The 57,671-nt window shown below is 32.2% G+C and carries 52 protein-coding genes, 2 tRNA genes and 2 pseudogenes (2 of these 56 cut by a window edge); 26 read left to right on the plus strand and 30 right to left on the minus strand.

The features are described from left to right. On the plus strand, nucleotides 1-640 hold the 3' portion of the coding sequence (locus AAGD39_RS05995) for an MFS transporter (RefSeq protein WP_341756463.1). It extends 644 nt beyond the left edge of the window; the window shows 640 of its 1,284 coding nt (coding positions 645-1,284); its start codon lies off the left edge, out of view; it ends in the stop codon at nucleotides 638-640. Between the two features lie 256 nt (nucleotides 641-896). After that, nucleotides 897-1,100: a hypothetical protein gene (locus AAGD39_RS06000; protein WP_341756464.1), complete on the plus strand. Its 204-nt coding sequence runs from the start codon at nucleotides 897-899 to the stop codon at nucleotides 1,098-1,100. Between the two features lie 10 nt (nucleotides 1,101-1,110). Here AAGD39_RS06000 and AAGD39_RS06005 read toward each other — a convergent pair whose 3' ends face one another. Then, nucleotides 1,111-1,794 carry a transposase gene (locus AAGD39_RS06005; protein WP_341756404.1) on the minus strand — a complete coding sequence of 228 codons (684 nt, stop codon included), beginning with the start codon at nucleotides 1,792-1,794 and terminating at the stop codon, nucleotides 1,111-1,113. Then, nucleotides 1,791-2,060, minus strand: a complete 270-nt coding sequence (locus tag AAGD39_RS06010) for an IS110 family transposase (protein WP_341756405.1) — start codon at nucleotides 2,058-2,060, stop codon at nucleotides 1,791-1,793. Before AAGD39_RS06010 ends, AAGD39_RS06005 begins: the two co-directional genes overlap by 4 nt. A 1,095-nt stretch (nucleotides 2,061-3,155) precedes the next feature. Between AAGD39_RS06010 and ruvA the strand changes: the two genes are divergently transcribed. The 5 genes from ruvA to AAGD39_RS06035 all read left to right on the plus strand — a co-directional run bounded on the left by ruvA (nucleotide 3,156) and on the right by AAGD39_RS06035 (nucleotide 8,372). Beyond that, nucleotides 3,156-3,749, plus strand: a complete 594-nt coding sequence (gene ruvA / locus AAGD39_RS06015) for a Holliday junction branch migration protein RuvA (protein ID WP_341756465.1) — start codon at nucleotides 3,156-3,158, stop codon at nucleotides 3,747-3,749. After that, entirely contained in the window at nucleotides 3,742-4,743 is a 1,002-nt protein-coding gene (gene ruvB, locus AAGD39_RS06020) for a Holliday junction branch migration DNA helicase RuvB (protein ID WP_341756466.1), read from the plus strand. The genes ruvA and ruvB overlap by 8 nt, the downstream gene beginning before the upstream one ends. 462 nt (nucleotides 4,744-5,205) lie before the next feature. Next, complete coding sequence (locus tag AAGD39_RS06025; RefSeq protein WP_341756467.1) at nucleotides 5,206-6,195, plus strand: FKBP-type peptidyl-prolyl cis-trans isomerase; 990 nt, start codon at nucleotides 5,206-5,208, stop codon at nucleotides 6,193-6,195. A 13-nt stretch (nucleotides 6,196-6,208) separates the two neighbouring features. Continuing rightward, the gene (gene thyX / locus AAGD39_RS06030) at nucleotides 6,209-7,105 is read left to right on the plus strand and encodes an FAD-dependent thymidylate synthase (RefSeq protein ID WP_341756468.1); all 897 of its coding nucleotides are present in this window, start codon (nucleotides 6,209-6,211) and stop codon (nucleotides 7,103-7,105) included. A 355-nt stretch (nucleotides 7,106-7,460) separates the two neighbouring features. Then, a complete protein-coding gene (locus AAGD39_RS06035) occupies nucleotides 7,461-8,372 on the plus strand; it encodes an Rpn family recombination-promoting nuclease/putative transposase (protein ID WP_341756469.1) in 912 nt (303 codons plus the stop codon). A 55-nt stretch (nucleotides 8,373-8,427) separates the two neighbouring features. Here the strand turns inward: AAGD39_RS06035 and dnaE are convergent, their stop codons facing one another. Both dnaE and AAGD39_RS06045 read right to left on the minus strand, forming a co-directional pair. Continuing rightward, on the minus strand, nucleotides 8,428-12,012 hold the full coding sequence (dnaE, locus tag AAGD39_RS06040) for a DNA polymerase III subunit alpha (protein WP_341757251.1): 3,585 nt from the start codon (nucleotides 12,010-12,012) through the stop codon (nucleotides 8,428-8,430). Continuing rightward, nucleotides 12,002-13,306 (minus strand): UDP-glucose dehydrogenase family protein, encoded by a 1,305-nt coding sequence (locus AAGD39_RS06045; RefSeq protein WP_375359842.1) that lies wholly within the window; start codon nucleotides 13,304-13,306, stop codon nucleotides 12,002-12,004. The genes dnaE and AAGD39_RS06045 overlap by 11 nt, the downstream gene beginning before the upstream one ends. A gap of 122 nt (nucleotides 13,307-13,428) precedes the next feature. On the opposite strand from AAGD39_RS06045, the gene AAGD39_RS06050 reads away from it, so the two are divergent. After that, complete coding sequence (locus tag AAGD39_RS06050; protein ID WP_341756471.1) at nucleotides 13,429-15,993, plus strand: transporter AmpG 3; 2,565 nt, start codon at nucleotides 13,429-13,431, stop codon at nucleotides 15,991-15,993. Between the two features lie 195 nt (nucleotides 15,994-16,188). On the opposite strand, the gene tyrS is transcribed toward AAGD39_RS06050, so the two are convergent. Together tyrS and pgeF are read right to left on the minus strand one after the other, a co-directional pair. Further along, a complete protein-coding gene (gene tyrS / locus AAGD39_RS06055; protein WP_341757252.1) occupies nucleotides 16,189-17,448 on the minus strand; it encodes a tyrosine--tRNA ligase in 1,260 nt (419 codons plus the stop codon). A 56-nt stretch (nucleotides 17,449-17,504) separates the two neighbouring features. Continuing rightward, a complete protein-coding gene (gene pgeF / locus AAGD39_RS06060; RefSeq protein ID WP_341756472.1) occupies nucleotides 17,505-18,245 on the minus strand; it encodes a peptidoglycan editing factor PgeF in 741 nt (246 codons plus the stop codon). Here pgeF and AAGD39_RS06065 point away from each other — a divergent pair, their 5' ends adjacent. Next, the gene (locus AAGD39_RS06065) at nucleotides 18,246-19,208 is read left to right on the plus strand and encodes a glutamine synthetase (RefSeq protein WP_341756473.1); all 963 of its coding nucleotides are present in this window, start codon (nucleotides 18,246-18,248) and stop codon (nucleotides 19,206-19,208) included. A gap of 180 nt (nucleotides 19,209-19,388) precedes the next feature. Here the strand turns inward: AAGD39_RS06065 and vapC are convergent, their stop codons facing one another. From vapC to AAGD39_RS06085, 4 genes and pseudogenes are all read right to left on the minus strand, one after another. Continuing rightward, nucleotides 19,389-19,802 carry a type II toxin-antitoxin system tRNA(fMet)-specific endonuclease VapC gene (gene vapC / locus AAGD39_RS06070; RefSeq protein WP_341756474.1) on the minus strand — a complete coding sequence of 138 codons (414 nt, stop codon included), beginning with the start codon at nucleotides 19,800-19,802 and terminating at the stop codon, nucleotides 19,389-19,391. After that, entirely contained in the window at nucleotides 19,799-20,035 is a 237-nt protein-coding gene (gene vapB, locus AAGD39_RS06075) for a type II toxin-antitoxin system antitoxin VapB (protein ID WP_341756475.1), read from the minus strand. The genes vapC and vapB overlap by 4 nt, the downstream gene beginning before the upstream one ends. 238 nt (nucleotides 20,036-20,273) lie before the next feature. After that, nucleotides 20,274-20,350, minus strand: a tRNA-Arg gene (locus AAGD39_RS06080). A 268-nt stretch (nucleotides 20,351-20,618) separates the two neighbouring features. Beyond that, a pseudogene (locus AAGD39_RS06085) lies at nucleotides 20,619-21,026 on the minus strand (DUF2748 family protein); the annotation flags it as partial. A gap of 88 nt (nucleotides 21,027-21,114) precedes the next feature. Between AAGD39_RS06085 and AAGD39_RS06090 the strand changes: the two are divergent. Beyond that, nucleotides 21,115-21,867 carry an IS5 family transposase gene (locus AAGD39_RS06090; RefSeq protein WP_341756107.1) on the plus strand — a complete coding sequence of 251 codons (753 nt, stop codon included), beginning with the start codon at nucleotides 21,115-21,117 and terminating at the stop codon, nucleotides 21,865-21,867. Between the two features lie 26 nt (nucleotides 21,868-21,893). On the opposite strand, the pseudogene AAGD39_RS06095 reads toward AAGD39_RS06090, so the two are convergent. From AAGD39_RS06095 to AAGD39_RS06110, 4 genes and pseudogenes are all read right to left on the minus strand, one after another. Beyond that, nucleotides 21,894-22,805 (minus strand): annotated as a pseudogene (locus AAGD39_RS06095) (DUF2748 family protein); the annotation flags it as partial. Between the two features lie 19 nt (nucleotides 22,806-22,824). Next, nucleotides 22,825-23,457 carry a lipoyl(octanoyl) transferase LipB gene (lipB, locus tag AAGD39_RS06100; RefSeq protein ID WP_341756476.1) on the minus strand — a complete coding sequence of 211 codons (633 nt, stop codon included), beginning with the start codon at nucleotides 23,455-23,457 and terminating at the stop codon, nucleotides 22,825-22,827. 420 nt (nucleotides 23,458-23,877) lie between these two features. After that, nucleotides 23,878-24,792, minus strand: coding sequence for a hydroxymethylbilane synthase (gene hemC, locus AAGD39_RS06105; RefSeq protein WP_341756477.1), 915 nt, complete (start codon nucleotides 24,790-24,792; stop codon nucleotides 23,878-23,880). A gap of 20 nt (nucleotides 24,793-24,812) precedes the next feature. Continuing rightward, the gene (locus AAGD39_RS06110; RefSeq protein WP_341756478.1) at nucleotides 24,813-27,299 is read right to left on the minus strand and encodes a valine--tRNA ligase; all 2,487 of its coding nucleotides are present in this window, start codon (nucleotides 27,297-27,299) and stop codon (nucleotides 24,813-24,815) included. A 326-nt stretch (nucleotides 27,300-27,625) separates the two neighbouring features. On the opposite strand from AAGD39_RS06110, the gene ubiA reads away from it, so the two are divergent. Continuing rightward, the gene (ubiA, locus tag AAGD39_RS06115) at nucleotides 27,626-28,483 is read left to right on the plus strand and encodes a 4-hydroxybenzoate octaprenyltransferase (protein WP_341757253.1); all 858 of its coding nucleotides are present in this window, start codon (nucleotides 27,626-27,628) and stop codon (nucleotides 28,481-28,483) included. A gap of 172 nt (nucleotides 28,484-28,655) precedes the next feature. Here the strand turns inward: ubiA and AAGD39_RS06120 are convergent, their stop codons facing one another. Both AAGD39_RS06120 and ykgO read right to left on the minus strand, forming a co-directional pair. Continuing rightward, the gene (locus AAGD39_RS06120; RefSeq protein ID WP_341756479.1) at nucleotides 28,656-29,069 is read right to left on the minus strand and encodes a DUF2660 domain-containing protein; all 414 of its coding nucleotides are present in this window, start codon (nucleotides 29,067-29,069) and stop codon (nucleotides 28,656-28,658) included. A 64-nt stretch (nucleotides 29,070-29,133) separates the two neighbouring features. Next, nucleotides 29,134-29,259: a type B 50S ribosomal protein L36 gene (gene ykgO, locus AAGD39_RS06125; RefSeq protein WP_094648811.1), complete on the minus strand. Its 126-nt coding sequence runs from the start codon at nucleotides 29,257-29,259 to the stop codon at nucleotides 29,134-29,136. 217 nt (nucleotides 29,260-29,476) lie between these two features. Here ykgO and AAGD39_RS06130 point away from each other — a divergent pair, with 217 nt between their 5' ends. Further along, nucleotides 29,477-30,628, plus strand: a complete 1,152-nt coding sequence (locus AAGD39_RS06130) for a hypothetical protein (protein WP_341756480.1) — start codon at nucleotides 29,477-29,479, stop codon at nucleotides 30,626-30,628. Nucleotides 30,629-31,087: 459 nt separating this feature from the next. Then, complete coding sequence (locus AAGD39_RS06135) at nucleotides 31,088-32,329, plus strand: AmpG family muropeptide MFS transporter (RefSeq protein WP_341756481.1); 1,242 nt, start codon at nucleotides 31,088-31,090, stop codon at nucleotides 32,327-32,329. Between the two features lie 80 nt (nucleotides 32,330-32,409). Here AAGD39_RS06135 and mgtE read toward each other — a convergent pair whose 3' ends face one another. Then, nucleotides 32,410-33,780: a magnesium transporter gene (gene mgtE, locus AAGD39_RS06140; RefSeq protein WP_341756482.1), complete on the minus strand. Its 1,371-nt coding sequence runs from the start codon at nucleotides 33,778-33,780 to the stop codon at nucleotides 32,410-32,412. A gap of 270 nt (nucleotides 33,781-34,050) precedes the next feature. Then, nucleotides 34,051-34,135: transfer RNA gene (locus AAGD39_RS06145), tRNA-Leu, on the minus strand. 787 nt (nucleotides 34,136-34,922) lie between these two features. Between AAGD39_RS06145 and AAGD39_RS06150 the strand changes: the two genes are divergently transcribed. The 6 genes from AAGD39_RS06150 (at nucleotide 34,923) to AAGD39_RS06175 (ending at nucleotide 39,460) form a co-directional block, all read left to right on the plus strand. Continuing rightward, nucleotides 34,923-35,192, plus strand: a complete 270-nt coding sequence (locus AAGD39_RS06150) for an IS110 family transposase (protein ID WP_341756405.1) — start codon at nucleotides 34,923-34,925, stop codon at nucleotides 35,190-35,192. Then, on the plus strand, nucleotides 35,189-35,872 hold the full coding sequence (locus tag AAGD39_RS06155; RefSeq protein ID WP_341756404.1) for a transposase: 684 nt from the start codon (nucleotides 35,189-35,191) through the stop codon (nucleotides 35,870-35,872). The genes AAGD39_RS06150 and AAGD39_RS06155 overlap by 4 nt, the downstream gene beginning before the upstream one ends. Before the next feature lie 471 nt (nucleotides 35,873-36,343). Beyond that, nucleotides 36,344-37,294, plus strand: a complete 951-nt coding sequence (locus AAGD39_RS06160) for an IS481 family transposase (RefSeq protein ID WP_341756483.1) — start codon at nucleotides 36,344-36,346, stop codon at nucleotides 37,292-37,294. An 86-nt stretch (nucleotides 37,295-37,380) separates the two neighbouring features. Continuing rightward, nucleotides 37,381-38,133: an IS5 family transposase gene (locus AAGD39_RS06165; RefSeq protein WP_341756183.1), complete on the plus strand. Its 753-nt coding sequence runs from the start codon at nucleotides 37,381-37,383 to the stop codon at nucleotides 38,131-38,133. 83 nt (nucleotides 38,134-38,216) lie between these two features. Then, nucleotides 38,217-38,927, plus strand: coding sequence for a reverse transcriptase domain-containing protein (locus AAGD39_RS06170; protein ID WP_341756484.1), 711 nt, complete (start codon nucleotides 38,217-38,219; stop codon nucleotides 38,925-38,927). 44 nt (nucleotides 38,928-38,971) lie between these two features. Further along, entirely contained in the window at nucleotides 38,972-39,460 is a 489-nt protein-coding gene (locus tag AAGD39_RS06175) for a DDE-type integrase/transposase/recombinase (RefSeq protein WP_341756485.1), read from the plus strand. Nucleotides 39,461-39,703: 243 nt separating this feature from the next. Here the strand turns inward: AAGD39_RS06175 and secF are convergent, their stop codons facing one another. The 5 genes from secF to AAGD39_RS06200 form a co-directional block, all read right to left on the minus strand. After that, a complete protein-coding gene (gene secF, locus AAGD39_RS06180) occupies nucleotides 39,704-40,624 on the minus strand; it encodes a protein translocase subunit SecF (protein WP_341756486.1) in 921 nt (306 codons plus the stop codon). Between the two features lie 16 nt (nucleotides 40,625-40,640). Next, a complete protein-coding gene (locus AAGD39_RS06185; RefSeq protein WP_094649130.1) occupies nucleotides 40,641-40,877 on the minus strand; it encodes a DUF2312 domain-containing protein in 237 nt (78 codons plus the stop codon). A gap of 85 nt (nucleotides 40,878-40,962) precedes the next feature. After that, nucleotides 40,963-41,169: a hypothetical protein gene (locus tag AAGD39_RS06190; RefSeq protein ID WP_341756487.1), complete on the minus strand. Its 207-nt coding sequence runs from the start codon at nucleotides 41,167-41,169 to the stop codon at nucleotides 40,963-40,965. A 5-nt stretch (nucleotides 41,170-41,174) separates the two neighbouring features. Beyond that, entirely contained in the window at nucleotides 41,175-42,425 is a 1,251-nt protein-coding gene (locus tag AAGD39_RS06195) for an MFS transporter (RefSeq protein ID WP_341757254.1), read from the minus strand. Continuing rightward, on the minus strand, nucleotides 42,418-43,308 hold the full coding sequence (locus AAGD39_RS06200) for a DMT family transporter (protein WP_341756488.1): 891 nt from the start codon (nucleotides 43,306-43,308) through the stop codon (nucleotides 42,418-42,420). Before AAGD39_RS06200 ends, AAGD39_RS06195 begins: the two co-directional genes overlap by 8 nt. Nucleotides 43,309-43,483: 175 nt before the next feature. On the opposite strand from AAGD39_RS06200, the gene AAGD39_RS06205 reads away from it, so the two are divergent. Both AAGD39_RS06205 and AAGD39_RS06210 read left to right on the plus strand, forming a co-directional pair. Next, nucleotides 43,484-44,209: an OmpW family outer membrane protein gene (locus tag AAGD39_RS06205; protein ID WP_341756489.1), complete on the plus strand. Its 726-nt coding sequence runs from the start codon at nucleotides 43,484-43,486 to the stop codon at nucleotides 44,207-44,209. A gap of 91 nt (nucleotides 44,210-44,300) precedes the next feature. Continuing rightward, complete coding sequence (locus AAGD39_RS06210; RefSeq protein ID WP_341756490.1) at nucleotides 44,301-44,873, plus strand: cell cycle transcriptional regulator TrcR; 573 nt, start codon at nucleotides 44,301-44,303, stop codon at nucleotides 44,871-44,873. A 52-nt stretch (nucleotides 44,874-44,925) separates the two neighbouring features. Here AAGD39_RS06210 and AAGD39_RS06215 read toward each other — a convergent pair whose 3' ends face one another. From AAGD39_RS06215 to AAGD39_RS06225, 3 genes are all read right to left on the minus strand, one after another. Continuing rightward, entirely contained in the window at nucleotides 44,926-45,606 is a 681-nt protein-coding gene (locus AAGD39_RS06215) for an HdaA/DnaA family protein (protein WP_341757255.1), read from the minus strand. Between the two features lie 353 nt (nucleotides 45,607-45,959). Next, complete coding sequence (locus AAGD39_RS06220) at nucleotides 45,960-47,003, minus strand: AI-2E family transporter (RefSeq protein ID WP_341756491.1); 1,044 nt, start codon at nucleotides 47,001-47,003, stop codon at nucleotides 45,960-45,962. Between the two features lie 219 nt (nucleotides 47,004-47,222). Further along, the gene (locus tag AAGD39_RS06225) at nucleotides 47,223-48,419 is read right to left on the minus strand and encodes an IS3 family transposase (RefSeq protein ID WP_341756122.1); all 1,197 of its coding nucleotides are present in this window, start codon (nucleotides 48,417-48,419) and stop codon (nucleotides 47,223-47,225) included. Between the two features lie 1,629 nt (nucleotides 48,420-50,048). On the opposite strand from AAGD39_RS06225, the gene AAGD39_RS06230 reads away from it, so the two are divergent. Beyond that, nucleotides 50,049-51,290 carry a tyrosine-type recombinase/integrase gene (locus AAGD39_RS06230; RefSeq protein WP_341756492.1) on the plus strand — a complete coding sequence of 414 codons (1,242 nt, stop codon included), beginning with the start codon at nucleotides 50,049-50,051 and terminating at the stop codon, nucleotides 51,288-51,290. Nucleotides 51,291-51,330: 40 nt separating this feature from the next. After that, nucleotides 51,331-52,020, plus strand: coding sequence for a site-specific integrase (locus tag AAGD39_RS06235; protein ID WP_341756493.1), 690 nt, complete (start codon nucleotides 51,331-51,333; stop codon nucleotides 52,018-52,020). 16 nt (nucleotides 52,021-52,036) lie between these two features. Here the strand turns inward: AAGD39_RS06235 and AAGD39_RS06240 are convergent, their stop codons facing one another. Next, entirely contained in the window at nucleotides 52,037-52,843 is an 807-nt protein-coding gene (locus AAGD39_RS06240; protein ID WP_375359843.1) for a DNA adenine methylase, read from the minus strand. Nucleotides 52,844-53,377: 534 nt separating this feature from the next. On the opposite strand from AAGD39_RS06240, the gene AAGD39_RS06245 reads away from it, so the two are divergent. Then, nucleotides 53,378-54,304, plus strand: coding sequence for a sensor histidine kinase (locus tag AAGD39_RS06245; RefSeq protein ID WP_341756495.1), 927 nt, complete (start codon nucleotides 53,378-53,380; stop codon nucleotides 54,302-54,304). 223 nt (nucleotides 54,305-54,527) lie between these two features. On the opposite strand, the gene AAGD39_RS06250 is transcribed toward AAGD39_RS06245, so the two are convergent. The 3 genes from AAGD39_RS06250 to AAGD39_RS06260 form a co-directional block, all read right to left on the minus strand. Continuing rightward, entirely contained in the window at nucleotides 54,528-54,803 is a 276-nt protein-coding gene (locus AAGD39_RS06250; protein WP_341756496.1) for a hypothetical protein, read from the minus strand. 23 nt (nucleotides 54,804-54,826) lie between these two features. Then, on the minus strand, nucleotides 54,827-55,198 hold the full coding sequence (locus tag AAGD39_RS06255) for a hypothetical protein (RefSeq protein ID WP_341756497.1): 372 nt from the start codon (nucleotides 55,196-55,198) through the stop codon (nucleotides 54,827-54,829). Nucleotides 55,199-55,588: 390 nt separating this feature from the next. Next, complete coding sequence (locus AAGD39_RS06260) at nucleotides 55,589-56,497, minus strand: hypothetical protein (RefSeq protein WP_341756498.1); 909 nt, start codon at nucleotides 56,495-56,497, stop codon at nucleotides 55,589-55,591. A 254-nt stretch (nucleotides 56,498-56,751) separates the two neighbouring features. On the opposite strand from AAGD39_RS06260, the gene AAGD39_RS06265 reads away from it, so the two are divergent. Continuing rightward, nucleotides 56,752-57,351 carry a bifunctional (p)ppGpp synthetase/guanosine-3',5'-bis(diphosphate) 3'-pyrophosphohydrolase gene (locus tag AAGD39_RS06265; RefSeq protein WP_341756499.1) on the plus strand — a complete coding sequence of 200 codons (600 nt, stop codon included), beginning with the start codon at nucleotides 56,752-56,754 and terminating at the stop codon, nucleotides 57,349-57,351. A gap of 70 nt (nucleotides 57,352-57,421) precedes the next feature. Further along, nucleotides 57,422-57,671 carry the start of an HD domain-containing protein gene (locus AAGD39_RS06270; protein ID WP_341756500.1) on the plus strand. Its footprint extends 422 nt past the window's final position, so the window shows 250 of its 672 coding nt (coding positions 1-250); its start codon is at nucleotides 57,422-57,424; the stop codon falls past the right edge of the window.

A 57,671-nucleotide genomic window follows, 5' to 3' on the forward strand; every position in this document is an offset into this window, starting at 1 on the left:
AACAGCAAGCTTGATAAAGAAAAAGGCATTATTAACAAACTCTATTCAACCAACAAGAGCTAATATAAAAACAATGTTAGCCTATTTCTTTATACAGTGTGGATGGCCCATATGCTTCTATTTTGCCTATATCCATTGTAGTAATATTTTAAAAAACTCTTATGGTTACACAGCAGTGTCAGTAATTCATCATAATTTTATTCTTTCAGTGATAACTCTGGGGGGCTATTTAATCTTTGTTTATTTAAGCTACAAAGTATATCCGTTACTAATTCTTAAGATAAGATTAGCAATATTCTGTATTTTTGTTATTAGTTGTCCTTGGTTATTAGACCATTATAACACACCCTCTGCTATACTTATGATACAATTAATTACTGTAGTGTTTGGTTGCTATACCATGCCAGCTGATGCAATTTTTTTCCGGCATATTCCTATTTTTAAACGATGTACTCATGTTAGTTTATCTTTTACTTTATCTCGTACTTTAATGCATCTTATTGCTGCTTTCGGTCTTGTACACCTAATAAAGTATTTTGGTAATTATGGGTTATTATTTCTCATGATTCCAATAAGTTTAGGGTTTACTTTTGGAATTTATCACTTTGAAAAGTTAGAAAAACAAGCCGGTTATTATTAATCTAGTAAGTTATGTAGTTGCTCTACCAACTAAAGTCTAGAAAAACATAGAATATGTTATATTTCTAGACTTTTGACGGGGAAGCTACCTCATGGTATCCTACAATTTTGAGATAGTGGAGAAGAAAGGTTGATTTAGAGCGGTGTGAAGTAGTATAAGGTAGGTATTTTGGAAATAAAATGCATCATATACTACACTTCAAGAATTTATTTTATATATAGAGGGAAATAAATCAAGATTAAAATGTTTGGTTGGTATGGTAATTAGTTTGTTAACAGGCAGTTCAATTTATCAAAAAGGTTTAGCACTTGGTATTTTAGGTGATGCTAAAGCAACGTCAAAAACTCATAGAATTTATCGTTTTTTAAAAGATTTTAATTTTGATTATATGAATGTTGATTCCTTGCTATTAAGCTTTGTTAACAGCAATTATCTTTTATCTAAATTTTCAAAAAAATAAAAATATTTATCTAAATAACAAAACAACGTTTTTGTTGAATAAGTTTATGGCATACTTCAAGTAGTTTACGCATGCATGCAACTATAGCAACCTTTTTAGGTTTAAAATTGTTAACAAGCCTATCATATAAAGCTTTCAAATATTGAAAACCATTTTTGACACCGTTTTTACCAGCCAATACCGCCATATATAAAGCATATCGTGGTATTTTTCTGCCACCTCTAATAAATCTTCGTCCTTGCTTATTACCACTATCACGGGCATAAGGAGCTATCCCTACAATTGCTGACAATTCATTACTACTATAATTTTTATTCCCTAATTCAGGTAAAAAACTAATTAGTTTTTTAGCTACGCATTTACCAATACCAGGCACACTCTCTAATATTTTTACCTTCTCTTTCAACTCTTCTGACTCATCTATTACTTCACTTAATTTTTTATCAAGCTCAGCTATTTCATTCTGTAAAAATTTAATGAGCTTTTCTATACTCTTTTTATCAATACCATCAATACTATGATGTAGCCTCTTCTTTTCATTGCTAAGCATTAATACTAAATCTTCTCGCCTTTGCTGATATCTCTTCAAAGTATCGGATTCAACTTGATATAAATAATTAGCTGAAAGCTGCATCTTATCGCCATAATATGCTAATTTAAATGCGTCCTTCTTATCAGTTTTACACAAATTCACCGATTTACTAATGAATTAAAGCTATATGTATTGACTTTATGTACCTGTTGTTTATTATTATACAATTTTTGGCAAATATCCGCTTCATAACCTCCAGTAGGTTCACATACTATTAGCTTAATTTCTTGTTCTTTTGTTAATTTTATCAGTTCTTCATGCCCTAACTTATCGTTGGAAAAACGATTATATATCGGTTTATTGTTAGACTCATATAAACATATATCTAACCATTTTTTACTTACATCTAGACCTATTATTTTACTCATGATATAATCTCCTTCATCTTATTGTGCAAGGCTGCTGTTTCCAGCACCTTCTGCAATTTGTTCAAAGCAAACTTTGTAAGAGGGTACTTATTCTGTTTACGACTATTTCAGTCCAGTGTCTATCAAGTCACCCTCTTACAATTACTTATATCATAATTTAAAGATATAAGTGTCTAATAATAGAAAGCAATAAATTATAAAAATGAATGGTTGTCATCGCGAGCCACGAAGTGGCGTGGCGATCCAAATAAACAGCTAGTACTACAGTTGTAGATTGAGTAAATTCTCTAACCGTCATTACGAGAAGCCACTTTAGGCGACGAAGCAATCCAAAAGTTGCAACAGCACACTGTTTATTTGGATCGCCACGCCACTTCGTGGCTCGCGATGACGGTTGTTCATTCTTATAACCTAGCGCTACAGTTGTAAACTGAATAAATTATGGAAAATTTGAGGGCTTTTTTTATAATATGGTTTCTAGTTTTTGAAATCTACAACTGTAGTACTAGCTAGTTTTATTTTTTGCCGCTGCAACTTCTGGATTGCCACGTCACAGCTTTGCTGCTCCTCGCAATGACGTTTATGCATTTTCTAAAACAAATTCTTCTATCATTAGTTGCGACTTTTAAATCTCCCTGAGTCTAATATTAAGATAAATTATAATTGGCAAATTAATCAGTAAAATAGATAAATATTTTACTGATTAGGTCATTATTGCTATTAGTGATATGGAATATTTAGTGTATTATTGAACTATTAGAACTGCTGGATTATAGGACTAGTTTAGCCTATCATTTATCCAAATATTCTATTATTGTTATTGGATTATGTTTAAGTAGAGGAGAAAACTATGATGAAAGATATCTGTAAAAAAGTTAAATGTATCATATGCTTGCTTATATATGTTATGGTCACTTGGGTTATCGCAAAATTTATACTTATATCAACATTCCCGGATGATGGTCAATGTCACTGCTCCGAGACTCCAACGTTGTTGCATTATATTTTGGCTTTGATCGTAACTACAGCACCAGTGATAACGTATGTATGCACAAGAAATCGTAAGACAAAAGCAAAATCTGATAGTAAAAAATTATGATTGGTAAATTAAAAGGTAAAATAGATGCATGTTTTAATGATTATGTCATTATTGATGTTAGTGGTGTGGGATATTTAGTGTATTGTAGTAGTAAAACGCTGAATAAATTAGTCGTTAATGAGTTTTGTCAATTATTTATTGAAACGCATGTGAGAGAAGATCATATCAATCTTTATGGATTTTTATCTCTAGAAGAGAAATTTATTTTTAATTTATTACAATCAGTAAACGGCATTGGGACAAAGATGGCATTAGCTATTTTATCAAATTTATCACCTGAGCAAATCCAATCAGCGATAGCCAGGCGGGATAAAGAAGCTTTTAAAGTCGTTTCCGGTGTTGGACTAAAATTGGCTGAACGAATTATTATAGAGCTAAAAGATAAAGCCGTAACTAACCTTGCTAACAATCTTTCCATCAATAAGGATGATAGTGACTTAGCTAATGATGCTACATTAGCTTTAACCTCACTTGGGGTTAATAAAACTGAAGCATATAACTTAGTACAGGAAATTATTGCAAATAATCCTGAACTCTCTATTAACGAGCTAATTAAACTTGCATTAAAGGCGCGTAGTTCCAATGTCTAAAAATATTTTATCAGCTGATATACTTCCAAGCGATCAAGAGTTCTCTCTACGCCCTAGCTACTTAAAAGAATTCGTTGGACAGCAACAAATTAAAGAGAATTTATCTATTTTCATCCAAGCAGCTAAAAATAGGGCTGAACATTTAGATCATACCTTATTTTATGGTCCTCCGGGACTTGGTAAAACCACTCTTGCCCAAATTATTTCTAAAGAAATGGGAGTAAATTTTAAATCTACCTCAGGTCCTGCTATATCCAAAGCAGCTGACCTAGCTGCTATACTCACTAACTTACAAGATAATGATGTGTTATTTATTGATGAAATTCACCGTCTTAGCACAAATATTGAAGAAGTATTGTACCAAGCAATGGAAGATTTCGCTTTAGATATAGTTATTGGTGAAGGACCAGCAGCAAGATCAGTAAAAATCAATCTACCTAATTTTACTTTAGTTGGAGCAACTACTAGACTAGGTCTATTAAGCAACCCTTTAAGAGATAGATTCGGTATACCCTTGCGTCTACATTTTTATAATGTGGATGAATTAAAGCTTGTTTTAAGTAGAGCTAGTAAATTGCTGGAAATTAATGTAACCGATGGTGCGTTAGAAGAAATAGCAGGGCGTAGTAGAGGAACTCCAAGAATTGCCCTTAGGCTAATTAGACGGGTGAGAGATTTCGCTTCCGTCGAAGATCAGCTAGAAATTGATAGAAATATTGCCAATATCTCACTAAATCGATTAGAAGTTGACAAAATAGGTTTAGACAGTAATGATTATAGATACTTAAAATTTATAGCGGATAATTATGGCGGAGGACCGGTTGGTATAGAGACCATTGCAGCAGCTTTATCAGAACAACGCGATGCTGTTGAAGAAACTATCGAACCCTATCTAATACAAATAGGGTTATTACAACGCACCCCAAGAGGTAGGGTTATTACTAAAAATGCTTTTGACCATCTTGGAATAGACTTCCTGCATAAGTCAATCTAGTTGGTGATTTTGTCGTCGAAACTCGCCCTAGTGCCTCACGTACGTTTATGTACGCTACGGTACTCGGCTTCGTTTCTTCTAAAAACCCCGAGGGCTTTTTTGACTTATGCAAGAAGTCTAATATATAACTAACTCGAGAAGGTTTTAGCCATAGCAAACTGGCGTCGTTGCGAGGAGGCGTAAGGCTACGAAGCAATCCATTTCTAATCACTTTTTTGGATTGCTTCGTCGACCTACGGTCTTTCTCGCAATGACAATGGGTGAAAATACTTCTGTCATTGCGAGACCACGTAAGTGGTCGTGGCAATCTACTTCATTTGGATTGCTTCGTCGCCACTAAAGCAGCTCCTCGCAATGACGTTTGGCTCTTGTGTACTCCTCACTAATAAACAGAGTAGTGATAGTCGGGGTTAGCTATATGTTTTTAACCAAACTAAAAGATACTTAAGAGAGAAATATTATATGCAAAAAGCTTTAACTTTTATAATTGCTGCAGCAATTATTTACTCTATTGTACAAATGAAAATGCAATCTCCACCTGAGGAGAACGCCCCTAAGGTTCAGACAACTAACGAAGCAGAAAGTGCTAACAATACTAGTACTGGCACTCCTGAACAACCAAATATACCATTAACTGGTAATTTCCTTGAAAAAACTGTTTCAAAAGTTTTGATCAATTCTCTTAAAACAGAAGAAGGTCGATTATTCTTTGAAAATTTACTACAACCAACAAACAAACCTATTACTGATGGTAAATATACTATAGAGGTTAATAGAGATTTAATTCAGCCAATGTTTAAGATTAACAGCTTTGGTAATGGGACTGCTGGTCCAGCCACTTGTGGTCATGTAGTCACATTGCGTTATCAATTATTGGATATTAATAATAATTTACTTAGCGAAAATACTAAAACCTTTACACTTGGTTCTCGAACAATTATGCCAGGAATTGATTCTGTAGTAGTAGGGATGATGGTTGGACAAACTAGACAAGCTATACTTCCCGCAAAATATGTATATTCTAATGAAAAGAATAAAGAGTATGATTCAGCTTACAGGGTTAATATTGTCTTAAATTCGATATTACCTAATAATTTTGTTAATAGTCATGAAGTAAAGATATTTGATGATGAAGTAGCTTATAGAATGCCGTTACTATGTGGAGATAAAGTAGGAGTTGATGCAAAGATTACTAAATTATCGAATGGGCAGGTGCTTTTTGATTCAGTACAAGAAGGTAAAAAACTAGATATAAAAATTGGTGATATTAGTTATCCATTAATTATGTCATATGTTCTGCATGGTAAAGTACCAGTTGGCACTAGGACGGTAATTGCCAAAGGTAAGTTATTTAAAGCACTTGGTTCTAATATCAATAGAATGCTTAATCAAAGTAAGATTCCTATGGATGAATATTTGATGCTGGAATTAACAAATTTTCAAACAGAATAATTGAGGAAGAAAAATGCACGATACTAATTACCATACTAAAAGAGCAACTGTACCAGCTCTTGAAGAATTATTATTTAAACCCATAAAAGTACTAGACCATGGTTTTATCAGGGTTATTGATTATATGGGTGATGATGGTAGCATAGTACAAGCAGCACGAGTATCGTATGGCAAAGGGACAAAACAACTAAGCCAAGATAAAGGCTTAATTAATTACCTAATGCGTCATAAACATACCACGCCATTTGAAATGTGTGATATCAAATTTCATATTAAACTACCTATTTTCGTTGCAAGACAATGGATACGTCATAGAACTGCTAGTGTTAATGAATATTCAGCTAGATATTCTATATTAGGAAATGAATTTTATTTACCGGAAAAACAGAATCTTGCTGCTCAATCTACAACAAATAAGCAAGGAAGAAGTGATGAAGAAATTCCAGAAAAAATTGCAGATAAAGTATTAGTGCTACTGGAAAAAGATGCTAAAATATGCTATCAGCATTATACTGAAATGATGAACCAGGATGAACATGGGAATATTATCGATGAAGATACCATAGGTATTACTAGGGAACTTGCAAGAATGAATTTAACCTTAAACTATTATACAGAATGGTATTGGAAAATTAATTTGCATAACCTATTAAATTTCCTACTACTCCGAGCCGATTCTCATGCCCAATATGAAATCAGAGTATATGCAGAAAAGATGCTAGAAATAGTGAAAGATTGGGTACCTTTTACTTATGATGCTTTTAAGGAATATAGGCTAGAAGGTAATAATATTTCTAAAAAGGGACTGGAGGTTATAAAAAGACTAATTAATAAGGAAGATGTCACACTAGAGTCTAGTGGTATGACCAAAAGAGAATGGGATGAATTAATGCAAGTTATTGGAAAGTAAAATAAAGAAGGGAAAAGCTAACACAAATAGTACTTTGCGGCTCTGTGCAAAAAAGTGTGTGTGAGCCAAGAAAAGCATAGTACCCTACAATTTTGAGATAGTGGAGAAGATGGTAAGATAGTATTAGAGGATTTAGCTCAAATGAGTGGTATATATCGGAGCAACTTTGTTCGGCAAGAAAGTGATTACACTGCCTTTCTTGAAGGGCACCTAAGCTTTGTTCCTATATATCTGCTCACAAGCTTCAGAAGACGATGGTATTAATAATATCGATGGTGCTAAAAATGAGTAGTATTTTAAAATAATAAAAGATATTTTTAAAAAAGACAAAGATTCTTTACAATGAGGTTAACTTATGAGTGACAAAACACTAGTATCGTTGGACTATGCGATTAAATATCTACTCAAGAATAAAGGTGACTACGAGATAGTCGAGGGCTTTATCTCTGCAATACTTCAAGATGCTGGCTATCCAGCAGTAAAAGTTACTAACTTGCTTGATGGTGAAAGTAATAAAGAAAGTGAGGAGCTAAAGCAAAGTGTTGCTGACGTTATTGTTGAAGACCAACAAGGTCATAAGTATATTGTTGAAATAGATAGCTACTATGCTGGTTACTTTTTGCATAAAGCTTGCTTTAATACTAGCCGGTTGATTGTCGATACTATTCGTGCTAGTCAGGATTATACTAGTATCAAGAAAATATTTCATATCAACTTAATATATTTTGCTTATGCAAATATGAAATCGCCTATATATCACGGTCAGACTATTTTTAAAGAAATAGAACACGAGTCATCTAGAAAATTACGCAGTATTGATAAATATAATAAGCTAGTTGACGTTCATAATTTATTTCCAGAATATTTTATTATTTCTGTACCAATGTTTAATGATGTCATAAAAAATGAAATGGATGAATGGTTATATTTGGCTAAATATTCTGAGGTTAGGGATGATTTTAAATCACCTTATATGAGGAAAGTGGCCGAGCGTCTTAATCTTCTCAAAATGACTACTAAAGAACGTATAGCTTATAATAAATATGTCAATGAATCTTTAAAACAACGTGATTATCTACTTTCAGCTGAGGAAAAAGGTAGGGAAGAAGGTATTGAAAAAGGTAGGGAAGAAGGGTTTGAGAAAGGTGAAGAAAAAAAAGCTATAGCCATGGCAAAGAAAATGTTGGCTAAAAGAAAGCCAATAGATGAAATTATTGAATTTACCGAACTAACCCTTGAGGAAATAAATAAGTTAAGAGAAGAATAACTTCTTCTTCCTATCCTACTACCATCTTTACAAAAATTGTAGGGTATGGAGCTACCTACGCAGAACATAGTGTAAATTGATTGAGAAATTCAAAATCTTCAGTTTCTAGAGCCAAAATCTCTGGTAAACATATTTTGGCTGTAAACTTATCATCTATACTAACTTTAAGTAGTAAAATTATTCTGATATTATTACGTTCAGGGTTAATACGTTTTTTAAGCAAATCGACTATTTGACATAATTCAGAATGATTTTGTGGGTAAAGTTTTATTTCTAATCGTTCTTCATTTATTACATCGTCAATAGTTGCAAAACTTCTAGCGATTAATCTTGTTCCTCCAGCATCTTTAAACAAATCACAATTCACTACTACCAGACTTTGAATATCAAGCAAATGAACGAAATTCTTTAATATTTCTTCACTATAAATAGTCAATTCAAAAATACCAAATTGATCAGATAATTGTAAAGTGATAAACCTGCCGCGAGCTGACATACGCGAATCTTTTTTTTGTATTACACCAGCAATCCTTATTTGACTAGTACCATTTGGAAAGTCATTTTGTAAGTTAGTTGAAGTCGAAATATTAAGCCTAGCTAACAAATCTTGATATCTTGATAATGGATGTAATGTAATAAACAGCCCTAATACCTCAAACTCATAACAAGACGCAGTATTATTATCCAATGGTTCTGCGTCAATTAAGACTTGCTGATTTGTTGAGCTTACCTTAATCAGACTGAATTGATCGGAAACTCTTTCAACATGGTAGGAAGAAGCATAAGCTAGAAGCTTAGATACACTTAACAATAACTGATTACGATTAGAATGTAACGTATCAAAGCATCCAGCTTTAATAAGATTTTCTAATAATTTTCGATTAATTGATTTAGGTGGTAGCCTTTCAATAACATCTATAATACTTTTAAAGTTACCATTTTTGACCCTTTCTGCTACTAATATTTTACCAAAATCAACCGTAACACTTTTAATAGCGGCTAAAGCATAAATTATAGATTTCTGACCCTCAACTTCCTGGGGGTCATGCAATTCCTCTTGTGTGCCATCCCTGCAATCCTTTATGTCATCCCTGCGAAGGCAGGGATCTAGATTCCCGCCTTCGCGGGAATGACATAGGATTGGGGAAATACTAATCTGATTAGTTACAGTACTAAAATAACCAGTAGAAAGATTGATATTAGGCGGGATAATAGCAATATTATTATTTCTGGCTTCTTGAATAAATAAATTGATTTTATCATGGTTATTTAATTCAAGATTTAAGCATGCTACCAAAAATTCAGCTGGGAAATTGGCTTTTAGATAAGCTGTTTGATAAGATATTACCCCATAGGCTGATGCGTGTGCTTTATTAAAACCATAGCTGGCAAATTTAGCCACCGTTGCAAAAATAGATTGGGCTTGCTGACGTGAGACGTTGTTAGCCATTGCCCCTTTAACAAAAATTTCTTCTTGTTCTGCCATTTCGGATTTTATTTTTTTCCCCATAGCTTTACGAAGTATATCTGCTCCACCTAAACTATAGCCTGCCATTTCTTTGGCAATTTCTAATACCTGTTCCTGATATATAATAACTCCATAAGTTTCTTCTAGAATTGGTTTAAGCATCTCATGTAAGTAATCAGGTTGCTGCAAACCATGCTTACAAGCAATATAAGTTGGGATGTTCTCCATCGGACCAGGACGGTATAATGCTCCTAATGCTATTATATCTTGGATAGAGTCAGGTTTAAGACGTCTTAAACTATCTTGCATTCCGCTACTTTCAAACTGGAAAACACCAATAGCTCTACCACTACATAACATTTCATACGTTTTCCGATCATCAAATAGCATATTACTAAAATCAATATTTATACCCTGCTGTTTTAGTAATTCTAGACATTTAGTGATAACAGTTAGAGTTTGTAGACCTAAAAAATCAAATTTAATTAAACCAGCAATCTCAGCATATTTCATCGAATATTGTACTACCAACATATCCGAATTTAGGTCTTTATAAACTGGTAATATTTCCACTAAATCTTTGCCAGCTATCACGATCCCTGCCGCATGGGTGGAAGCATGTCTGTGAAGGCCTTCAAGTACTAAAGAAGTATCAATAACTTGTTTAATCAACTCCTCTTGACCGTCTAAATTGTACAAGCCTTCACCACGTGCTGCTATATTTAACTCTTTTACTTCCTTGATGGCTTGATTTAATGTAACGGGAGAAACGGCATTAAATGGTACAAGCTCAGTTAAATATTCGGCATATTTATAGGGTAAGCCAAGAACTCGTGATACATCTTTGATCACCGCCTTTGCTTGCATCTTACCAAAAGTAATAATTTGACCAACTTTATTATCCCCATATTTGGAGCGTACATAATTTATAACTTCCCCTCGTCGTTCTTGACAAAAATCGATATCAAAATCTGGCATTGATATACGTTCAGGGTTCAGAAAACGCTCAAATAATAGACCGAATTTAATAGGGTCAAGATCAGTGATTAGAAGACTCCATGCAACTACTGACCCCACTCCAGAACCTCTACCAGGTCCTACCATAATATTTTGTTGCTTGCTCCATTTTATAAAATCAGACACTATCAAAAAATAACCAGAAAACTCCATTCGACAAATAATATCCAGTTCGTAATTAAGACGAATTAGATACTGTTGTTTAATATCTTCCTGCTTATCTATGGCAATATTTTCTCGTTTAAATTTTGTATCAAGTCTTGATAGTAATCCAGCTGTTGATTCTTTCCTAATTATATCTACTTCATTAATATTCAGACTAGAGAAATTTGGTAACATTAGTGGGTTAGCATGTGCCATAAAATGGCATCTTTGAGCTAAATGTACTGTATTTTGTCTGGCATTAGGCAAATCACTAAAAAGTTCTAGCATTTCTTTTGGTGATTTAAAATAACATCCATTACTTACCTTTTTACGCTCCTCCACTTCTTTACTAACCCCAGTAGATATACATAATAATACATCATGGGCATCATGCATATCAACATCGCTAAACAATACTTTGTTGGTAGCAACTAGTGGGATACCAAGGTTACTGGCTATTTTTATATAATTTTCTTCTATAGATTGTTCTACTGCCAGATGATGCCGCATAATCTCAAAATAGAAGCGATCACCAAAAATGCTTTGCAGTTTAGTTGCCCAAAAAATGGCTAATTCTTCGTCTCTAGCAATCAGACTTTTGCCAATTATACCGTCAGTATAACCAGATAAAATAATCAACCCCTCCTGGTATTTAACTAAATCATCAAAAGTAATATGATTACAAATTTTACGATCATTTTTAGTAAAGCTATCACTAACAGCCTTCAGTAAATTCTTGTAACCAATTTCATCCTTGGCAATAAGTACGATTTCACAAAAACTATTTTCGGTAAAAGCAATATTTACAATTGCAGCATTTATAGGCTGTACACCTGCTTTACAGCTAGCTAGAGCAAATTCTAATGAGCCAAATAAATTCCCCTTATCTGCTAAACAAATTGCTGGCATTTTATGCAATTGTGCTAATTCCACTATACGATCAATTGTTAAAGCACTTTCAAGAAATGAATATGAGCTTTGTACTCTTAAGTGAATAAAATCAAACTGCATCTTTTGTACCAATAAGATAATATTTAAATCCAAGGGCTTTTAGCATATTTCCATCAAGAATGTGCCTGAGATCGAGAATTATAGGAGATTTAACTTGGTTATAAATAAGTGACCAATCTGAATCTCTAAACTCCAACCATTCAGTTGCCACTATAATTATATCACTATTTTGGCATGCACTAAGTGCTGAATCAACAAAAAATATATTTTTTATTTCTTTTTTAGCATTATTCATACCTACCGGATCAAAGGCTCTAATATTTGCTCCTTTATCAACTAGGATTTCAATGATTTTAATAGCCGGACTATTTCTAATATCATCAGTACCAGCCTTAAAAGTCAAACCCAATACACTAATAATTTTATCACGCAAATCGTTGCCTATAATATAATGGATTTTATCCACTATATTATAGGGTCTCTGATAATTGCTATTTATAACAGAATTAACTATTTGGAAGTTACATTGATAATGTTCAGCTATTTGTACAAGTGCTAACATGTCCTTAGGAAAACATGAACCACCAAATCCAGGACCAACACTTAAAAATTCTTTACCTATTCTCTTATCCAATCCAACAGCACAAGATAGATCTTTGGTATTTGCCCCAATTTTCTCACATAAATTTGCCATCTCATTAATAAAAGAAATTTTTGTTGCTAAAAAAGCGTTTGAGACGTATTTAGTAAGTTCTGAAGTAACCAAATCAGTGCTTATAAGAGGTATATTTTTGGTAGTTAAAGGGCGATAAATCTCTTTTAGTAAATCTTCCGCTTGTTTATTACTGCTGCCAATCAATATTCTATCAGGGTTTAGAAAATCATCTACCGCACTACCTTCTCTAAGAAATTCAGGATTTGAAGCAACAGAGAATGTAAAATTCTTGTTATTTAAATAATCAATGATTTGGTTACATGTTGTAGGAGGTACAGTAGATTTTATCACAATCAAACAATCATCTCTAATCCATGCACATAAATTATCAATAGCAGTAAATACATATTGCAAATCTGCCTCTCCCGAAGGTAAAGACGGCGTTCCTACCGTAATAAATACCGCCTGTGTGTTTTGTAATTCAGCCGAATAGCTAGCTGTAAATTGCAATTTACCAGATTTTACTAATGGAGGTAGATATTCAGCTAGTTTTGGTTCATAAATTGGTAAAATATTTTTTTTTAATTGGTTGATCTTAGAAATATCAGTATCTAAACAAGTCACATCGTGTCCTAGGTAACTCATCATTACGCCAGATACTAGCCCAACGTAACCAGTGCCTATAACATGAAGTTTAATATTCATTAATTATCCTTATATACTTAGTGCAACAACTTTGTTATGCTATGATGCTATTATAACCTGACTAGTATTTGTCCTATTTAAACATTATCGGGATAAATACTAATCTGATTAGCTATATGAAGTATATATTAATTGACCAAATACTAAATAATAAAATGATGCTCATTAAAAGATTTTTTATCAACCTAAGCATAATAGTTTGCACAATTGTAGTAATTTTAAGTTTATTAATATTCAGCGGTAGTAAAGGGTATTTAGATAAGCCCATTAAGAAAATAATAGAATTCTACCTCGATAAAAAAAATATGAAAATACGGGTTGGTAATTTACAAATAAGACATAATATTTTGTCAATCGATAAAATCTTTATGGATTTCGCAAATAACACCCAAGGTAAAATTAGCGATTTCAAGATTAGTTTTTTTATTGATAATATAATAAGCAAACCATTAATTCATAGTATTATTGATATAGATAGTTTTTCCTTAATTGCTAAAGATAATCAACCCATAATAGATACTAAAATATCTGCTAAATACATTGTAGATTTCTTTGAAAATAAGATTGAAACAGAGTTAAACTTACGTCCTATAAACAATATTACTCTACTCGATAGTTATGGTAAGAAATTACCGGAAGGGGAAGGAGTTTGTTCTTATGAAAGTAAAATTTCTATAACTTCGAAGAAATCAATCAATTGTAAGTTAGCATTTGGTGATAAAGCCTATCTATCATTCAATAGTATCTTAGATGGTAGCATAATTCAAGCTAGTGGAAATATTGAGAATATTCCTATAATGATTTATCAAATTGCAGAAAAAATTATCCCTAATAACCCAGTAATTTTATTTTTACAGGAATATATTAAAGATGGTTATATTAGAAATGGAGAGTTTGATTTTAATTTTGATAAGAATAATTTAGAAAAAAATATTGTTTTAGTAGAAGCTAAGCTGCGGGTTATAGATCTTGAGTGTAAATATGATGCAGACTTTCCATCTTTAAGAAAAATTGATACAGATATTACTATATCTGGAACCTCGGTTAAGTTTATATTAAATGAGGCATATAGTAGTAACAGTCTTATTTCCGATGGGGTAATAACCTTTGATTGGCAAGGGATGGATAAATCAAATGTTATCTTTAGTGCCATAGCTAAAGGACAGGTTATCGATCTAATTGATTTTATGTCAAATGATGATTATAATAAAGTAAAGAAACAGGGAATCGACCTTAAAAAAATTACTGGAATAGCTAATTCAAAAATTAGCATAATAGTACCGCTTAACCCAGTTATGAAAAATATTTATGATATCTCTACGATAATAACTGGAGTGAATACCAAAGCATTTAGTGACAATGTCATATTAAAAAATGCCAAAATAACCGGAACATTTAATGGTGATAAGCTAAACTTAATGGGTACAGGTAAAATTAATGACTATGACAGTAATTTTACTTATCAATATAATATTGAGGATAATAACCATGATGATTATCAGCATCTATTAAAAGTAAAAACTACCATTGTTGGTAATAACCAGAAACTTGGTATGTTCAAGTTAATTTCAGGTAGTAGTGTCCTAGATTTTGAGTATAAAGAGCAACAAGATAAGAAAAGTAAATCTAATACTGGCTTCATCAAAGCCAATGCTAATCTCAAGAACTTGGAATTTTATATTGATAAAATATCTATACATAAAAAGCTTTCTAATGAAGCTAAACTTGTGTTAACTGGCAAGTTATATGATGATCTAAAGGGTGATATTAATTTTAATCTTTCGGGAGAAGATAACTTAAAAATAGTTGGTAAGGTTAAAGTACAAGATACTAAGTATGATGTTACTTTACCTGTTATTACTTACGATACGACCGATCTAATAGGAAAGTTGGTTTTAGGTAAAGACAGCTTGAGTGCCGAAATTCAAGGGAAACAACTAGATTTGTCTAGGTCTAATATGATGCAATTCTTAGAGAAAGAAGGGGAGTCAAAAAATATTCATTTAAAAGTTGATGTAAATAGGGTGCGGTTAAAAAATAATATAATGCTTGATAAGGTTAATTTACAAATTGATTGTGATAAAATAAAATGCTTTTCTGGTTCTTTAGATTCAAAAATTGGCACTAAATCTTTTAAAATGCTACTTACAGAAAAAAAAGATATGGAGCAATGGATAGTGACCTGTGATAATGCTGGAGCTTTATTTAGAGGTATTGGCATGTATAATAACATGAAATCTGGTATTATCAATCTAACACTTGATACAAAAAGACATGAGGTTAAGACGGGGGAAATGATACCAATCCTAGATGGTACATTTGACATAAAACGTTTTGTTACTACTGATATGTCTTTTCTAACTAGAATGATATCATTTGTTTCGTTCCCAGGTTTTATGAGTTTTATATTAAATAATAAGGATATCTTGTTTAATAGCATGACTGGTAACTTTAGTTATATAGGTAATACCATAAATATTACTGATACATCAGCTGCTGGACCATTTTTTGATTTTACCATGAAAGGTACAATAGATACTAATAAACACCAAATAAGACTTAAAGGTAATGTGATACCTTCTTTCTTTTTTGCTAGTACTATTATCACTAAAATACCAATAGTTGGGAAAATATTTTCAAAGGTTGCTCCTTACTCTGTGGAGTTAAAATATAAGGACTAAAATGATAATATCCTTTCTTGACAAAATATTTGTGGGTAAAAGTAAGGATTTAAATCTGGTGAATATGATGTAAAAAGATAAGCTTGCAGCTAACTGATTTTATCAATTCCTTCTCTTCCTTACGTTTCAACGACTAATTGTATTTTTATGTATATCAAATATCTTAGCAGCAAATCTTTGATTGTTGCCTTTTTATCATATTTTATCACCTAATTCAGGAAGGAATCTAATTAACATATGCTTCTTCTTACCCGCAGAAACCTTAATAACTTGGTTGTCCTGCATAAAAGTCAAGTCAACCATCATATTTTCATCTGCGATTAGTTGATTATTGATTTTAGCTCCAGCTCCTCTAATGAGCCTACGCCCCTCAGATTTTGACTCAACAAGACCTAGCTCGTGAAGTAATTCATATGCCGGAATACCTATAGTTAACCTACTATGTTTGATATCGATAGTTGGTAAATTTATGTCTATTTCTCCTTGTTCAAAAACCTTTCTAGCTGTTTCTAATGCTGCTATAGCTGCTTGTTCACCATGACACAGTTTTGTTAAGTTAAAGGCTAATTGTTTCTTGGCACCATTAATATCAGAGCCAGCAAGTAAGGTAAATTCTTGCATTTTATTTTCCTCTAACTCACTATATAATTTAGCGAACTTGACTACATCTTGATCTTCACAATTTCGCCAATATTGATAATAATCATACGGGCTTAGCATATCTTCATTTAACCACACTGCTCCACCAATAGACTTACCCATCTTATTGCCAGAAGCGGTCGTTAATAATGGTGTAGTCATACCAAAAACTTCATTACCAGTTAGTTTTCTGGTAAAATCAACGCCCATTATTATATTACCCCATTGGTCGCTACCACCTATTTGTAACGAACAACTATATACTTTGTTTAAGTGATAAAAATCGTAAGCTTGTAACAACATATAATTAAATTCTAAGAAACTCATATGCTGTTCTCGCTCTAAACGTAATTTCACCGAATCCATAGATAACATACGATTCACAGAAAAAAAACTACCAAAATTGCCAAGAAAATCTAAGTAATTTAATGATTCTAGCCAATCTGAGTTATCAACTAATATTGCATCATTTGCCCCTGTACCGAACTTGATAAATTTTGATAATGATTTTTTTATACCTTCAGCATTCTTGGCAATTTCTTCTTTTGTCAAAGATTTTCTTGCCTCATCTTTACCAGTAGGATCACCAATCTTACTAGTTGCTCCTCCTAGGAGTACTATTGGTTTATGCCCATATTGTTGCAATAGACGCAATATCATGATTTGCATCAGATTACCAACATGTAAAGATTGAGCTGTACAATCAAAACCAATATAAGCAGAGATTTTATTGTTACTCATTAGTGTTGTTAGTCTTTCTAAATCAGTACATTGATATAAAAAACCTTTATCCTCAAAATCTTTAATAAACATAATTTACAAAATAATAAAATTAAACAAAAAACTATCTAGGCACTGTTAACAAAGCTTATTTAACTCTTAATTACAATAGTAGATAATATTGTGTGATCATATAATTCTCCGGTATGGCAGCAACGTCGGTAACTTTGGTACTTCTCTGGATTGCTATAGGTATCCTCTAATATTTTAATTATATCTTTAACGCCTGCTTCTTGCAATTGCAGTTCTACATAAGCTGGTAAATCAAACATATAATATCCTATTTTCGTGGAATTAATAAAAAATCTTGAGTAATCAGCTCGTTGCTGTACAAAATTATCGTAATATTCCTGATCAACCTCATAGGAACATTGTTGAATAGCAGGACAAATAATAGCCTTAATATTCTGGGCTCCTTTGGTTTGCATTAATTCTACCGCATTGTTAATAATGCCATCTTTAGCCCCACGCCAACCGCAATGAGCAGCCCCTATAACCATACCATCTTCGCTACTTAATAAAACAGGAACGCAATCAGCAGTCTGTATTGCTAGTACTAGATTTTTTTTGGTAGTAACAATTCCGTCAGCTTCCGGATCAGTGTCGCTATTAGTAATTAAATCAGCATCAATAATTTTGGTACTATGTACTTGCTGCAAAATAACAATATTACCGGCATTATAGTGCCTAACTACTGCTAACCTATTATTTTGAACAATCTCCAAGTTATTAGGAACACCAGATTTATTTTTTTTAGTATAAATATGACTAGACTGCTTGAAGCTTTTATCAAAAATTTTATAATAAACTTTATTTTTTATAAACTCATCCACATGTCAACCCCGCAAAAATTCATCTATAAATTATCAGATCACTTACAAAAAAGCAATGCATTACAAAAAATCATCAATAAGTTCCAAACAGATTACTCGTTAATACCTTGCATTGGAGTAGAAATAGAATTTTATTTAAGTAAAAATATTGATCCACTCGAATTGCAAACTCTGCTTGGCATAGTAGTTAAGAAAGAAAAAGGTGATAATCAATTTGAAATAGATTTGCCACCTTCTACTAACATAATGGAGTATATAGGAAAAATTAGTAGCACTAAGTCTAAAATACAAATTATTGCAAAAAAATTGCGAGGTAATGTAAATTTTTCTGCCAAACCATTTCCAAACGATTATGGTAGTAGTATGCATTTTCATGTAAATTTTATGGACTCTTCAACGTTATTGCGAGAAGATACTTTACTCCCAAACGTCATTGCAAGACCACGTGAGTGTAGTGGCAATCCACATTCATTAGATTGCTTCGTTGCCGCTAAAGCGGCTCCTTGCAATGATGTCAGTTTACTATGGGCAAATACTGATATGCTTGATCTAATGGGGCAGAGTATCTGCCATTATATGCTCGATAGTTTTCTGATATTTATGCCGAATGAAGATGATTATCTTCGTTTAGATGAAAATTTTATGGCACCAACTAATGTATCTTTTGGTAATAATAACAGAACTGTTGCCGTACGCATTCCTGACTCATCTCCTAGAAGACTAGAACATAGAATATCAAACCCACTAACCGATCCTTATTTGGCAATTTTTACTATTTTAAACTCTATATTATTAGGTCTAGAATTTCCTAACAAAATCAATAATATCAACAAAATATATGGTAATGCTTTTGATCAACAATATAATTTAGTACCATTGCCAAAAGCATTAGCAGAAGCATTAGAATTGTTTAATTTGCAGTTTTTTTTAACCAACTCATCTAAGGTAATCATGACAGTTTAAAGGTTGTGGAAAAATAACCGGCGTCATTGCGAGAAGGCGCGAAGCCCGAACGAAGCAATCCACTTATGGTTACTTTTATGGATTGCTTCGTCGACCTTCGGTCTTCTCGCAACGACGATTAAAGATAAGAATGAACAACCGTCATCGCGAGCCACGAAGTGGCGTGGCGATCCAAATTCATTAGATTGCATTATAGCCCCAGTTCTCAATGATTAAGTTTGGCACTCGCTGGAATTCCGAACAATTATTAGTAACTAATATAGCTTGTTGACAAAGTGCGTGGCTAGCAATTAATAAGTCATTATTACCTATAATTGTTCCTTTTTGTTTCAGTTCTGCTCGTAGTTCCCCATAATAAACTACACATTTTGCAGAAAAATCTAGTATTTCTAATTTACTTATTAAAGTATTTACCTTAATCTGGTTTTGTTCTTTATGTTTACTATTAGCAACTCCATATTGTAATTCAGCCAAAACTATCGAGGAAATTACTAGATCATTTGTTTTCTCTAATAAATCTAGTTTTTGATAATAATTAGTAGGATGTTGGTTTATTATGTAAATACAAATGTTAGTATCCAACATATATATCATTTTAATTCCTCTCTTTCCTGAGCTGGGAAATCTACTCTACCTTCATTAAAAAAATCATCTGTTGGTATTAGTGATAATTGTTCAAAAACTTCTTTCCATGTTTTTAATAATGGTTGTAACACTATCCCCTTACCTAAAGGGGTTATACTAATTTCCTTAGTAGGAAATCTAAACTCCTTTGGTAGTCTTACCGCTTGGCTTTTACCGTTCATAAATATTTTTTCCTGATGCATACTTACCTCAAATAATTTAGTATATATTTAATAGTATATACTAATAACAATAAAATCTCAACCAACATTACGTCAAATTCACATTTATAACCCGTTAAGGTAGTTATTGCAGGCAGTTTCCTAGAAGGAGTAATTGGCTTTTTTAGTATTTACGAACCTAAAATTAAAAAACGGGAAGCTAGACTTTAAGCTGCGTCCACCGTTTGACATGTTCATAAAATGCACTGAAATCGAAGAATGGTGCATTCGATTGGATTCGAACCAACGACCTCTGCCTTCGGAGGGCAACGCTCTATCCAGCTGAGCTACGAATGCTTAATTTATTGATATAGGCTAAGCAAATTAGCCATTACACCGCTATTAGCTGCATTATATTATAAAAGCTTGGGAAGTGCTACTGAATTTCAAAATTCTAAATGCCAGAACCATAAGTTCATTTTTTATATGTTGTTCTAAATTTTTATTTGTTATAATATTAAACTTATAGTAACATTATAACATCATAAGATTTATTTTTAAGCAAGGAGGTGGCGATTTATGAGTAAAGATACAATGAAAAAAAATAGAATTGTTAACTTTTCCATCATATTTCTCTGACTTGTTTAAATGCTAGTTTTTTTTCTCTAAATATATTTATCTTATGAAAGAAATTAGCTAGAGATCTCGGCTTTGACATATTGCGTTTGTAGCTTTGCTTAGTCATTGATACATAATTGGAAATTAAAGATGGTATAACTTCATAGTAATATATTTTATATAATCCTTTCATTGTTTCCATAGTTGTTAAATATCCCCATTTCATCACCTGTTGAGGTACTCTAGCTAGAGCCTCTATACAGGCAATTGTTTCTTCAACTTCGGGGTCACTATTTTTATAAACATCTGCAATTGGGGCTAAATTAAACTTCATATCTTCGATCATAGCTCTAATCATCAAACCCATATATTGTTCTCTTGCAAATCTCTTAATAAAGAGTAAATCCTTCCTACTAGGTTCTGTGAAGTTTTGTAAAAAAATAAATTAAAAAGAAGGAGAGGTAGTGTATTTTCTATTTTAGACAATCAAAAACACTACCGGAATGAATTATCATATAAAAATCAGAGAATGGCAACAAATTATTGAAATATTAAGAAAAAGAAAAGATATAAAAACAAGAAATGAGGATAAGCTTAGACGATTTATTGAAGCAATATGGTACATAACACGTTCAGGATGCCAATGGCGGTTGTTACCGAGTGTTTATGGTTCATGGCGAGCAGTGCATATGAGGTTTAAAACTTGGTCTAATAAAGGAATATGGACCGATTTGTTTGAGCAAGTACAAGCTAATCCTGACATGGAATCAACAATGATTGACGCTACTATAGTTCGTGCCCATGCATGCTCAGCAGGTTATAAAAAAGATAGCCAAGATCAAGAAGCTTTAGGGCGTAGTAAAGGAGGTTTTACTACTAAAATCCATGCCTTAGTTGACGCTCTTGGTAATCCTTTAAAGTTTATTTTAACTGCAGGTCAAAGACATGACATTACACAAGCCAACTCATTGGTTAAAGATATTAAAAATACTATGCTCCTTGCCGATAAGGCATATGATAGCAATGCTTTTATTGAGCAGCTTGAAGAGCAAAATTGTATAGCTGTTATTCCATCAAAAAAGAACCGAAAACAGCAAAGGGAGTACGATAAACATATCTATAAAGAACGTCATTCGATCGAATGTTTTTTTGGTAAAATTAAACATTTTAGACGAATTTTTTCGAGATTTGATAAAACTGCTACTGCTTTCTTGTCTTTTTTGCAATTTGTTGGAGCTTTTATATGGCTTCGTTAGAAAACTTCACAGAACCTAAAAGAAAATAAAAATTTTTGTTTATAGATTAATCCAAGTAATCTTGCCCAATAACCCCTTATGCCATGTACCTTGTTCCTATTATAAAATTCTACCTTTTCTTCATAAATAATCATTTGCCTCATTCCCATGGAGAGAAGGTTAGCTAATAATTTATTGCAATTAATAATATCATCCTTCCTCGCATGTTTTACGTGAGGCGTTGCTTTCGTTCCAGAAAAATTGGCTGAATGACGACTTATTTGACGACCACTAGCATCTCTTTTAATATCAGCAAAATGCCCGAGTTCCTGTCCAGCTATAATTTGTAACCTAGCAACTGCTGCCCATCCATCACCATAAGTTGGGTGATTTTTATCATTTTCAGCAAATGGATTACCACCGCATGACACAAAGACTGCAACATTCTTGCCATCAGTACTTTGCATGCCACTATTGGAGCCAGAACGTTGCCAATCAACTATATCCATCATATCACCAATATTATGAGAATAAGTAATAAATACCTGAACCTTATCATGCAATAACCACCTAATAACTATAGGATGTGCCGACTGAACAAAAATCCTTGTTAATCTTTCAGTAACTAATTGGCTAACTGGCTGTAACTTTTGAATTTGTTTTTTCAAATCTGCATAAATCGATGCCAACTTTTTATCAGATATAGAAGATTTATACAAAGCTCTAAATAACTGATTAGTTTGTTCAATTAAATTTGGGTCTGTTATTTCTTCCTTACTTACCATCAAACTAATATTGAATTTTGGATCAGAGAATCTTGCAAAATTACAACTATTATCCGTATCTATTCTAAGTTTACCTGATTTAATTAATTGCTGAGCTAATTGTTCATATTCTATCTGCATGTCTTCAGGATAGATAGCAGGAATCTTATCAAGTATGTGATAAATTGAACTCATAGGAATATACTGAATATTTTCATCTTCTATCTAAAACCTCAAAGAATTTACCCTTAATAATTTCATCAAATTGCTCTAACGTTATATCAACACCAAGTTTTTTTAATGAGGTGACAGGCATACCTTTTAACCCACAAGCAATAATTCCAGAGAACATTTCAAGATTTGTTGAAATATTTACGGCAATACCATGGTATGTAATCCATTTTCTAACTCTAACACCTATTGAGGCAATCTTTGCCGGTACACCATTTTCTTTTACCCATATTCCTACCATACCTTTTATAGTAAAAGCTTTGACTCCAAAATATAACAGGCTATTTATAATCCATTCCTCCAATAGTTTTATATATAATTTTAAATCCTTTTGTCTCCATTCTGATGCTAAATCAAGAATGGGGTATATTATCCTTTGTCCACTACCGTGGTAGGTAAATTTTCCTCCCCTATTAGTATAAATTACCGGTATATCTCCAGTATCTAGTAATTCGTTTGCCTTAAAGCTAGTACCTGCAGTATAGATATCCTTATACTCAACTAAATAAACAACCTCTTTCGATGATTTGTTGATTAAACTTGCAACCTCATTTTCCATTAATTTTACCGTATCTTCATATTCTGAAAGACCTAGTAAGGTAACAAATTGCACCATAATTAGTAAGAGATTTTATATTTAAGGAATATTATAATATACAAATATGATACCACTAAGAACTAAAATAGATAAAACGAAATAATAATTATTACCCATAGCAACGATAGTACCATACATTTTTTATTCTATCGTAAAAATAGCAAAAAATTATAAGGAGATTATGCTACACAAGCGTCATTGCAAGGAGTGTGTAAGCGCGACGAAGCAATCCAAAAGTTGCAACAGCACGTTGTTTTTTGGATCGCCACGCCACTTCGTGGCTCGCAATGACGGTTGTTCGTTCTTATAACCTAGCACTACAGTTGTAGACTGAATAAATTATAGAAAATTTGAGGGTTTTCTTTACAATATGGTTTCTAGTTTTTGAAATCTACAACTGTAGTGTTAGCTATAATGGTAAAAAGTATCCTTTAATTCTCAAAATATCATATTTTTGGCAGCTTTTATGCCAGAATTCTTAGCATCTTTTGGATCGGAAATTTCACTATGAAAAACTATTTTACTACCTTCAAAATTGGCAAGCATAAACTCTGTATGAATAACCTTATCAGCTATATTCAAATCATTTGAGTATATATATGTTGAATAAGCAGCTATAGGGGTTCTGCAATCTGCATCTAAATATTCTAGAAACGCCCTGCCAGCTTGTATCAGCTCCCATGTTTCAAAATGGTTAATTTTATTACATATTTCCTGCATTTTATGATCATTTTTTCTTATCTCTACCGCTATAACTCCTTGCCCTACAGATGGTAACATTTCCTTTATATCCATCAAGTGGCAATATTTTGCATCAAATAGCCTCAATCTTTTCAAGCCGCTATAAGCTAAAATGGTTGCATCAACATCACCTTGCATTAATTTTTTTATTCTTGAATCAACATTTCCTCTAAAAGTAACAATTTGTAAATCAGGTCTTTTTCTTTGTATTAGAACTTTTCTACGTACTGAAGATGTACCGACTCTGCTGGCAAAAGGCAATTCTTCTATTGCTTTATAGTTCAAGCAGATAAATACGTCTCGTGCATCTTCTCCCTCAAGTACAGCACATATCATCAATTCTGACGGTATTTTGCAAGGTACATCTTTTAAAGAATGTACAGCTAAGTCAATTTCTTCGTTTATCAGAGCCGTTTCTATTTCTTTTAAGAATAAAGCCTTGCCACCTATATCATACAGATTTTTATCCTTAATCAAATCACCAGAGGTAACTATTGATACTATTTCATAATTTACCTGTGGACAATGAATTTTAATTTGGTCAATTACTAAATTTGTCTGCAGTAAAGCCAAAGGGCTTCTTCTTGTACCGATTTTTATTGTTTTCTTCATTGACGATTTATTTATTACGGTCAATATGTTACATTAACTACGATATCACCATTCTTTAAAACCTGATTTGTTAATGAAAAATCCTCGACAAATTCTATTTTATGAGAAGATGTAACGTTTTTGAGATCTATTATTAACTCATCAGAAAGTTTTTCTCCTATAATTTCTAGTAGCTTAATATCAGCTTTGACTGATAAATTCTTTTCTGCTTTAGCTTTTCTAACCAAGTCTAGTATTCTAACAAGTCTATCAGGCTGAGTTTGATCTACCGGAAAAGATAAATTTTTGATTTGAGACCAATTACCCCGTGTATGTATAGATTGTTTACTATATAAAATTTGCCAAATTTCTTCCGTTATATGTGGCAGGAAAGGAGCTAATAATTTTAGCAAAATTCTTATAGAATGATACAGGGTTATCACAGCACTATACTGCTCCTTATTATCTGAGCCATCCATGTTATAAGCCCGGGTTTTGGTAATTTCAAGGTAATTATCACAAAATACTGACCAAAAAAACTTTTCTATCGAATCCATAGCATCGGTATATTCATAATTTTGCATATCTGATTCAACTTTGTTTACTAGCTCAACTAGCTTTACTATTAACCATTGGTCAAATTTATGACAAATCTTGCTTTCTATATCAGAAATCTGGGCATTTTTATCTAGCGGGTCTAATTTATCAAAATGAATAGCCGCAAATTTACAAGCATTCCATAATTTATTAACAAGCCTCTTACCATTTTTCATTACGTCTTCAGAGTAAACAGTGTCTGCTCCAAGTCTAGATTTAGAAGTCCAATAACGCGTTACATCAGCACCGTATTGCTCTAGCAATTTTTGTGGTACAATAATATTCCCTTTAGATTTTGACATTTTGCTACGATCGAATGCAAGACACCATCCACTAATCATGATGTTTTTCCAAGGTAGGGTATTTTCATGCAATTGGGCTTTAAGTATTGTGTAAAAAGCCCATGTCCTAATAATTTCATGAGCTTGCGGTCGTAAATCAGCTGGAAATAATTTATGGTGACGCTCAGCATCTATATTAAATTTTTCAGATATACCGTGACTACTTAATTGCGGCGAGATGGCACTAGTCGCCCAAGTATCCATAACGTCATAATCTGGCTCTACCTCTTCCCGCGAATAGCCAATTGGTAAATCCTGAGTGGGGTCTACTGGTAGTTGGGTTATATCTGGAAAGATAGCTTTGCCTACTTCACCAATTCTTTTAGAATACCAAACAGGGAATGGCACGCCAAAATAGCGTTGACGACTTATACACCAATCCCATGATAGGCTATTTATCCAGTTCTCAAGCCTAATTTTCATATTTTGGGGATACCAATTAATCTCATTTGCTCGTTGCATTAAAATGTCTTTATGTTTTATCGTACGAACAAACCATTGAGGTGTTGTAAGTATTTCTAGTGGTGCCCCTGAACGTTCAGCACATTTTACTGTTTGAGTAATTTCTACTTGTTTAATTAATAAATTTTTCTCTTTTAAGATTTCAATAATTTTACTTCTAGCATCTTTTATTTTTAAGCCATTTATCTGATTATAAGAAGATGAATTTGATAATTCGGCTGGGAAATCTATCATACCTTTTTTATCTATAATAATCTTCATAGGTAAATTATGTGTTCTCCACCAAGTTATGTCGGTTACGTCACCAAAAGTACAGCACATAACAAGCCCAGTTCCTTTATCTATTTGCACTAAATCATCTGCTAAAATAGGTACTTTAACATCAAATAGAGGTGTTATGGCAAATTGCCCTTGCAAATGTTTGTATCTATCATCATTTGGGTTATAAAATACCGCAACGCACGCTGCTAACAATTCTGGTCTAGTGGTAGCAATAATAATCTTCTCACCCTTATTGGTCTGGAAAATTATGTCATTCATCATTGAGGTTTTTTCTTGGTCTTCAATGTCAGCCTGAGCCAAAGCCGTTTGATCAACTGGATCCCACAATATTGGTTGGTTATTGCGATAAATTTCTCCTTTATCGACTAAGTCTAAAAATGACATTTGTGATATTTTTCGTGATAACGGATTAATTGTTTGATACTCTAAGGTCCAATCAACCGATAAAGCCATCTGATTAAATAATGAACGAAATTTTTCCTCCTCAGAAATAACAACATCTTTACATATTTCAATAAATTGCTCTCTTGCCATACTAGCTGCTTTTAGCTGCTTTTGTTTTTCAACTAAACGTTCGGTAGGCAAACCATTATCATCAAAACCGATTGGATAAAAAATATTTTTACCTAGCATCCGTTTAAAACGGACAATAAAATCCGCCTGGGTATAACTATAAACATGTCCTATATGCAGTTGTCCTGAGACTGTTGGTGGCGGAGTATCTACTACAAAACTATTTTCTCTTGTTTCATTTTTATCCCAAAGATAAATTTTTTGTTCTTGCCAAAATTTTTGCCATTTTCTTTCGCTTTCACTAAAGCTATAATCTTTTAGAAATGCTATCATAATAATATCCTAATTATATAGGGGGTGTTGCTAACTAACCTGAATTCGATATATAGCTAACTCTGACTAGTATTACGCCGTCATTGCGAGGAGACCAAAGGTCGACGCAACAATTTGTAAGCTGTCATTCCCGCGTAGGCGGGAATCTAGATACCTGCTTTCGCAGGTATGACACAAAACAGGATTGCTTCGTCGCCACTAAAGTGGCTTCTCGCAATGACGAGTTACAGGTTCGTACGTATTCGGTTATATTTGTGAATATAGCAGATTTTTATGTTCCACTAATAGCAATTATCATTTTTTTTAACCAAGATATATCATAATTAATAGTAATGCCAAATAAATTTTTTCTAAGCCTTAGTTTAATGAGACTGTACAATCCTACTGGCTATCTTCTGGTATTTTTTTCAGCCTGCTTTGGGGTTCTTCTTACCAGTATTACAATATATAGTTTGCTAAAATTATTATCATTATTCTTTATCGGAAGTATCGTTACTAGGGGAGCTGGTAGCGTTCTTAACGATATTTTTGACAGAGATTTTGATAAACATGTTTTACGAACAAAAAACAGACCTTTAGCTAATGGAACATTGAATGTAAGTGACGCAATGATTTTATTAATTATATTATCAATTATTTCTCTAACCATTTTATTGTCATTAAATAAAACAGCAATTTGCTTAGGATTCTTTTCCTTTATCTTGATCATTTTATATCCACTAATGAAGAGAATTACTTTCTTTCCACAGATATTTTTAGGGTTAACATTTAATGGAGTTTTGATTGGTAATAGTGCGGTGATTGATAAAATATCACTAGAAGCTGTTATTATGTATATTGCCTGCTGTTTTTGGACTATCGGTTATGACATTATTTATGGCTTTATGGATATAGAGTACGATAAAAAGATTAATGTCAAATCAATGCCAATATTTTTAGAAAAGAAAAATTATAAACTGCATTTATATGTTTATTATACCATTTTCATAATATTATTCATAGTTGCTAACATTATAGCGACCCATCACCTTAATTATATAGCTATCCTTTGTGCTTATATGATGCTGATTTGGCAGGTAATAACATTAGAAATTTCAAATCCACAAAACTGTCTTATTAGATTTAAAAATAATAATTATGTTGGTTTGATTTTGGTATTAGGTTCGTTAGACATGACTATGTAGCTAGTCGCTTCGTCAAAAAGGCTAGAATATATAGTAAAACCTATTGGATTAGGTAATACAAACTTTGTGTCATACCTGCGAAAGCAGGCATCTAGATTCCTGCCTACGCGGGAATGACACCTTTTACATTTAAATATAGTAGATGTTATACTCTAGACTTTTGATGGAGCGACTATTTACCCAAAGATTTTTGAGACTGAGAAAGGGCTTGTTGTTCAATATTTGCAGCTCTTGATGTAATCTGTTGCTTGATGCCAAGATCTACTACATGCTCATACTTCATCCCATTATTTAACAGTATATGACCAAGTTGATTTACTACTTCTACATCCTCTTTAGAAAACTTATTAACAATTGATTCTGTAATTTCATATAAGAACCTCCACGATAGCTCAACCTTTTCTTTTAAAGTTAGCTTCTTGGTATTATTATTTGCTTTATTAAATGGTGCATTAAATTCTTCTGCATTATTGGTATCCTTGACAAGCATATTAATAGATGATTTCTTGCTCTTTTTATAAACAAAGAACATAATAAACACTAAAAATAGACCTGCTACAGCTATTATCAAATTAGTATTTTGCATAAGATTCTCCATCTAAAATTAAATCTTAGAAATTTAATCAATAACTATAAAACTTCTAAATCATCTAACCTTGTTTAGCTTTAAACCTTTTAATTTTCTTGTTTATTACAAGAATTTTACCTTTTCTTTTTACAACCTGACAATCTTTATCTCTTTTTTTTAGAGATTTTAACGAACTCACAACTTTCATATAAAAACTATCCTTTGATATTATTTAACAAAAATTTTAAAAGTGATAACTCAACTTTTTAAACATTTCTACTATCTTAAATTAAGAACAGCAATAGTAATACTTTCCTCAGTTTTGTCAACAAAATTCTTCATGAAGGGGGCTGATTGCAACGGAAATCTTGACAATTAACGGTATTGATTGATAATGAGTCCTTTTTAATTATAGAAGGTAACTTGTGATAAAGAAAATAATTTTTTCTATTATAATAAATTATATTATTTGTTTATCTTCTTATGCTGAACATGTTCTTCATACAGTATGGGGTGATTCAGTAGTTAATGATCCGATAATAGAGGAATTAATACAAAGTAAAGCTATGCAAAGAATAAAAGAAATTGATCAATCTGGTCCGCCGCCTTACTTGGAATTAATGCCGTTTTTTAGTCGCTATGATCACAGTATAGGAGTATTTGTATTATTACAAAAAGTAGGAGTTTCAAAAATTGAACAAATAGCCGGCTTGTTACATGACGTTTCTCATACTGTTTTTTCTCATTTGGGAGATAATTTATTTTATCAACCAAATAGCAGACGTTCTTATCAGGATACTATCCATTTATGGTTTCTAAAAAAAATGGATATTGAAAAAATTATCAGTAAATATAACATTTCTATTAGCGAATTAGATCCTGATAACCCTAAGTACGTAGCATTAGAATCCCCTTTACCTTCACTCTGTGCAGATCGTATCCAATATAATATTCACACAGGGGTTATTCTTGAAAAAATTTCAAAAATTGAAGCAAAGGAAATTGTCGAAAATTTACAATTTAAACATAATAAATGGTTTTTTACAGAACCTGTGCTTGCTAAAAAATTTGCTATGCTATCTTTAGATTTTACTTGGGAATTCTGGGGTAGCGAGTGGAATGCTGTAATTTATGATTGCTTTGTTAAGATTTTAAAACGTGCTGTAGATATTAATCTTATCACTAAAGATGAATTACATTTTGGTGTAGATAAGCAAGTTTTAACAAAGCTTCAAAAGAGTAAAGATGTTAAATTACAAAAATTATTTAAGGAGTATTCTCATAAAATTAAAACATTTTCAATAGTGGAATTTGGCAAAGGACAAATAAATATTAAACCAAAATTTAGAGGCATAGACCCTATGGTATATTATAATGGAAAATACCAACTATTATCAAAGATAGATAAAAATTTTAGTCATAATTTTAATTTGGTTAAAGAATGGTGTCAAAAAGGTTATGGAATTAGTTACAGTAATAATGTTCCTAATAAGATAGTCTTGCCCTATACTCGAATAGGGTTAGATTATCAATATCCTACAAACCATATATTTCCAAGGGAAACTAAAGGGAATTAAGCGTTGTTAGAACATATAGTTAATCCCATAGGATTAGGTGATAAAGAACATAACGATTTTAAGTTGTGATTCTTAGCAGCGGCGGGAATATAGATACCTGCTTTCGCAAGGTTAACACAAAGTTTGTATCACATAATTCAATAGGCTTCACTATATAACTCACCTTACGTATGGCATTTAAAAGTCACAGGGAAAACAGCCCGGCGTCATTGCGAGGAGCTACTTTAGTAGCGACGAAGCAATCTAATGAGTGTGGATTGCTACAACCACTAAGTGGTTTCGCTAATAGCGTCTTGTATTTTTCTGCAATTTTTAAATTGTCATGGGGCTTATGCGTAAGGGGTGAGTATATAACTAACCCTAATGTTGATAGATATAAGCATTTACAGGTTAGCTATATAATCCAAGTTGTATAGGATAAATTATTACTGTATTATGGTTTTTTCCCAATAGATACTTATGTTAACTCCTTCAAAATTATTCGTTATTTGGTTGTTTGGTCTAATTAGTGGATTTACCTTAATGATTACAGGTAATACTTTAAACTATTGGCTTGCCAAGGAGAATATTGAGTTACAATCTATTGGGATGTTTGCTGTTATCGTAATACCGTACTCTATCAATTTTTTATGGGCTCCTATTTTTGATACGATACAGTTGGGTTGGTTAACTAAACTACTTGGTCATAGATTATCTTGGATTTGCCTGATCCAGATTTTGTTGGCATTTGCTATTTTTCTTTTAAGTACCATGAATCCTCACCATAGTCTAATATTGTTTGCACTAGTAGGCTTGATAATATCATTTTTAAGTTCAGCTAAAGATACTGTTCTAGGAGCCCTTAGAACCGAAATCATTGCAAAAGAATCTCAAGGAGCAGCTTCTGGAATTTATATTTTTGGCTATCGCATCGGTATGCTAATATCAGGCTCCGGAGCTATCTATCTATCAAGCCATTTGGGGTGGAATAATATATATAAAATCTTTGCCATTTCTGTACTTGTTTGTTCTGCTATTTTAGTTGTGAGTATCTTGCGATTAAAACACGACTTAATTCCCCAAACATATCAAGAGCATAAGGTAAATATTTCAAACTTTGTCCAAAATATCTTGAGTCCTGTAGGAGCTTTTCCTTTAATTTTTTTAATAACAGTTTTCTTGATTTTATATAGGTTGCCAGATGATTTTATTAGTATGATGATTAACCCTTTCTTAATGCATATCGGCTATAACGAATTTGAAATAGCCAGTGTAGGAAAATTTTTTGGTATAATATCTATAATAATTGGCGGACTAATAGCTAGCTTAGTGATGAGAAAAAAGAGTATCTTGGATAGTTTACTGATATTTGGAGTAATTCATGCAATAGCACATACCTTATTTATTCTGCAAGAGATTTATGGCAAAAATTTACCATTATTCTTTATTACTACAGGTTTTGAAAGTATAACTGGTGGAATGACCATGACAGCCTACATTGCTTTTATTGCTTCAATCTGCCAAGGTAAATTTCGTGCTACACAATATTCGTTTTTCTCTTCTATGATGGGATTTTCTAGATCGATTTTTCCTGCTCTTTCAGGATATATTGTAGTACAATTCGGATGGCAAAACTTTTTTACATTTATTACTATCACAACAATTCCTTCCTTACTTCTGCTATTAAAGCTTAGCTCACTGCTAAAAGAAAAAATGAAGTAAATATATAGTCAAATGATTTGAATAATTGGAGTGTGAATTAGATATTACCGTAATAGCTTTTTGCACTCTTTCGTCAATTTTTATCCCAAAAAGATATAAGCTAAAGTTAGGAAGGCAAAAAATCCAAACGAGTCGGTTATGGCTGTCAAGAATACACCTGAACCAGTGGCGGGATCAATGTTTAAATAATGTAGAGTAATTGGTATTGTCGAACCAAAAAGACCGGCAATTAAGAAAGTTAGAATAACGGCTATGGAAAAAATCAAGCTAATCTGTGGATCAGAAAGCATTACTAAGATTAACAGTGCCCCAACTAACGCTAATATAGAACCGTTAAATCCGCATACAGCTACTTCTTTTAGAATCACTTTTAATACGTTACTATGATGAATATCTTTGTTGGCAAGGGCTCTAACTGTCACTGTCATAGCTTGTGTGCCAGCATTCCCCCCCATAGAAGCAACAATAGGCATAATAGCCGCCAGTGCTACAAGTTTAGAGATTGTCATACTGAACTGGTTAATAATTATCGATGTCATACATGCGATAATTAGATTGAAAAATAACCAAGGAAATCTATGTCTTACAGTATAAAATAGATTGTAGAATGTGTCTTTGGTATGAACACCACCAAGTGACATTATATCTTTTTCTGTTTGTTGTTCAATGATGTAAAGCATGTTGTTTATTGAAATAGTACCTATTAATTTACCGCTTTTATTGACCACTGGTACAATTGTTAAAGCATATTGTTTAAAAATAAAACTTAACTCACTTAAGTTAGTAAAGAGATCGGTAATTTTAAATTCAGGATTCATCAGCTCTTTTACTAATTCATCCCCTTTATGTTTAAGTAAAGTGCTTAGGAGTATACTACCTATAGGTCGATATTTACTATCTGTTACAATAGCAGCATGGAAATCTTGGGTTATATGTTGGTGTCTAATAAAATCTATAGCTCTGGCTACTGTCCAATCTTCCTGAAATGATACAAAATGTCTTTCAATTACTCTACCAACAGTGTCTTCTGGGTAAGTACATCCTTCGATAATTTGTTGTCTCTTTTCTACTTTGAGATTATCTAAGATCATTTCTTTTGTTATATCATCAAGATCTTCTATAACTTCAACAGCATCTTCTATAGCCAGCTGATTAATTAAATGTACAGTTTTTCCTATACCTAAATTTTGGATTATTAATGGCTTTCTACTTACGCTAAGCTGCACTAAAGTTTCAGGTTTTAGTGTATCCTGTAATAAAGGAAGAATTATTTTATATGTTCTCTGATTTATATTATCTAAAAAATCTGCAAGATCTGCATAATGGAGATTACTCATAATCTCCACGGCTTTACCAACCTCATCATTATTTAGAAGATTATTAATCTGTTCAAATGTTGCATCAAATTGGTTTTGATGTACCGGTAACATACTTTTTGGTTGATTCTGCATAACTCCTCGTCAGCACAAATTTTTGATAACAAGTTATCTAGAATTCGGTTATACATATTATAGTTAACCCGATTAACATTTAGCCATAGTAAATTTTTGTTATTGCTAGACCACATAGTGGTCGTGGCAATCCACATTCATTAGAGATTGCTTCGTCACCTTCGGTTGCTTACAATAGCGAAGTAATGCTATTCGGATTAGTTATAAAAATAATCAGGTTATTTTAACATGTTAGATTTTATAAGGCAACTAAGTTGAAACATATATAATTGGTGCGGTCGAGAAGACTTGAACTTCCACTCTGTTAGGAACAACCCCCTCAAGGCTGCGCGTCTACCAATTTCGCCACGACCGCAATTAATATAATTATTTCAACAATATCTTAGACTTTTCTAGGTTTTTGCCATAGCTAGGAATAACATTAAGAATAGTAAGGCTCATATCCATTGTTCTAAGAAAGGAATACACTTAATTCAATCACTTATTACTATAGCTTGAATTTTGGCTATATATAGCAAATTATTCTACCAATATCAACATATATACTCGATAAAACTTAACAATTGTAATTCACTACGCAAAATGATTGGAAATTGATATGTATATTAATTCAAAATTTTTAGTAAAATTACTTGTATTACCTAAAATTTTTATATACACTGTTAAACATGATGATAGTTGTTTTTATATTTAATTATAGAAAATTAACCATAAGTGGATTGCTTCGTAGGCTTACGCCTTCTTGCAATAATGACGTTAACCACATACGGCTTTTAAAATGTCCTGCCTAAAATTGCTTCCTTTTCTAACTTCCGACAATTGTGGTCCATACCTACTCACAATCTGATATACCCCCACGAAATCAATCGCGGTTGATTCTTTGGGGTATAATTAATGTAATGGTTGTAGTAATGGAGAAATAATACCTAATTTACTGTATTCGATAAAAAAATAGGCTTTTATTCGTAGACACTTATATCTTTAAATTATGATATAAGTAATTGTAAGAGGGTGACTTGATAGACACTGGACTGAAATAGTCGTAAACAGAATAAGTACCCTCTTACAAAGTTTGCTTTGAACAAATTGCAGAAGGTGCTGGAAACAGCAGCCTTGCACAATAAGATGAAGGAGATTATATCATGAGTAAAATAATAGGTCTAGATGTAAGTAAAAAATGGTTAGATATATGTTTATATGAGTCTAACAATAAACCGATATATAATCGTTTTTCCAACGATAAGTTAGGGCATGAAGAACTGATAAAATTAACAAAAGAACAAGAAATTAAGCTAATAGTATGTGAACCTACTGGAGGTTATGAAGCGGATATTTGCCAAAAATTGTATAATAATAAACAACAGGTACATAAAGTCAATACATATAGCTTTAATTCATTAGTAAATCGGTGAATTTGTGTAAAACTGATAAGAAGGACGCATTTAAATTAGCATATTATGGCGATAAGATGCAGCTTTCAGCTAATTATTTATATCAAGTTGAATCCGATACTTTGAAGAGATATCAGCAAAGGCGAGAAGATTTAGTATTAATGCTTAGCAATGAAAAGAAGAGGCTACATCATAGTATTGATGGTATTGATAAAAAGAGTATAGAAAAGCTCATTAAATTTTTACAGAATGAAATAGCTGAGCTTGATAAAAAATTAAGTGAAGTAATAGATGAGTCAGAAGAGTTGAAAGAGAAGGTAAAAATATTAGAGAGTGTGCCTGGTATTGGTAAATGCGTAGCTAAAAAACTAATTAGTTTTTTACCTGAATTAGGGAATAAAAATTATAGTAGTAATGAATTGTCAGCAATTGTAGGGATAGCTCCTTATGCCCGTGATAGTGGTAATAAGCAAGGACGAAGATTTATTAGAGGTGGCAGAAAAATACCACGATATGCTTTATATATGGCGGTATTGGCTGGTAAAAACGGTGTCAAAAATGGTTTTCAATATTTGAAAGCTTTATATGATAGGCTTGTTAACAATTTTAAACCTAAAAAGGTTGCTATAGTTGCATGCATGCGTAAACTACTTGAAGTATGCCATAAACTTATTCAACAAAAACGTTGTTTTGTTATTTAGATAAATATTTTTATTTTTTTGAAAATTTAGATAAAAGATAATTGCTGTTAACAAAGCTTATTTAATTGATGAATTAATGGATTTTTTAGCGAAAATTAATAAGATTTTTGCTGGAATAGTGTACCTTTTTCAAAAAAATCTTATAATTTGCAGCAAAAAAGACTTTATTCACCAATTAAATAAGCTTTGTTAACAGTGTCTAGCATTATTGACATGTTTATTAAACCATTAATTCCCAGATTGCCCATTATTATATCATGTTAATCTTTTTGTCGTGTACTGAGGTAAAATACTCAAATTTCTTACAATTTATTCAATCTACAACTGTAGTATTAGCTCTCACCTCCAAATTAGAAAAAACCGAGGTTTATAATGGACTGAAAAAAATGGACAGAAAAAAAGAGGTATTAGGTGTTTAGTCCCAGGGTGTAATGTTGTATATTATAAAGAATTACCATCAAGAGAGGAATTATGGGACAAATATTACACGGCTGTGCCAAAACGACAGAGGCAATACGTTTCGCAATCCAAAATAGTCAAGAGAGCTTAAAGACTTTAGCAAGAAAATATTCTATTAATCCTAAAACAGTTGCTAAGTGGAAGAAACGAACTACATTACAAGATACTTGTATGGGTCCCAAAGAACCATCTTCTACAGTATTAACTTCTGAAGAAGAAGCTATGTGTATAGCATTTCGTAAACACACTTTATTATCTTTAGATGATTGCTTATATGCTTTACAAGTCAGTATTCCCAAGCTTACTAGATCTTCTTTACATAGACTTCTTCAACGCCATAATGTTAGTAGGTTACCGGAAGTAAAAGGAAATAACAAAACCAAGAAGAAGTTTAAACTTTATCCAATTGGTTATTTCCATATAGATATTGCTGAAGTCAAAACAGAAGAAGGTAAACTCTATCTATTTGTTGCTATTGATCGCACTTCAAAGTTTGTGTATGTAGAACTTTTACCAAGATGTACCAAGACAGAAACAGCACAATTTCTTCGTAATTTAATTAAAGCTATACCTTATAAAATTCATACTATTTTGACAGATAATGGTATTCAATTTACTAACAGAACAGTAGATAAGAATGCTTGGATGCATATTTTTGATCGTATTTGCTATGAATACAATATTGAACACAGGCTAACAAAAGTTAATCATCCATGGACTAATGGACAGGTAGAACGTATGAATCGTACTATTAAAGAGGCAACTGTTAAACGTTTTTATTATGACAATCATCAGCAACTTAAACAACATTTATATGATTTTATCAATGCCTACAATTTCGCAAAAAGACTTAAAGCTCTTAAAGGTTTAACTCCTTATGAATTTATCATAAAAACATGGACATCTGATCCAAATAAATTTATTATTAACCCTAACCACCACATCCTGGGACTAAACAATTAGGTTCTGTGAAGTTTTGTAAAAAAATAAATTAAAAAGAAGGAGAGGTAGTGTATTTTCTATTTTAGACAATCAAAAACACTACCGGAATGAATTATCATATAAAAATCAGAGAATGGCAACAAATTATTGAAATATTAAGAAAAAGAAAAGATATAAAAACAAGAAATGAGGATAAGCTTAGACGATTTATTGAAGCAATATGGTACATAACACGTTCAGGATGCCAATGGCGGTTGTTACCGAGTGTTTATGGTTCATGGCGAGCAGTGCATATGAGGTTTAAAACTTGGTCTAATAAAGGAATATGGACCGATTTGTTTGAGCAAGTACAAGCTAATCCTGACATGGAATCAACAATGATTGACGCTACTATAGTTCGTGCCCATGCATGCTCAGCAGGTTATAAAAAAGATAGCCAAGATCAAGAAGCTTTAGGGCGTAGTAAAGGAGGTTTTACTACTAAAATCCATGCCTTAGTTGACGCTCTTGGTAATCCTTTAAAGTTTATTTTAACTGCAGGTCAAAGACATGACATTACACAAGCCAACTCATTGGTTAAAGATATTAAAAATACTATGCTCCTTGCCGATAAGGCATATGATAGCAATGCTTTTATTGAGCAGCTTGAAGAGCAAAATTGTATAGCTGTTATTCCATCAAAAAAGAACCGAAAACAGCAAAGGGAGTACGATAAACATATCTATAAAGAACGTCATTCGATCGAATGTTTTTTTGGTAAAATTAAACATTTTAGACGAATTTTTTCGAGATTTGATAAAACTGCTACTGATTTCTTGTCTTTTTTGCAATTTGTTGGAGCTTTTATATGGCTTCGTTAGAAAACTTCACAGAACCTAGTTTCCTAATTAAGATAAAATAATAAGAAAAAATTAGGATAAAAAATGACAAAAGAAATATTATTATGCGCGATAAGGGAACACCTCAAGGAGGAGTGATAAGTCCAATATTAGCAAATTTATTTTTACATTATGTATTTGATGCATGGGTAAGAAGAGAAATGCCAAGTGTAGCATTTTGTCGTTATGCTGATGATGGTTTACTCCATTGTCAGAGTCAAAAACAGGCAGAATATGTGTTACAAGTTATTAGACAACGATTCCAGGAATGTGGTCTTACGATACATCCTGATAAGTCAGGTATTATATATTGTAAGGACAATAATCGTCGTAATGAATATGAACGAATCAGCTTTGACTTTCTCGGATATAGTTTTAGACCAAGAAGATGTGTAAACAAACAAGGCATGGTTCATCCAAATTTCTTACCTGCGATAAGTAATAACTCTAAGAAAGCAATCATACAAACCATAAGGAGTTGGCACATTCAGCTTAAGAATGACAAGTCCTTATCTGAACTTTCGGAAATGTTTAAAGCTGAGTTAAGAGGTTGGTATAACTATTATGGGCAGTTTTATCCATCGGCAATGCACAACATATGGAAGCACCTGAATTGGTATTTGGTGCAGTGGGTTAGGAGAAAATATAAGAAACTTGCATGGCATAAAAGACGTGCAAGAGAATATCTAAATAGATTAGCAAATCATAATCCTGAAGCTTTTATACATTGGAAATTAGGAATATATCCAAAGGCTAAAATGGTGGGAGCGGTGTGAGCTGAGAGGTTTCACGCACCGTTCTGAGAGGGGCTGAAGCTGTAATGCTTCAGTCTACTCACCCTTATGTTCGAACTAATTCGGGATTTATGTACATGGCAGGAATTATCGATTGGCATAGCAGAGCTGTGTTGAGTTATAAATTATCAAATAGTATGGACGTAAATTTGGTAACTGAAGTATTGCAGGATGCACTTAACAAATACTCTGCACCGCAGATATTTAATAGTGAACAGGGCAGTCAATATACCAGTAATGAACACATTCAAATTTTACAAGAGCATAACATTAAAGTTTCGATGAATGGTAAAGGAAGAAGTATTGATAATATAATCATGGAGAGATTTTTTCGAACTTTAAAATATAATTGTATATTTATTAACGATTTTAAAGATGTTAAAGAACTTAGGAGAGGTATTGATGATTATATAAATCACTATAATTATAGAAGATTTCATTCAAGTATTGGTTACAAAAAACCTATGAATGTCTATCTAAATTCTATACAAAATTATGAACAAATTGCAGCTTGAAAAATGAAAAAATGGGAAACAAAATTATTATTTTTTTGTCTTGATTTTTCAGTCCAGTATAGTTAAAGAAGTACTGGAACAACAAAACCCTGTAGATTCCTTGGCTATGTTAATGGAATTAGATAGCTAAGTCTATAATTGTGAAACTTTTTTTTAGCAATTCTGTAGAGTTTATCATATAATTTATGTAAGGTGTGAGGAGCAGAGGCAAGTTTCGACGACAAAATCACCAACTAGATTGACTTATGCAGGAACTCTACTAAATTTCTTAGCAACAAACAGCATCAATATAGGAGCAGATATAAATATAGAGGAATAGGTGCCAACTATTATGCCGAAAAATACTAACATACTAAAGCTGTGAATAGCTTCCCCACCAAATATCACTAAAGCTAGGTTCGCCAACAAGGTTGTTACAACTGTTAGAATGGTTCTAGACAAAGTTTCATTAATACTCTGATTAATAATTTGTGGCATTGTTTTCTGATATGATTTTCGTAAATTTTCTCTAATCCTATCATAGATCACTACTGAATCATTAACGGAATAACCTATTATGGTAAGGACAGCCGCTATTGAAGTTAGATTAAAGTCTAATCTCATTACACTCATGAAACCTAAACTTAGTATGGCGTCATGTAGCAAAGCTATCAATATACCAAGCCCAAAATACCACTCAAACCTAACCCAAGTATAAACCATTATGGCAAGAAAAGAAAGAATTAGCGCCATTATTCCTGATCTTATCAGATGCGACCCAACTTGTGGGCCAACAAAATCTACTTTACGATATTCAAATTTATAAGGAAATTGGTTGCTTAAAGTCAACTTGAGCAGCTCAATATTGTGCATTAAAGTATCTTCACTATTACTGCCAACTCGTATAGACAAATCATGCTGGTTACCAAAATTCTGTAATACTATTTCACCAATCTTAAGGTTATTAAGTACTTCACGCATTTTGGTTAAATCAGGTTCTTGGTCAAGGCGTGCTTCTATAACAATCCCACCAGCAAAATCAATACCAAAATTAAACTTATAAATTCCTATCCACATAATGCTCACAAGAGACAAAATAATGGACATCGTATAACTTACTTTTCTAAATTTGATAAAATCAAAATTGACTTGATCAGGTAACAGTCTTAACGGATATAACTTCATTATTAAATTCTTTAATTTATATACCTAAAGCTTGCCTGTACAATTCTAAGATTGCATCTTGTTCAGCCAGTTTATTTCTATCAAGCTTTTTTAGTTTTAACACAGACTTCATAGCCTTAGTATCAAAACCACTGGAGCTGGCTGCATCAAACACATCCTTTATTGCTTCAGATAGTTCAGCTTTCTCTTGTTCAAGCCCTTCTATTTGATTTATATATTGTTCTAATTGTTCTTTAGCTATTACTTCTGTCATAAAATTATAAGTTCATTATTTATCAAAATATCATAATTATACAGCTAACCCGATTAGCATTTAGCCATAGTATATACTACTTTTATTAAGCCACTAAGTATTTTATAGATAATTTTGCTATAAATACTAGAAAAATCTTTAAAATAGTTATTAGACTTACTGCATAAGTCAATCTAGTTGGTGATTTTGTCGTCGAAACTCGCCTCCGCTCCTCACGTACGTCTGTGTACGCTGCGGTGCTCGGCTTCGTTTCTCCTAAAAATCCCTCAACTATCTTTGATTTATGCAGCAAGTCTATTATATCCTTGAACGATCCTTATAAAAATACAAAGCTATTAAACTTGCAATAGCACAAGCAATTATGTAATAAATAGCCGAAGTAATAGTACCCTTTTTTTGCACAAGATATGCTATCACTAAAGGTGTTGTGCCACCAAAAATACTAGTTGCTATGTTATAAGATAATGATAAAGCTGTGTTTCTGATATTGGTTGGATAGAATTCAGCTTGCAGTGCAGGCTCAGGACCAATATAACAAGCAGCTAAAATTGATAATATTATTTGAGATATAATTATAAGATAAAAGTCACCAGTTTCAATTACTTGCATCAAAAATGGGGTAACTAAAATAATTACCAGTAGATTGATTACAAAGATTTTCTTGCGACCAATTATATCCGACAAATAGCCAGAACATAAAGTAACAATTGCCATGATGATATAACAATAATTAGCTAAATTACTAACTTCATCATCAGTGAAACCACGATTCATCCTTAAAAATGACATTAGGTAAATAGTTTGTAGATAAAATAATACTGAACCTGTAGAATTGATGACGATTGATATTATCATATCAAACCAGTATACAGAAATAACTTGTTTTAGGGGAAACTTTAAGATTTTACCCTTTTCCTTCATATTTTGAAAGCTAGGAGTTTCACTTGTATATTTTTTTATGTAAAGCCCAGCAAAGAAGATAAGGATTCCTAATAAAAATGGTATTCTCCACCCCCAATCATCAAATTGCTCTGCTGATAAAAGGCTTTGTATGCACTGCGAAATTCCTGAACCAAATAATAAACCAATACAAATACTGGACATTGATACACTACTACTAAAACCACGATAGGCTATGCCCGTATGTTCAATAACAAATGAAATTGAGCCAGTAAGTGCTCCGCCCATTGATAAACCTTGCAACATGCGAACTAAAATCATCAATATAGTTGAGGTAATACCTATATCGTCATAAGTTGGTAACACACCAATTAAAGCTGTTGGCAGAGACATACAAAATATAGAGGTACTTAAAGCAATTTTTCTACCAAAACGATCTCCGAGTACCCCAAAAAACACCCCACCTATTGGTCTCATTAGATAACCGATAGCAAATGCCAAAAAAGCATGCAATAAAGATGAGTTAGGGTTTGATCCAGGGAAGAATTTTTCACCTATTATAGGGGCAAAAAGACCAAATAGTGCGTAATCATACCATTCAAATGCATTTGCTATGCCGCTTGCAAAAACCAACTTACGTTTATTCATGCGATATTTTATCATCTTGGGTCATATTATCTTTCTCAGAATATATTATAAACAATGTCGCAGGAATTACTATCAATGCCCCGTATAAAGTGCTATTTTCAGGCATTTCATTAAAAACAAGATATCCAGCTAATGCTGAAATTATTAACTCTAAATATCTATAAGGTGCAATGGCAGTAGCATCGACCAGAGAGAAAGCTTTTAAGAGAAAGAATGAAATTAAACCCCCTCCTGATCCTAAAATAAATAGCAAAATAAATTCTGAAATATTAGGCGTTTTCCAATACATTATTGATGGTGGTATTGATAATAAAGAAGTTACTAGAGCAGAATAAAATAGCATGCTAATCATTGATTCTTTTACTACAAATTTTTTGTTAATAATATCTAACGTGGCAAAAGATATCGCAGCTAATACAAAAATCAATATATGTGGGTTAAAATCACTAGCATGTGGTTTCAGAGTAACAACAATTCCAATAAAGCCAAATAAAGTTGCTGCCCATCTTTGCCAAATAATATTTTCGTTTAAGAAAAATACTGCCAAAACCAAGGTAAATAAAGGTATAGCTAGGCTAACAACTGTAGCAGTAGTCACTGGTGCAAGTTGTAAGCCATAAGTCCAAGAGGTCATACCAAAACATAACAAAACCCCTCTTGCAATATGGACAAAAGGGCGAGTAGTGGTTAAAGTTTGTTTCCCATAATAAAAAATAAATGGCACAAGAATTAGAGTGCTAAAGAGAAAGCGAAAAAAAGCTACCTCAAAACTATGTAGCCTAAGTCCAAGATATTTTGCTGTTATGTCATTAGTTGCACTAGTTAGCATACTTAATATAAACCAGCCAATGCCAATAAAATAAGTATTTAATTTATTATTCATATAGACCTTAAATTTTTTAGTTTATTTGTTTTTTATACTTAGTGTTTCTTATATTTAGTGTTATAGTATCATCATTGTTAGACAAGTTTAAAAAATCTCATTATCATTTGATTTTCAGATGAGAAGAGTATATATAGTACAGCAATATATTTAAAGCAAGAGAAGGTTTATAGTTATGATAAAAGTCGTAAAAAAGTTAGGGATGTTTCTATTGGTAAGTTGTGCTAGTATTTCTAGCTTTGCTAATCCTGATGCTGATAATGATTATAATGCTAATTATAATGCTGATTATTACGGGAATGGGGGTGATTTAGTATTTAAGATGAGAGCAGGAGGGATAAGATCTAGTGCAAAACAAACAGACTTTCCTAAGGCTACTGTTAAAAATCCAGTATCGATTGGTAATTTTGTTGAAAATGGTTATGGCTTAGATGCTTCCACATCAATGTTCTTTGCTAGTAATTTTGCTGCAGAGTTATCTTTAGGTTTCGATGTATTACGTGTTAAAAATACCAATTTAAAGAATGTGGCTTATAATTATGGTGATGATCCAAAAGCTATTACTAAAAGAAGGCAGCTTTATATGATTCCTATAACTGTTACGGGACAATATCACATAGCTCCTTTTGGTGCTATCAGACCTTATGTTGGTGCTGGTTATCATGTAGCTTATTTTCTTGGTAAGTCTAAAGGCTGTACAGTTAAAAGTGGTCATGGCGCTGTGTTGCAAGCAGGAGTGGATTTTTATGCTAAAGATGATACGTTAATTAACTTAGATATAAAACAGTATTTTCTTAATACTAAGATTGATTATAAAGCTCCCTTAATAACACAACCTGTATCCTCTAAAGTAAAGTTTAATCCACTAATGATTGCAATAGGTATTGGATTTAGGTTTTAGGGAACTGTACTTAGAAGTCTATTATTGACTTATTAGTTAGAAGAGACTATATTTTTGGAAGATACACATATCAATATTATATTAGTTTACTATGAGTTCACAACAGAAATTACCTATACTGCCTAGAGCAACTGCTATTTGGTTGATTGATAATACTGCCTTAACGTTTAAGCAGATAGCTGATTTTTGTGGGATTCATGAATTTGAAATTAAAGGCATTGCTGATGGTGAGGTATCTTACGGTATTAAGGGCTTAGATCCAATTGTTGGAGGACAGTTAACCAAAGAAGAAATCATACGTTGTACAAAAGATCCAACTAGTAGTTTAAGGATTTCTGTTAATGTTGCCTACGATTTGGTAAATACCAAGAAGAAACAACAATCTAAGTATACTCCTATTGCTAGGCGTCAAGATAAACCAGACGCAATATATTGGATACTTAAAAATTATCCAGAGATTTTAGATAACCAGATTGTCAAGTTAGTTGGTACTACCAAGTCTACCATAGATGCTATCCGTGATCGTAGTCACTGGAACATGAAAAACATTCGCCCACGAGATCCAGTTTTACTTGGAATTTGTAGTCAAGTGGAATTAGACAAGAATATTGAGCAAGCAAAACTTTTATCCCAACAAGAGAAAACCCCTAAAGAATATGACTAGGTTTTGTATGTGAGAGCCTAGACACTTAATCACATTTTTAAGATATAAGTGTCTATGACATTAATGGGTTAGCATTTAGTACATATTTGATAAGAGAGATGGTAATAGGTCGCTTATGCACTAATGCATAATGTGTTATTGTCCCCAATAATTTTGTCATTTGATCAAATTGTCTTGGCAAATTAATTAATAAATATTTAGTTACACAATCAGATACCTTAACCGATTGATCGGAAAAATACTTAAAGATTAACTTGCTCATCAATTCATCATCTGGTTGTTTTATTTCTAATCTTAGAACAGAATTGACTCTTGATAATAAATCCTGTAATGCAAAATTATTAGCTAAACTTCCTGTAGTCATCAACAAATATTTACGACACTCACTTATTAAATTAAAACAATGGAGAACATTTCTTTCATGCCAAAATTCTATATCTTCCATAATAAAAGCATTATACTGCATTATATGCTCTACACTAAGTATATCTGAATCTTTTTTTATAAAAAATGCATTCGACAAATTTTGCCATATTTTACTAAGATATGTCTTACCAGAAGAAGATGGGCCATAAAGCAAAACCGTAAGCTCATAAGGTTTACTACCCCAAGTTACAGACCAGTTTTTGATTGAATTATACGCGACCTGGTTGGAAGGTGAATTAATAAAATTATCTAGAATATATTGATCATTACCAAATAATGGTAATACATATTGTTGGGAGTCTTTCATAATTAATAGATAATCTTTAACTCTTATATGGATAGGTGTCATTGCGAGGAAGACCATAGGTCGACGAAGCAATCCATTTCTAATCATTTTTCTAGATTGCTTCGTTATTGCTTCGTTGCTACTAAAGTAGCTCCTTGCAATGACGTATGTACCTGTAACTCGTCATTGCGAGAAGGCGTGAAGCCCAAACGAAGCAATCCACTTATGATTATTTTTTTGGATTGCTTCGTCGACCTACGGTCTTTCTCGCAATGACGTTACCCTATTTAAAACCCTTTCTTCTAACTTTCAACAGTTGTGCGGCTTACGCCTTCTCGCAATGACTTTTGTGAATTTGGCATAATGCTGCTAGGTTAGCTATAAAACTTACTGGATTTATAAAAATCGATAGCAGCTAAAAACAAAACTTTTACTATACTGGCAATTGGTATAGCAAATAATATACCCAAGAAACCAAATATATTACCCAATGCTAGAACTGCAAATATTATCCAAAGAGGATGTAGACCAATCTTATCACCTATGATTTTCGGTGATAAAATATATCCTTCAACTATTATACCAATCGAATAGATAATGATTATATAAAATAATGTATTAACCATACCAAAAGCAAAATAACTAACGATCATGGTAAGAGAAAAGGATATTAAGATGCCAACAAATGGTATAATTATTGAGAAACCAGACAAAACCCCTAACAACACTCCTAGATCTACACCAAGAACCGATAAAGAAACTCCATAATAAACTGACAGTAACAAACAAACATTTATCTGCCCTCTTATATAAGCAGACAAGGCAGTATTAATTGCTGATAATATTTCTTGAATTCTCTTTTTACCTTTCAAGGGTAGTAAAAGGTTGATATTATTTGACATTATAAACCAATCCCGTAAAAAATAAAATAATATAAGAGGTATCAATAAAATCAACACCAATAAATTGATTGTTACCTTCGTCACATGCCAAATATTATTAGCAAAACCTGTGAGCAGCAAAAATATACCATTAACAAAATCACTAACAGAATTTTTTATAGTATCAGCAATATTTGGATCTATCGAGTAAATTTTTGTCGTAATAACAGGTATTAATTCAGTTTGTAAATAATCTTTATAAGCTGGAATCTTATTAACCAGCAAAGTTGTTTGTTGATATATGATAGGCAGCAATACCACTAGTATTATAGCAAGAATGCTAAAAAATAGGAAGGAAATTACTGAAACCACTATAGTTCTAGATAATTTATATCGTAACGACAGATTGTCAATTATAGGCTGTAATATGTATGATATTATTCCAGCTATAAAAAATGGCATCAATATATTAGAGATCAAAGTCAAAGTTACTATAATAGTACCAACAATAATAACCCAAAAAATAGTTTTATCCAAGGTGATTCCTCTTATTTTATCAATTACTGCAGCTAATCCGTTAATATATAGCTAACCCGAATAAGTTCTTGATATTATTATAAGTTCCTATAGGTCATTGCTAGCATAGCCCTACATTTTTTATTATATCGTAAAAATAGCAAAAAATTATAAGGATATATACTGGACTGAAAAATCAAGACAAAAAAATAATAATTTTGTTTCCCATTTTTTCATTTTTCAAGCTGCAATTTGTTCATAATTTTGTATAGAATTTAGATAGACATTCATAGGTTTTTTGTAACCAATACTTGAATGAAATCTTCTATAATTATAGTGATTTATATAATCATCAATACCTCTCCTAAGTTCTTTAACATCTTTAAAATCGTTAATAAATATACAATTATATTTTAAAGTTCGAAAAAATCTCTCCATGATTATATTATCAATACTTCTTCCTTTACCATTCATCGAAACTTTAATGTTATGCTCTTGTAAAATTTGAATGTGTTCATTACTGGTATATTGACTGCCCTGTTCACTATTAAATATCTGCGGTGCAGAGTATTTGTTAAGTGCATCCTGCAATACTTCAGTTACCAAATTTACGTCCATACTATTTGATAATTTATAACTCAACACAGCTCTGCTATGCCAATCGATAATTCCTGCCATGTACATAAATCCCGAATTAGTTCGAACATAAGTTATATCTCCACTCCAAACCTCGTTACTGTTAGGTACATTTACAGTTTTACTTGTGCCTAAATTAGACCAGTATTTATCAAGCAAATAACTATAAATTTTATGCTGTTTATCTTTTTCAGACGTTAATTTTTTCCTCTTTGGATAAATAGCCTCTATGCCAATCATGTTCATATATTTTAGAACCCGATCCTTACCAATAACCAAGCCATCTTCTAATAATTGTCTATGGATATAACGATAACCAAATTCAGGATTATCAGTATATATTTCATCTATTTTATTTAAAATATTTAAGTTATACGCACTAAATGGTTTTACTTTATAGTACATTGAAGAACGATTAATCTTTAATAATTTATATTGCCTTGTCTTTGGTAACATTGCTAGCTTGGAATCGACAAGTTCTTTTCTATTTGATAAGTCCAAGCTTTGTAGCTTTCCCACAGCCCAATCTCTCTCTACTATTGTTTTTCCAAGAGTTTTAGCTAAGTCATCATTTTGTTCTTTCAGCATATTAATTTGTTCCTGATATTTACTTACTAGTTTTGTTGGTTCAAAAGCCAATGCTGCATTTGATATAAATTGTTTCTTCCAATTACTAATTGTCTTTGAGCTTATCTCATATTTTGATGCTATCACTGATAATGGACTATCTTCTTTCAGTACTTCTAATACTACCCTAGTTTTTTCTTCAGCACTAAAAACTTTTACTTTTTCTTTTGTCATTTTTTATCCTAATTTTTTCTTATTATTTTATCTTAATTAGGAAACTAATACCTCTTTTTTTCTGTCCATTTTTTTCAGTCCATTATACCTGACCGTGCACCGCTTGTGAAGAAAATATTTGAAACTTATGCTACCGGTAATTAGACATTATTAGAAATATTGAGAAAAACTCGAGAATGGGGCTTACGTAATTCTCATGGCAACCAAGGTTATTTATGTTGTTCTCATATATACAAAATTATTCAAAATCCGTTTTATTACGGGGTAATGAGATTACTAAAAACTGGCAAACAATATTCGCATATATATCCTCCTATAATTAGTAAGGAACTATTTGATGCTTGCCAAAGAGTGCGTCTTAACTGGAATAAAAAACCGTTTAAACATGGAGAAAAAGAGTATATATTTAGAGGGTTGATAAAATGTGCTGCTACTGGTCGAGTTGTTACTGCTGAAACCAAAAGGAACACCTATGTTAATGGTAAAACAACAGAGTGGACATATTTACGAGTTTGGAAACATGGTAATACTAATAAAAGAATCTACGTACAAGAAGAACAAGTATTAGCAATGCTCCGTTTAGATTCTGGATTATTATCTGAAGTAATTTCTTATATTAAAAGCTCAGCAAAAATTGAGCAAGATTTTCATAAGAGGAGAATAGGTGAGTTATATACTGAACAAACAAAAATAACAACACGTATGAACAGACTCACTGATCTATTTTTAGACGGTGATATTACAAAAGGAGACCATGAAAAAAAACGTAAAGAATTAGTACAAAAACGAGCAGAAATTGCTATAGAAATAGAAAACCACGAAATGGCAGATAACAAATTCTCACAGCACCTGATAAGCTTAGTAGAAATGTCTTCCGGAAGCCTAGAAACGTTTAAAGGTTCGACTGCTACAGAAAAACGTAAATTGTTAAATTGTGTGTTTGCGAACCTAGAACTGAATGGCTGTAAGCTATACTATACCTTGCGTCCACCGTTTGATCTATTCATAAAATGTACCAAAATTGGAGACTGGTGGAGACGAAGGGAATCGAACCCCCGACCCTCTGCGTGCAAAGCAGACACCCCAAAACCCGCTCCTTCTTGATTCAAACAATTACTTAATGATATTTTCGTTAAAAATCTGATACTCATGGTATTTTCTCCTAATTAATTAGGTTGAATTCTGATAGTATAGGAAATTGTATTACTTGTCAATTTACAATTAATTCGTAGGTTATTCTAGTAAAAAAACACATATCATGCACACACAAAATTAGTATTTTTTAGCACTTTATTTATTGAAATACTTAGCAAATAATAGTTAATGATTTCTATTCATCAACAATGAATTGAATCAACTTAAAATTGAGTCTTACCATTTTAAAAATAATTGCTTGTCCTAGTTTCGATTACTAAAAATATAATTCAAGTTGTCAAAATACCACTTTTAAACACTTCCTTATTTTAATTCTCATTCTTATAAATTAATTCTTGCAAACTATTTCTATCAGCGGTAATTATTTAATTATGACTAGTATAAAGTTAGTTAATTAATTAACTAACTTTAAGACAATTAGATTGAGCTAGGTTAGTTTTATCACCTAACAAATATAATTTAATGTAGGTATCTATGACACACAATTCATTTAACTTCACTAAAGAGATTCTAGAAGAAATTATTTCACCTAAAGCAGAAAAGGATAATAAAGGCAAAGTTATCCGCCCTGAAATTGTCCAACATGTTTATAGAGATACCGAAGAAAAAGGATTAGTCCTAAATGTATCATATTTAGGAACTAAAAGTTTTTTTCTAAGCAAAAAAATTAATGGCACACGTTACAAAATTAAATTAGGTTCTTTTCCTAATAAACTAGGCTCTTCTCCTGATAATATTTCTATTACAGAAGCAAGAACAAAGGCGGCAGAGTTAAAAAACCAGCTTGCTAAAGGGGTAAATCCTATTTTGCCACAAGCTCAAGAATTAAAAGAGGAAAAACGGGAAATAACCTTTAAAGAATTTTTTGATAATCAATATATTGAAGACTATGCAAAACACAAAATAAAGCGTTGGAAGAACGTTGTTGATGACATTGATAGGCAAGCACATCATCTCTACACTAGAACACTATCTACCATAAATAGAGATGATGTACAAAAGATTTTTAATGACCTCACCAAAGAGGGCAAAAAAGTTATGGCTAATAAATGTGTTCAGAGATTTAAGGGAATATTTAAGAGAGCCGTTGAATGGGGAATATTAGCAACCAATCCGATAACTGGTATTATTCAGCATCCAGAAAAATCAAGGACTAGATATTTACTAGCTGACGAAAAAGAACGCTTTTTTGAGAGTGTAAACGAAGAGCGTAACCATACAATAAGAGACTACATCCTTGTGTCTTTGCATACCGCAGGTAGGAAAGGTAATGTTTTGGCAATGCGTTGGGATAGTATCAATTTAACTGATAAAACATGGGACACACCCGGTACTGAGACTAAAAATGGCATTGCTCATTTACTACCTTTATCAGAAGAAGCCATGCCAATCTTAAAAGCAAGATATGAGCAACGTAATCCTCAATGTCCTTGGGTGTTTCCAAGTGATCATAATAGTAAAAGTGGACACCTAGAAGAACCCAAAAAAGCATGGAAAAAAATTATACAAAGAACTGGTCTTAAAGATTTTAGGTTACATGATCTTCGTAGAACTAGAGGAAGTTGGATGGCTATTGCTGGAGCGAGTCAGTATGTAATTGGTAAAGCTCTTAACCATAAAAGTATTACCTCAACAGAAGTTTATGCACGATTAAGTATAGACCCTGTTAGAGAATTTATGAATAAAGCCGATAAGATTTTTGACAAAACCAATTAAAATACTACTAACCTTAACAACATAATTAAGTAGGCATCATATGACAACCACTTTATTTCATTGTACTAACAAAGCTATAAAAAATAAGAATCCAACAGGAAATATTGAGCTACATAAAACAAAAATCAGGAGAAGATTTATCGGTACTAAAGAAGCAATGTCAAAGTTTTTTGAGGTAATTAATGCCGAGCCAAATAGGAAAATGGCAGATTTTTTCTTAATAGTGTTATTCACTAGAGCTAGGAGGGGTGAGGTTTTATCCATGAGATGGCAGGATATTAATTTTGAAGATATGACATGGTACAACCAGTCAAAAAAAGTTCATTTAGTAAAAGATGCCCTAACCATATTAGCAAAAAGGCATAAGGAGAATAACACTGAATCAATATGGGTATTTCCCAATAGTAACAGTAGTAATCATTTACAAGCACCTATGAAGACTTGGCAGAAAATTTGCCAATTAGCTGGTATTGACGGTTTAATGATTCATGACTTAAGAATGACGCATGATATTTGGATGAGTAAAGCTGGAAAGGACAAAGAGAGAATATGGGAAACTTTAGGGTATCAAGATATAAGTACAACCAAAATATGTGATATTATGAGCTTGCAAGTTAGGGAGGTTATGGAAACGCAGAAAAGGGAAAATGAAACACGACAACGGAAGATAGAAGAATTGGAACAACAGATAAGAGAGCTTAAATATGGGCAAAACACAAGGGCAATGTAAAGTGTGCTACTACTAATTACCTTACATAATTAGTAATTACAAGCTCTCTAGTGATTTCCTTCTGTCCGGTTAGGGCGTATTTGGTGTCAATAGTATTTATGGTGAAGTCTTGGTATATTTCTCTAATAAAGTCAGTGTTACTATTAGAAATCATTAATTTTATACCTTTGTTAGTTAGTTCTCTAACGAAATTTCTAAGTCTAATTTGTTCATTCTTATCAAAGGGCAGTCTAGTATAAAATCTTTCCCCTGCTTGGTAATAAGGTGGGTCAAAATAAACAAAATCATTTTCTTTAGGTTCGATAAACGAAAAGTCAGTAACGTAAATTGAGGCATCACTTAGAAAACTACTACATTGTTGTAATTTCTTGTCAATATTAGCACTATTATATTTTTTAGAAGAAAAGGACAAACAAAGCTTACCACTCTTATTAACTCGATACATACCCATGAAAGAATATTTATTTAAATAGAGAAACCTAGCAGTGATGCTAGTCGGGTCATTGCTGTCATTGCGTTTTTGTACGCGATAATAATATTTTTTTGAATGTTGTTTTTTATGGGTTGCAAATAAATCACTTACTGCTGTTGGATTCTTTTTTACAGCATTGTAGCTGGTAATTAATTCTAAATTAATGTCAGATAAAAAACATTGCTGACACCTATCTTTTATTTTAAAGAATAATGCCCCACCACCAAGAAAAGGCTCATAATAATTATTGAAGGTATCAGGAACATATTTTATTAATTGATCAGTGAGTTTTCTTTTGCCGCCGACCCAATTAAAAAATGGTAACGGCTTATTTTTAGTAGTAGCCATGATGGTAAGTATTCATTATTCAAGTACATAAATATCTCACTAATTGTAACATAAATATCACAAAAATGCTACAAGAATCATCAGTATATTGGTAAAAATGGTGGTTCAAAAGTCACAATCAATGCAAGTGTACCATTGCTTTTGCTAAACAATTAGCTTTGTTTGGTGCAAAAAAACCTGATACAATTTTAAGCTCATATTTGCCTTAAAATGTAAGTAGATAATTAGACATTTATCAATCAACCGCATTAGGCAGCTTGTTTGAACAACTAATTTACGGCTTATCTCTCAGCTGTTTAGCCATCAACTATAAGAATACTCCTACTCACTGTCTCTGGTTTAACACTATTCTAAAAATTTTTATAAAATTTTTTACTAATCGTGAAAAAACCGCTGTACTCTGAGGAAAAATGATAGTATTTGTTAAGACGACGTTACAATAATGTAAATGTTAAGCACTAAGGTTAGATAATCAACGCTAAATTTTTCTCTAACCTCAGTGTCTACTTCCCTAACCGAAAAATAGGAGTTAATTCTATGCCTACCGATATAAAAAATCAACAAGAAAACAAATCTACCCATGAAAAAAACAATATTAGTCGTGATATTATTGAATTACAACAAGCCGAGAAAAAACAAGACGAAAAAAATCTAGGAATAGCTAATTTTATCCACCAAGATTCTGTAAGAACTATATCCATTAGCATGAACAAACCTTGTAATGACATGTTTGCCCTTTCTACAATACTATGTGAACAAGAGGATGAACCCAACAAAAAGAGTACTATAGCTACAGTTGCCGCTTATGCTAAAGACTTAATGTATTACTCTAGAAATATAGTAAATTTTACTAGCTACCCAATCTCACTTGCTACCACAAGCGTAGTACCTGCCCCTACAGCTTCTAGAAAATTCAACCCTGAAACGTTAGTAAACAATGTTATTAATAAACTAATGCTATTCTTTAAGAATAAAGGCATAAGGTTTGCAAATAATTTCACCAAGGACGTTCCAACAATCATCATTGGTGACGGTTACCGACTTGAGGCAATATTAACCCAGTTAATTACCAATGCCATTAAATATACTGAACAAGGCAGTATTACCTTAACCACCTATTTTTTTCCTGGAGGTACTAAAACATTACAAAAGGATAGAGAGTATAATAGTAGAAACACTATAGACGCCCAAAAAGTCAAAGATATTTTACAATTGATTGTTCATGATACAGGGGTTGGTATGTCTGAAAAACAGCGACAATCTATCTATCAGCAATTAAATGGTCTCGAAGCTAGTGATGATGAATTAGCGACGGATTCAAACTCAGAATCAAATTTAGAATTAGGTCTAGGTTTAAGTCTAGTCAAACAATTTATTCATGAAATAAAGGGCAAAATTGATGTTAATAGCCAGCATGGTAAGAGTACGACTTTTACTTTGCAAATACCGGTAAAACTGCCTTAAATTGGGTATAGAGACAGGATATCACGTGTGGCGGTGTCACACACTGAGGTTAGGGGAATCAATGCAACCTAACCCCAGCGTCTATTATCTATGACAAAAATAGGAATTAATTTTATGACTACCAATGTTAAAAATCAATAGAAACATTTGCCGATCAATAATATAACCACTATCTTAATATTTCTTCATGTTTTTGTAATGTACAGATTTTTGCTTAGAAAGCCTAAACGTCTTCTAGTGGGTGGACAATATCTCCAGTTAATAACCTCTCCGCCACCTTATAAAAATCACCGGCATTACTTATATTAGCTAATAACCACTTGTAATTATCTCCCTCAAGCAGTTTCATTTCCCCTATAGCCACTTCCAATTGTTGCATTTTCTGTAATTTTAGTAGCATAACATCATACTTACATTCCTTAACAAGCTGTTGTATTTCTTTATCACCCTTTGCTTTCAGAGTATCATTCTTACACTTATTTATTTTGGCAAGTAACACATCATGTATCTCTTCTTGCTGATTTAATTTCTGCTCTTGTGCGATTTTTTTATTTGTTGCATTTTTTTGGAGATTTCTTGTTTTTTTTCTGATCCTATATTGGTAGCAAGCAATTTTTCTTGTACAGAATCTACTCCTTGTTCAATCTCCTTAGATTGTAATGCTTCTGCTTGTAATTTGTTTTTCTCTAATTTATCTCTTATATCATTTAATAACTCATCTCCTATCTTGTTGCCCCATAAATCTATTGTCGTCACAGTGTTGTTGTTTTCTAAGGCGTGTGCTAGTGCCTTCGCTCCCTCAGCTCCTATATCTTCGTACTTTAAATCTATTGCCTTAACATCTTTTCCTGCTTTTAAAGCTTCGATAATTTGATTAAATGAAAGTTTAGGCATAATATTTACCTCATAAATTTAATTAATATTAAATTGTTCTAAATAGCTGCTAATAAAGGTTAAGTAGTTTAATCTTGTTTTTATGTACTTTAGGAGTCTGTCGGAAATAAACCTTATATGCAAGCCTATACATCTAGAAAACAGACCAAAATAACTAACTCAAAAAGCGACAAACCAATTAAGAGCTATTTTTGATATGATGAATGAAAATTAAAACTTATGCTAATAAAAAGGTTAAGAAAACTATTAATTTTTTTAATAAAGTAACAAAATAATCACAGCTTCTAGTTTCATAGAATTTACATAGGTAGTGACAACAACTTTAGCACAATAAAGTATAACGTATTTCTTTAGTTTTTTATAATAGTACAGGAATTTTGTTTAAAAATCCTAAACGTCTTCTGTTGGATAAGCATAATCATCCCCAAGAACCATCACCCCTGAATCTTCAGAACAATCACCAACACAACTAGTATTAAATGCTTCAAGATTTTTACTTATAATCGTATCTATCATAGCAACTAAATAATCGTTGATTGGGTTTTGTTCTAAATTTAATTCTGTTAAGGTAGAATTATTCTTTACAGCTTTTAGCAAAATTAAGCCACCATTATTAGTTATCTCGTTTTCGCACAAATTTATTTGCCTCAAACTATTATTAGACTCTATAATTTTTGCTATAACCACAGCCCCCTTGTTGGTTATTTGGTTGCATTGTAAATCTATTCGCACCAAGGCACTGTGTGTTTCTAAGGGTTTTGCTAACAACTCAATTCCTTTATCACTCATTTGGTTGTAGTTTAAAACGAGTACTATCAGAGTTTTATTATTCATTAGAAATTGTGATATAAATTCAGCCCCATCCACAGTGATGTTGTTCTTACCAAAATATAAGTGCGTTACAGTTTGATTATTTTCTAAAAATTGTGTCATAAACCAAACTCCCTTATCGCACATATTGTTGTCCCACAAATTTACTGTCATCACGGTGTTATTGTGCTTTAAGCCTTCTGCTATATACTCAGTACCATCAGCATCTATTTGATTGCGATTCAAATCTATTTCTATTAAAGTTTTGTTGTCCTTTAAGAATTGTGCTAGTATCATAGCACCCTCAAAAGTGATTTTGTTCTTGCCCAAATATAAGTGTGTTACAGTGTGGTTATTTTTTAAAGCTGTTACTAGCGGCTTAACCTCCTCATCCCCTATATCACTATCATACAAATTTACTTTCTTAATATCCTTTCCTGCTTGTAGGTCGTCGATAGTTTCTTTAAGTGTAACATAATATTTACTCATATGAAAAAATAAATTATATCATTTTTTGGAAATAAATACAAAAAAGTATTGAAGTGTTTCTATTATTAGTATAATATATTTTATGTCTAAAGTGCTTCTGTTCTATAAATTATATAATGGAATAGCAGAATGATAGTTTGTGAGTTTTTTATAACAAATATATATTGATTTGTTAACTAATTAATTGCTGATAATTGACAAACTAATTATTACTTGTTAACCTTAAATATTCCTTTTTTAGTGTAATATTAATTATGCGGAATACCACTACTAACGATTTACGTAACATTATAGCTAATATTAGGATTAATCTGTGTAGAAATGGTATAGCAGCTGAAATACATTACCGATTAAAAGACCCTTATTCTGCTTTAAAGAAAATGCTAAGAAAGAACATAACTGTGAAAAAATTAACTGACCTAATTGCTTTTAGGATTATAGTTAATAAACAATATGATTGTTATAAAGTATTGCTTACTCTTTACAAGATATATCCTGTTAATATGGAAAAGACAAAAGACTATATTGTTAATCCTAAGGATAATGGTTACCGCTCTTTGCATCTAGTACTTATAGCTGACATCTATGACCGTAACATAGAAATACAAATACGTACTAGAAAGATGCATAATATAGCAGAATCTGGTACTGCCAACCATGAGGAATATAAAAAAACACAGGAAGAAAAACTAAGAAAGTTAGTCTATGAGGAGAAACTTAATACAGTTGCTATTAATACTGAAATAAATAATGCCTATGATATTTTTAACCAATTTAATTGGACTATATCAGAACTCATTGCTTATGAGCAGGCGATTGAAAATCTTTGGCATAAATTTCAAAATAATTCTTAAAAAATATAATAAAATTGTTGGCAATATTAGTTTAATTTAATGTACAATTAAAATAATGGAGGGATGTTTTATGGAAAATATTAACAATTGGTGGACAAAGTTTGAATCTTGTAAATATTCTGCTAAGTTAATTAATAGATTGATTTCACTAAATAAAAAAGCGACTCACCCAGTCGATATCAGAGAAATTATCAAAGCTATCTATTATGCTAAAAAATATCATGGTAGCCAAATGCGACAATCCGGCGATCCTTATTATTCTCATCCAATAGAAGTGGCGTACATGGTTGCTGAATACACAGCAGAGGAAGTTCGCCAAT

The sequence above is a fragment of the Candidatus Tisiphia endosymbiont of Nemotelus nigrinus genome (assembly GCF_964026475.1).
Classification (GTDB): Bacteria; Pseudomonadota; Alphaproteobacteria; order Rickettsiales; family Rickettsiaceae; genus Tisiphia.

Excerpts from the sequence above, each read along its gene's own strand:
- AAGD39_RS06000 (WP_341756464.1), top strand. The coding sequence starts at position 897 with ATGGTAATTAGTTTGTTAACAGGCAGTTCAATTTATCAAAAAGGTTTA.
- AAGD39_RS06010 (WP_341756405.1), bottom strand. The coding sequence starts at position 2,060 with ATGAGTAAAATAATAGGTCTAGATGTAAGTAAAAAATGGTTAGATATA.
- ruvA (WP_341756465.1), top strand. The coding sequence starts at position 3,156 with ATGATTGGTAAATTAAAAGGTAAAATAGATGCATGTTTTAATGATTAT.
- ruvB (WP_341756466.1), top strand. The coding sequence starts at position 3,742 with ATGTCTAAAAATATTTTATCAGCTGATATACTTCCAAGCGATCAAGAG.
- AAGD39_RS06025 (WP_341756467.1), top strand. The coding sequence starts at position 5,206 with ATGCAAAAAGCTTTAACTTTTATAATTGCTGCAGCAATTATTTACTCT.
- thyX (WP_341756468.1), top strand. The coding sequence starts at position 6,209 with ATGCACGATACTAATTACCATACTAAAAGAGCAACTGTACCAGCTCTT.
- AAGD39_RS06035 (WP_341756469.1), top strand. The coding sequence starts at position 7,461 with ATGAGTGACAAAACACTAGTATCGTTGGACTATGCGATTAAATATCTA.
- dnaE (WP_341757251.1), bottom strand. The coding sequence starts at position 12,012 with ATGCAGTTTGATTTTATTCACTTAAGAGTACAAAGCTCATATTCATTT.
- AAGD39_RS06050 (WP_341756471.1), top strand. The coding sequence starts at position 13,429 with ATGAAGTATATATTAATTGACCAAATACTAAATAATAAAATGATGCTC.
- AAGD39_RS06065 (WP_341756473.1), top strand. The coding sequence starts at position 18,246 with ATGTCAACCCCGCAAAAATTCATCTATAAATTATCAGATCACTTACAA.
- vapC (WP_341756474.1), bottom strand. The coding sequence starts at position 19,802 with ATGATATATATGTTGGATACTAACATTTGTATTTACATAATAAACCAA.
- vapB (WP_341756475.1), bottom strand. The coding sequence starts at position 20,035 with ATGCATCAGGAAAAAATATTTATGAACGGTAAAAGCCAAGCGGTAAGA.
- AAGD39_RS06090 (WP_341756107.1), top strand. The coding sequence starts at position 21,115 with ATGAATTATCATATAAAAATCAGAGAATGGCAACAAATTATTGAAATA.
- lipB (WP_341756476.1), bottom strand. The coding sequence starts at position 23,457 with ATGGTGCAATTTGTTACCTTACTAGGTCTTTCAGAATATGAAGATACG.
- hemC (WP_341756477.1), bottom strand. The coding sequence starts at position 24,792 with ATGAAGAAAACAATAAAAATCGGTACAAGAAGAAGCCCTTTGGCTTTA.
- AAGD39_RS06110 (WP_341756478.1), bottom strand. The coding sequence starts at position 27,299 with ATGATAGCATTTCTAAAAGATTATAGCTTTAGTGAAAGCGAAAGAAAA.
- AAGD39_RS06120 (WP_341756479.1), bottom strand. The coding sequence starts at position 29,069 with ATGCAAAATACTAATTTGATAATAGCTGTAGCAGGTCTATTTTTAGTG.
- ykgO (WP_094648811.1), bottom strand. The coding sequence starts at position 29,259 with ATGAAAGTTGTGAGTTCGTTAAAATCTCTAAAAAAAAGAGATAAAGAT.
- AAGD39_RS06135 (WP_341756481.1), top strand. The coding sequence starts at position 31,088 with ATGTTAACTCCTTCAAAATTATTCGTTATTTGGTTGTTTGGTCTAATT.
- mgtE (WP_341756482.1), bottom strand. The coding sequence starts at position 33,780 with ATGCAGAATCAACCAAAAAGTATGTTACCGGTACATCAAAACCAATTT.
- AAGD39_RS06150 (WP_341756405.1), top strand. The coding sequence starts at position 34,923 with ATGAGTAAAATAATAGGTCTAGATGTAAGTAAAAAATGGTTAGATATA.
- AAGD39_RS06160 (WP_341756483.1), top strand. The coding sequence starts at position 36,344 with ATGGGACAAATATTACACGGCTGTGCCAAAACGACAGAGGCAATACGT.
- AAGD39_RS06165 (WP_341756183.1), top strand. The coding sequence starts at position 37,381 with ATGAATTATCATATAAAAATCAGAGAATGGCAACAAATTATTGAAATA.
- AAGD39_RS06170 (WP_341756484.1), top strand. The coding sequence starts at position 38,217 with ATGCGCGATAAGGGAACACCTCAAGGAGGAGTGATAAGTCCAATATTA.
- AAGD39_RS06175 (WP_341756485.1), top strand. The coding sequence starts at position 38,972 with ATGCTTCAGTCTACTCACCCTTATGTTCGAACTAATTCGGGATTTATG.
- secF (WP_341756486.1), bottom strand. The coding sequence starts at position 40,624 with ATGAAGTTATATCCGTTAAGACTGTTACCTGATCAAGTCAATTTTGAT.
- AAGD39_RS06185 (WP_094649130.1), bottom strand. The coding sequence starts at position 40,877 with ATGACAGAAGTAATAGCTAAAGAACAATTAGAACAATATATAAATCAA.
- AAGD39_RS06195 (WP_341757254.1), bottom strand. The coding sequence starts at position 42,425 with ATGAATAAACGTAAGTTGGTTTTTGCAAGCGGCATAGCAAATGCATTT.
- AAGD39_RS06200 (WP_341756488.1), bottom strand. The coding sequence starts at position 43,308 with ATGAATAATAAATTAAATACTTATTTTATTGGCATTGGCTGGTTTATA.
- AAGD39_RS06205 (WP_341756489.1), top strand. The coding sequence starts at position 43,484 with ATGATAAAAGTCGTAAAAAAGTTAGGGATGTTTCTATTGGTAAGTTGT.
- AAGD39_RS06210 (WP_341756490.1), top strand. The coding sequence starts at position 44,301 with ATGAGTTCACAACAGAAATTACCTATACTGCCTAGAGCAACTGCTATT.
- AAGD39_RS06215 (WP_341757255.1), bottom strand. The coding sequence starts at position 45,606 with ATGAAAGACTCCCAACAATATGTATTACCATTATTTGGTAATGATCAA.
- AAGD39_RS06225 (WP_341756122.1), bottom strand. The coding sequence starts at position 48,419 with ATGACAAAAGAAAAAGTAAAAGTTTTTAGTGCTGAAGAAAAAACTAGG.
- AAGD39_RS06230 (WP_341756492.1), top strand. The coding sequence starts at position 50,049 with ATGACACACAATTCATTTAACTTCACTAAAGAGATTCTAGAAGAAATT.
- AAGD39_RS06235 (WP_341756493.1), top strand. The coding sequence starts at position 51,331 with ATGACAACCACTTTATTTCATTGTACTAACAAAGCTATAAAAAATAAG.
- AAGD39_RS06245 (WP_341756495.1), top strand. The coding sequence starts at position 53,378 with ATGCCTACCGATATAAAAAATCAACAAGAAAACAAATCTACCCATGAA.
- AAGD39_RS06255 (WP_341756497.1), bottom strand. The coding sequence starts at position 55,198 with ATGCCTAAACTTTCATTTAATCAAATTATCGAAGCTTTAAAAGCAGGA.
- AAGD39_RS06260 (WP_341756498.1), bottom strand. The coding sequence starts at position 56,497 with ATGAGTAAATATTATGTTACACTTAAAGAAACTATCGACGACCTACAA.
- AAGD39_RS06265 (WP_341756499.1), top strand. The coding sequence starts at position 56,752 with ATGCGGAATACCACTACTAACGATTTACGTAACATTATAGCTAATATT.